Origin of the sequence: Streptomyces sp. NPDC058671 (genome assembly GCF_042716475.1) — a bacterium.
Classification (GTDB): Bacteria; Actinomycetota; Actinomycetes; order Streptomycetales; family Streptomycetaceae; genus Streptomyces.
Genome location: NZ_JBHXSA010000002.1, coordinates 256,061 through 312,341 on the forward strand (window position 1 = coordinate 256,061; position 56,281 = coordinate 312,341).

Annotated in this window: 50 protein-coding genes and 2 pseudogenes (1 of these 52 only partly in view); 32 read left to right on the top strand and 20 right to left on the bottom strand. The window is 73.2% G+C overall.

Going from position 1 to position 56,281, the window contains the following annotated elements; translation table 11 throughout:
• Positions 1 to 75: 75 nt before the first annotated feature.
• The gene (locus ACFWV2_RS03345; RefSeq protein ID WP_384400914.1) at positions 76 to 723 is read left to right on the top strand and encodes an aspartate/glutamate racemase family protein; all 648 of its coding nucleotides are present in this window, start codon (positions 76 to 78) and stop codon (positions 721 to 723) included.
• A 394-nt stretch (positions 724 to 1,117) separates the two neighbouring features.
• Here ACFWV2_RS03345 and ACFWV2_RS03350 read toward each other — a convergent pair whose 3' ends face one another.
• Positions 1,118 to 1,843 carry a hypothetical protein gene (locus tag ACFWV2_RS03350; RefSeq protein ID WP_384400917.1) on the bottom strand — a complete coding sequence of 242 codons (726 nt, stop codon included), beginning with the start codon at positions 1,841 to 1,843 and terminating at the stop codon, positions 1,118 to 1,120.
• A 142-nt stretch (positions 1,844 to 1,985) separates the two neighbouring features.
• Here ACFWV2_RS03350 and ACFWV2_RS03355 point away from each other — a divergent pair, with 142 nt between their 5' ends.
• A complete protein-coding gene (locus ACFWV2_RS03355; protein WP_384400920.1) occupies positions 1,986 to 2,957 on the top strand; it encodes a fibronectin type III domain-containing protein in 972 nt (323 codons plus the stop codon).
• Between the two features lie 88 nt (positions 2,958 to 3,045).
• A complete protein-coding gene (locus ACFWV2_RS03360) occupies positions 3,046 to 4,830 on the top strand; it encodes a hypothetical protein (RefSeq protein WP_384400923.1) in 1,785 nt (594 codons plus the stop codon).
• A 12-nt stretch (positions 4,831 to 4,842) separates the two neighbouring features.
• Here ACFWV2_RS03360 and ACFWV2_RS03365 read toward each other — a convergent pair whose 3' ends face one another.
• The 3 genes from ACFWV2_RS03365 to ACFWV2_RS03375 all read right to left on the bottom strand — a co-directional run bounded on the left by ACFWV2_RS03365 (position 4,843) and on the right by ACFWV2_RS03375 (position 8,721).
• Positions 4,843 to 5,988, bottom strand: a complete 1,146-nt coding sequence (locus ACFWV2_RS03365; protein ID WP_384400926.1) for a GDSL-type esterase/lipase family protein — start codon at positions 5,986 to 5,988, stop codon at positions 4,843 to 4,845.
• A gap of 240 nt (positions 5,989 to 6,228) precedes the next feature.
• A complete protein-coding gene (gene aceB / locus ACFWV2_RS03370) occupies positions 6,229 to 7,851 on the bottom strand; it encodes a malate synthase A (protein ID WP_384400929.1) in 1,623 nt (540 codons plus the stop codon).
• A gap of 255 nt (positions 7,852 to 8,106) precedes the next feature.
• Complete coding sequence (locus tag ACFWV2_RS03375; protein WP_384400932.1) at positions 8,107 to 8,721, bottom strand: NTP transferase domain-containing protein; 615 nt, start codon at positions 8,719 to 8,721, stop codon at positions 8,107 to 8,109.
• A 196-nt stretch (positions 8,722 to 8,917) separates the two neighbouring features.
• Here ACFWV2_RS03375 and ACFWV2_RS03380 point away from each other — a divergent pair, with 196 nt between their 5' ends.
• A complete protein-coding gene (locus tag ACFWV2_RS03380) occupies positions 8,918 to 9,250 on the top strand; it encodes a DUF5955 family protein (RefSeq protein ID WP_360786667.1) in 333 nt (110 codons plus the stop codon).
• On the opposite strand, the gene ACFWV2_RS03385 is transcribed toward ACFWV2_RS03380, so the two are convergent.
• The gene (locus ACFWV2_RS03385) at positions 9,240 to 9,866 is read right to left on the bottom strand and encodes a response regulator (RefSeq protein ID WP_384400935.1); all 627 of its coding nucleotides are present in this window, start codon (positions 9,864 to 9,866) and stop codon (positions 9,240 to 9,242) included. The genes ACFWV2_RS03380 and ACFWV2_RS03385 overlap by 11 nt on opposite strands.
• A gap of 3 nt (positions 9,867 to 9,869) precedes the next feature.
• Positions 9,870 to 11,108, bottom strand: coding sequence for a sensor histidine kinase (locus ACFWV2_RS03390; RefSeq protein WP_384400938.1), 1,239 nt, complete (start codon positions 11,106 to 11,108; stop codon positions 9,870 to 9,872).
• 112 nt (positions 11,109 to 11,220) lie between these two features.
• Here ACFWV2_RS03390 and ACFWV2_RS03395 point away from each other — a divergent pair, with 112 nt between their 5' ends.
• Both ACFWV2_RS03395 and ACFWV2_RS03400 read left to right on the top strand, forming a co-directional pair.
• Positions 11,221 to 12,300, top strand: a complete 1,080-nt coding sequence (locus ACFWV2_RS03395) for an ABC transporter permease (RefSeq protein WP_384400941.1) — start codon at positions 11,221 to 11,223, stop codon at positions 12,298 to 12,300.
• Positions 12,301 to 12,403: 103 nt separating this feature from the next.
• Complete coding sequence (locus ACFWV2_RS03400; RefSeq protein ID WP_384400944.1) at positions 12,404 to 13,087, top strand: ABC transporter ATP-binding protein; 684 nt, start codon at positions 12,404 to 12,406, stop codon at positions 13,085 to 13,087.
• A gap of 326 nt (positions 13,088 to 13,413) precedes the next feature.
• Here ACFWV2_RS03400 and ACFWV2_RS03405 read toward each other — a convergent pair whose 3' ends face one another.
• Positions 13,414 to 14,220, bottom strand: a complete 807-nt coding sequence (locus ACFWV2_RS03405; protein WP_384400947.1) for an IclR family transcriptional regulator — start codon at positions 14,218 to 14,220, stop codon at positions 13,414 to 13,416.
• Positions 14,221 to 14,558: 338 nt separating this feature from the next.
• Here ACFWV2_RS03405 and allB point away from each other — a divergent pair, with 338 nt between their 5' ends.
• A complete protein-coding gene (gene allB / locus ACFWV2_RS03410) occupies positions 14,559 to 15,893 on the top strand; it encodes an allantoinase AllB (protein ID WP_384400950.1) in 1,335 nt (444 codons plus the stop codon).
• A gap of 3 nt (positions 15,894 to 15,896) precedes the next feature.
• Positions 15,897 to 17,015 (top strand): allantoicase, encoded by a 1,119-nt coding sequence (alc, locus tag ACFWV2_RS03415; RefSeq protein WP_384400954.1) that lies wholly within the window; start codon positions 15,897 to 15,899, stop codon positions 17,013 to 17,015.
• A 294-nt stretch (positions 17,016 to 17,309) separates the two neighbouring features.
• Here alc and ACFWV2_RS03420 read toward each other — a convergent pair whose 3' ends face one another.
• Positions 17,310 to 18,050 (bottom strand): SDR family NAD(P)-dependent oxidoreductase, encoded by a 741-nt coding sequence (locus ACFWV2_RS03420; RefSeq protein WP_384400957.1) that lies wholly within the window; start codon positions 18,048 to 18,050, stop codon positions 17,310 to 17,312.
• A 169-nt stretch (positions 18,051 to 18,219) separates the two neighbouring features.
• Between ACFWV2_RS03420 and ACFWV2_RS03425 the strand changes: the two genes are divergently transcribed.
• Together ACFWV2_RS03425 and ACFWV2_RS03430 are read left to right on the top strand one after the other, a co-directional pair.
• The gene (locus ACFWV2_RS03425) at positions 18,220 to 18,828 is read left to right on the top strand and encodes a dihydrofolate reductase family protein (RefSeq protein ID WP_384400960.1); all 609 of its coding nucleotides are present in this window, start codon (positions 18,220 to 18,222) and stop codon (positions 18,826 to 18,828) included.
• A gap of 115 nt (positions 18,829 to 18,943) precedes the next feature.
• A complete protein-coding gene (locus tag ACFWV2_RS03430) occupies positions 18,944 to 19,879 on the top strand; it encodes a DMT family transporter (RefSeq protein ID WP_384400963.1) in 936 nt (311 codons plus the stop codon).
• A gap of 97 nt (positions 19,880 to 19,976) precedes the next feature.
• Here ACFWV2_RS03430 and ACFWV2_RS03435 read toward each other — a convergent pair whose 3' ends face one another.
• Positions 19,977 to 20,198: a hypothetical protein gene (locus ACFWV2_RS03435; RefSeq protein ID WP_384400965.1), complete on the bottom strand. Its 222-nt coding sequence runs from the start codon at positions 20,196 to 20,198 to the stop codon at positions 19,977 to 19,979.
• Between the two features lie 145 nt (positions 20,199 to 20,343).
• On the opposite strand from ACFWV2_RS03435, the gene ACFWV2_RS03440 reads away from it, so the two are divergent.
• The 3 genes and pseudogenes from ACFWV2_RS03440 to ACFWV2_RS03450 form a co-directional block, all read left to right on the top strand.
• Positions 20,344 to 21,558, top strand: a complete 1,215-nt coding sequence (locus tag ACFWV2_RS03440; protein ID WP_384400968.1) for a sensor histidine kinase — start codon at positions 20,344 to 20,346, stop codon at positions 21,556 to 21,558.
• Positions 21,555 to 22,124: pseudogene (locus ACFWV2_RS03445) on the top strand (response regulator); the annotation flags it as partial. The gene ACFWV2_RS03440 and the pseudogene ACFWV2_RS03445, both read left to right, overlap by 4 nt.
• Before the next feature lie 185 nt (positions 22,125 to 22,309).
• Positions 22,310 to 22,540: pseudogene (locus ACFWV2_RS03450) on the top strand (cytochrome P450); the annotation flags it as partial.
• Between the two features lie 95 nt (positions 22,541 to 22,635).
• Here ACFWV2_RS03450 and ACFWV2_RS03455 read toward each other — a convergent pair.
• Positions 22,636 to 23,640 (bottom strand): Gfo/Idh/MocA family oxidoreductase, encoded by a 1,005-nt coding sequence (locus tag ACFWV2_RS03455; RefSeq protein WP_384400971.1) that lies wholly within the window; start codon positions 23,638 to 23,640, stop codon positions 22,636 to 22,638.
• 139 nt (positions 23,641 to 23,779) lie between these two features.
• Here ACFWV2_RS03455 and ACFWV2_RS03460 point away from each other — a divergent pair, with 139 nt between their 5' ends.
• The 7 genes from ACFWV2_RS03460 to ACFWV2_RS03490 all read left to right on the top strand — a co-directional run bounded on the left by ACFWV2_RS03460 (position 23,780) and on the right by ACFWV2_RS03490 (position 31,695).
• On the top strand, positions 23,780 to 24,499 hold the full coding sequence (locus ACFWV2_RS03460; protein ID WP_384401471.1) for a GntR family transcriptional regulator: 720 nt from the start codon (positions 23,780 to 23,782) through the stop codon (positions 24,497 to 24,499).
• A gap of 87 nt (positions 24,500 to 24,586) precedes the next feature.
• The gene (locus ACFWV2_RS03465; RefSeq protein WP_384400974.1) at positions 24,587 to 25,606 is read left to right on the top strand and encodes a sugar ABC transporter substrate-binding protein; all 1,020 of its coding nucleotides are present in this window, start codon (positions 24,587 to 24,589) and stop codon (positions 25,604 to 25,606) included.
• Positions 25,603 to 26,658 (top strand): ABC transporter permease, encoded by a 1,056-nt coding sequence (locus ACFWV2_RS03470; RefSeq protein WP_384400977.1) that lies wholly within the window; start codon positions 25,603 to 25,605, stop codon positions 26,656 to 26,658. Before ACFWV2_RS03465 ends, ACFWV2_RS03470 begins: the two co-directional genes overlap by 4 nt.
• A complete protein-coding gene (locus ACFWV2_RS03475) occupies positions 26,625 to 27,449 on the top strand; it encodes an ATP-binding cassette domain-containing protein (RefSeq protein WP_384401474.1) in 825 nt (274 codons plus the stop codon). Before ACFWV2_RS03470 ends, ACFWV2_RS03475 begins: the two co-directional genes overlap by 34 nt.
• Before the next feature lie 57 nt (positions 27,450 to 27,506).
• On the top strand, positions 27,507 to 28,682 hold the full coding sequence (locus tag ACFWV2_RS03480; RefSeq protein ID WP_384400980.1) for an ROK family glucokinase: 1,176 nt from the start codon (positions 27,507 to 27,509) through the stop codon (positions 28,680 to 28,682).
• The gene (locus ACFWV2_RS03485; RefSeq protein WP_384400983.1) at positions 28,679 to 29,257 is read left to right on the top strand and encodes a hypothetical protein; all 579 of its coding nucleotides are present in this window, start codon (positions 28,679 to 28,681) and stop codon (positions 29,255 to 29,257) included. The genes ACFWV2_RS03480 and ACFWV2_RS03485 overlap by 4 nt, the downstream gene beginning before the upstream one ends.
• Before the next feature lie 44 nt (positions 29,258 to 29,301).
• Positions 29,302 to 31,695: an alpha-N-acetylglucosaminidase gene (locus ACFWV2_RS03490; protein WP_384400986.1), complete on the top strand. Its 2,394-nt coding sequence runs from the start codon at positions 29,302 to 29,304 to the stop codon at positions 31,693 to 31,695.
• Here the strand turns inward: ACFWV2_RS03490 and ACFWV2_RS03495 are convergent.
• From ACFWV2_RS03495 to ACFWV2_RS03515, 5 genes are all read right to left on the bottom strand, one after another.
• Complete coding sequence (locus ACFWV2_RS03495; protein WP_384400989.1) at positions 31,616 to 33,910, bottom strand: SpoIIE family protein phosphatase; 2,295 nt, start codon at positions 33,908 to 33,910, stop codon at positions 31,616 to 31,618. The two genes, ACFWV2_RS03490 and ACFWV2_RS03495, sit on opposite strands and share 80 nt — an antisense overlap.
• Before the next feature lie 143 nt (positions 33,911 to 34,053).
• Positions 34,054 to 34,890, bottom strand: a complete 837-nt coding sequence (locus tag ACFWV2_RS03500) for a ketose-bisphosphate aldolase (protein WP_384400992.1) — start codon at positions 34,888 to 34,890, stop codon at positions 34,054 to 34,056.
• Positions 34,891 to 34,957: 67 nt separating this feature from the next.
• Complete coding sequence (locus ACFWV2_RS03505) at positions 34,958 to 35,908, bottom strand: SIS domain-containing protein (protein ID WP_384400995.1); 951 nt, start codon at positions 35,906 to 35,908, stop codon at positions 34,958 to 34,960.
• Positions 35,909 to 36,211: 303 nt separating this feature from the next.
• A complete protein-coding gene (locus tag ACFWV2_RS03510; RefSeq protein ID WP_384400998.1) occupies positions 36,212 to 37,219 on the bottom strand; it encodes an NEW3 domain-containing protein in 1,008 nt (335 codons plus the stop codon).
• Between the two features lie 37 nt (positions 37,220 to 37,256).
• Positions 37,257 to 38,693 (bottom strand): Gfo/Idh/MocA family protein, encoded by a 1,437-nt coding sequence (locus ACFWV2_RS03515; protein ID WP_384401001.1) that lies wholly within the window; start codon positions 38,691 to 38,693, stop codon positions 37,257 to 37,259.
• Positions 38,694 to 38,972: 279 nt separating this feature from the next.
• On the opposite strand from ACFWV2_RS03515, the gene ACFWV2_RS03520 reads away from it, so the two are divergent.
• The 5 genes from ACFWV2_RS03520 (at position 38,973) to ACFWV2_RS03540 (ending at position 45,599) form a co-directional block, all read left to right on the top strand.
• The gene (locus tag ACFWV2_RS03520) at positions 38,973 to 40,565 is read left to right on the top strand and encodes an oleate hydratase (protein WP_384401004.1); all 1,593 of its coding nucleotides are present in this window, start codon (positions 38,973 to 38,975) and stop codon (positions 40,563 to 40,565) included.
• A 16-nt stretch (positions 40,566 to 40,581) separates the two neighbouring features.
• Positions 40,582 to 42,591, top strand: coding sequence for a SpoIIE family protein phosphatase (locus ACFWV2_RS03525; protein ID WP_384401007.1), 2,010 nt, complete (start codon positions 40,582 to 40,584; stop codon positions 42,589 to 42,591).
• A gap of 133 nt (positions 42,592 to 42,724) precedes the next feature.
• On the top strand, positions 42,725 to 44,065 hold the full coding sequence (locus tag ACFWV2_RS03530; protein ID WP_384401010.1) for an SGNH/GDSL hydrolase family protein: 1,341 nt from the start codon (positions 42,725 to 42,727) through the stop codon (positions 44,063 to 44,065).
• Positions 44,066 to 44,307: 242 nt separating this feature from the next.
• On the top strand, positions 44,308 to 44,994 hold the full coding sequence (locus tag ACFWV2_RS03535) for a DUF4142 domain-containing protein (RefSeq protein ID WP_384401013.1): 687 nt from the start codon (positions 44,308 to 44,310) through the stop codon (positions 44,992 to 44,994).
• Positions 44,991 to 45,599, top strand: coding sequence for a class F sortase (locus ACFWV2_RS03540; RefSeq protein WP_384401016.1), 609 nt, complete (start codon positions 44,991 to 44,993; stop codon positions 45,597 to 45,599). Before ACFWV2_RS03535 ends, ACFWV2_RS03540 begins: the two co-directional genes overlap by 4 nt.
• Before the next feature lie 32 nt (positions 45,600 to 45,631).
• On the opposite strand, the gene ACFWV2_RS03545 is transcribed toward ACFWV2_RS03540, so the two are convergent.
• The 5 genes from ACFWV2_RS03545 to ACFWV2_RS03565 form a co-directional block, all read right to left on the bottom strand.
• Positions 45,632 to 46,003, bottom strand: a complete 372-nt coding sequence (locus ACFWV2_RS03545; protein WP_384401019.1) for a hypothetical protein — start codon at positions 46,001 to 46,003, stop codon at positions 45,632 to 45,634.
• A complete protein-coding gene (gene ctaD / locus ACFWV2_RS03550; protein ID WP_384401022.1) occupies positions 46,000 to 47,727 on the bottom strand; it encodes a cytochrome c oxidase subunit I in 1,728 nt (575 codons plus the stop codon). Before ctaD ends, ACFWV2_RS03545 begins: the two co-directional genes overlap by 4 nt.
• A 291-nt stretch (positions 47,728 to 48,018) precedes the next feature.
• Complete coding sequence (locus tag ACFWV2_RS03555) at positions 48,019 to 48,678, bottom strand: DUF3618 domain-containing protein (protein ID WP_384401025.1); 660 nt, start codon at positions 48,676 to 48,678, stop codon at positions 48,019 to 48,021.
• Positions 48,654 to 49,121: a phage holin family protein gene (locus tag ACFWV2_RS03560; RefSeq protein ID WP_384401028.1), complete on the bottom strand. Its 468-nt coding sequence runs from the start codon at positions 49,119 to 49,121 to the stop codon at positions 48,654 to 48,656. The genes ACFWV2_RS03555 and ACFWV2_RS03560 overlap by 25 nt, the downstream gene beginning before the upstream one ends.
• 2 nt (positions 49,122 to 49,123) lie before the next feature.
• The gene (locus ACFWV2_RS03565) at positions 49,124 to 49,840 is read right to left on the bottom strand and encodes a hypothetical protein (protein WP_384401031.1); all 717 of its coding nucleotides are present in this window, start codon (positions 49,838 to 49,840) and stop codon (positions 49,124 to 49,126) included.
• 275 nt (positions 49,841 to 50,115) lie between these two features.
• Here ACFWV2_RS03565 and ACFWV2_RS03570 point away from each other — a divergent pair, with 275 nt between their 5' ends.
• The 7 genes from ACFWV2_RS03570 to ACFWV2_RS03600 all read left to right on the top strand — a co-directional run.
• A complete protein-coding gene (locus tag ACFWV2_RS03570) occupies positions 50,116 to 51,408 on the top strand; it encodes a PP2C family protein-serine/threonine phosphatase (protein WP_384401477.1) in 1,293 nt (430 codons plus the stop codon).
• 186 nt (positions 51,409 to 51,594) lie between these two features.
• Positions 51,595 to 52,467 carry a Rieske 2Fe-2S domain-containing protein gene (locus tag ACFWV2_RS03575; RefSeq protein WP_384401034.1) on the top strand — a complete coding sequence of 291 codons (873 nt, stop codon included), beginning with the start codon at positions 51,595 to 51,597 and terminating at the stop codon, positions 52,465 to 52,467.
• A 139-nt stretch (positions 52,468 to 52,606) separates the two neighbouring features.
• On the top strand, positions 52,607 to 53,143 hold the full coding sequence (locus ACFWV2_RS03580) for a metallophosphoesterase family protein (protein WP_384401037.1): 537 nt from the start codon (positions 52,607 to 52,609) through the stop codon (positions 53,141 to 53,143).
• A gap of 184 nt (positions 53,144 to 53,327) precedes the next feature.
• Positions 53,328 to 54,578 carry an alpha/beta fold hydrolase gene (locus tag ACFWV2_RS03585; protein WP_384401040.1) on the top strand — a complete coding sequence of 417 codons (1,251 nt, stop codon included), beginning with the start codon at positions 53,328 to 53,330 and terminating at the stop codon, positions 54,576 to 54,578.
• A gap of 9 nt (positions 54,579 to 54,587) precedes the next feature.
• Positions 54,588 to 55,220 (top strand): MBL fold metallo-hydrolase, encoded by a 633-nt coding sequence (locus tag ACFWV2_RS03590; RefSeq protein ID WP_384401043.1) that lies wholly within the window; start codon positions 54,588 to 54,590, stop codon positions 55,218 to 55,220.
• Positions 55,221 to 55,267: 47 nt separating this feature from the next.
• Complete coding sequence (locus ACFWV2_RS03595) at positions 55,268 to 56,047, top strand: exodeoxyribonuclease III (protein WP_384401046.1); 780 nt, start codon at positions 55,268 to 55,270, stop codon at positions 56,045 to 56,047.
• Positions 56,048 to 56,139: 92 nt separating this feature from the next.
• Positions 56,140 to 56,281 carry the beginning of a DUF6278 family protein gene (locus tag ACFWV2_RS03600; RefSeq protein ID WP_384401049.1) on the top strand. The gene runs 302 nt beyond the window's last position, so only the first 142 of its 444 coding nucleotides appear in the window; its start codon is at positions 56,140 to 56,142; the stop codon falls past the right edge of the window.

Genomic DNA, 56,281 nt, shown 5'->3' on the forward strand with positions numbered 1-56,281 from the left:
GGCGCACTACCACTCACCCCGCCCGCCCCCCCCCCGACCCCCCCGGGCCCCCCCAACACCGCGGGGCCCGGGGCCGTGGTGCTCGTCAACCCCAACACCTCCACCGCCACCACCGCGATGATGACCGCCATCGCCCGCCGCACCCTGGGCGGCGTGCTCCCCGTCCGGGGCGTCACCGTGGCCCGGGGGCCGGGCATGCTCACCGACCCGGCCGCCCTGCGCGCCGCCGGCCCCGAGGTCCTCGCCGCGGGCCTCCGCGCCACGACCGCGGGCGGCTGCGCGGCGCTCGTCGTCGGTGCGTTCGGCGACCCGGGCGTGGCGGCGCTGCGGGCGGCGGTGGACGTCCCCGTCGTGGGCATCGGCGAGGCGGCCCTCAGGGAGGCCGCCGCCGACGGGAGGCGGTTCGGGATCGCCACCACGACGCCGCTCCTGGCCGCCGCGGTGAGCAACCACGTGTCGGCGCTCGGCCTCGCCGACCGGTTCACCGGCCTCCGCCTCACCGTCGGGGACGCCGCACACCTCTCCGCCGATCCGGCCCTGCTCCTCGACCGGTTGGAGCTGGCGGTCCGGGCCTGCGCGGAAAGGGACGGGGCGCGGGCGGTCGTCATCGGCGGCGGCCCGCTGGGCGAGGCGGCCGAGGGCCTCCGGTCCCGCTGCCCGGTCAGGATCGTGGCCCCGATCCCGGCGGCCTGCCGGGCGATCGTCCGGATGCTGTCCGTGTGACGGCTCCGGGGCCCGGCCGGGACGCGGCCACGGACCCGGACCCGGGTTCGGACGCGGTCGGACAGCGAGGCCCGGCCCCGGTCACGACGCCGGACCGCCCCACGCGCGGACAGCCGCCCCCCGACGCGGCCGACAAGCTCACGGAGCCGGCCCCCACCGCGGCCGGCAAGCTCGCGGAGCCAGGTACCGATGGGGCCGACCCGCTCAGGCAGTCGGCTCCCGACGCGGCCGACAAGCTCACAGAGCCGGCCCCCGACGCGGTCGACTCGTTCAGGGAGCCGGCCCCCACCGCGGCCGGCAATCTCACGGAGCCACGCATCGGCGTGGCCGACCCGCTCAGCCAGCCGCCCCCCGACGCGGCCCACACGCTCACAGAGCCGCCCCCCGACGCGCTTCACCGTTCCACCGCGATCCGGCGGCGACACTCGGCGGCCAGCCTGGGGTACGCGGTGCCGATCGCCTCGTACAGTCGCCGTCGCAGCAGCCGTTCGGCCTCGCCTCGTCCGGTCTCCCCGTACAGGCCGTCGAGCAGCACCTCGTACCGCGACAGGACATGCCGCAGATAGGTCACCTGCCACCGCACGAGGGGCCCCGTCGGCGCCCCGGCCGACCCGTCGGTGAGCACAGCCGAGACGGTCCCGGCCGACCCGTCAGTGAGCGCAGCCGCAACGGTCCCGGCCGGCGGCCTGCCGCCCGGGGCCGCCGCGACGGTCCCGGCGGGCTGTCCGCCGCCCGGCCCGTCCCCTGCTCCGCCCGGCCTGCGCGCTCCGAGCAGCTGCCGGTGGCGCACCGCCCGCCGTTCCAGTTCGGGCCCGGGGAGCCGGGGCACCTCGATCGGTTCCGCCCGGATCGCGGCGAGGACGGCGCCCCGTCGCCGTTCGGCGTAGGCCGCGGCGGCCGAGGTGCGGGCGGGGCCGAGTGCCGAGGTCTCGGCGAACTCGGGGGTCCGCTCCACGGTCTCGACCCGGGCCAGGAGGTACAGCCGCAGCGGCGCGAGGGACCAGCGGCGCGGATCCCGCCCCTGGACATCGGGCGTGCCGAGCAGGTCGCGCACCATCGTGTCGGTCCAGCCCCGTCGGCGTACCCCCGCGAAGGTCACATAGGTCGTACGGTCCGTCATGGTTCCCCCAGAATCGACTACGGAGAGTGATGTTCTCGGTGAAGCGCACGCCACTGACAACGCCCCTCTTGCCGGGGTCGCCCCGCCTGTGCGATATAGGTCTGGACCTTTTCGACGGACCGCTTCGGACGGAGACCGCCCCGTGCAACGTCCGCTCTCCGCACGCCTGTTGACACCCCTCGCGCTGGCCGGCGCCCTCGCCCTCGCGGGGTGCTCCGGCGCCGCCGCGCCCGAGGCCGAGGACACCCGCGCCCCCGCCGCCCCCTCCGGAGTCACGGCGACCGCCGGCAGCGCGAGCACCGTCCACGTCATGTGGAGCGCGGCCACCGACGACCGGGCCGTCACCGGCTACACGGTCTACAGCGAGGGCCGCAGGATCAAGGACCTGCCCGCCACCACCCTCATGACCGACGTCGTCGGGCTCGCCCCTGCCACCCCCCACCGCTTCACGGTCCGTGCCCGCGACGCCGCCGGCAACGTCTCACCCCCCAGCGCCACCGTCACCGCGACCACGCTCCGGGCCGCCGCGGAGGACCGCACACCCCCGACCGCCCCGACCGGCCTGCGCGCCACGCCCGACGGCGGCCGAGCCGTCACCCTCCGCTGGTCCCCGGCCAGGGACGACACCCGGGTCACCGCGTACGACGTCTACCAGGCCGATACCCGCATCCACACCGTCCCCGGCACCACCACAAGGGCACACGTCGGCGGGCTGCGCCCCGGCACCGCCTACGCGTTCACCGTCCGCGCCCGCGACGCCGCCGAGAACTCCTCCCCGGACAGCGCCCCCGCCGACCTCACCACCGCCCCGTCCCCGGGCGCGCCCGCGAACACCGCCCCCACCCGCCTCGCCGTCACCTCGGCCAGGAGCGAGATCACCGTCACCTGGAGCCCACCGGACACGGGCGCCCCCGTGACCCACCACGAACTCCACCTCGACGGCCGCTTCGCCACCACCATCATCTGGGGCACCGCCCCACCCCCCGACCGCGCGACCTACACCTTCCCGGTCCAGGACCCCCCGGGCACCCGGTACACCGTCACTCTCCGCGCCCGGCTCCCCGACGGCACCTGGGGCGACTTCTCGGCGCCCCGGACGGTGGTGGTGCGCTGACGGCGTCACCCTCGCCGCCTTGATTCCGGGCGCCCCCTCCCGCCTGCGTCGCCCGCCCGATTCGTCTCCGCCGATCTACCCTGGGAGCGTGGCCGAGACCGTTCTCACCAACACCGGGCTCGACAGCTTCCTCGACGGAGAGCCCGAGCGCCGCGACCCTGTGTTCGTCCGTGCCGCCGAGGCGGTCCTGGGGCTGCTCGCCCTCAGGGGAGCCGACCGGGGGAGCGGAGTGCCGGAGCCGACGCCGGCCCTCGTCCGGCAGCTGCTCGTCGAGGACCTGCCCACCTTCGTGTACGCGGCGCCCGGGGAGCTCCCGGTCTACCCGGCGGTCCTCGGGGAGCTCGCCGCGCGGTTCGACGGGGACCTGCGCGAGCGGGTCGCCACCGTCGTGGCCGAGGCCGGGCCCGACTTCGAGCGGGCCATGACGGACCCCGGGAACCTCACCTGGCACCGCTGGTACGCCTCCCTCCTGCGGGCCTGCGGCGCGGACCTCGGCGACGCCGAGGACGTGCGGCGCAGGCTCACCGCCCTCGACGGGGCGCCGCTCCCCGACGGGGTGCACCGGGCGGATCTCATGGGGCGTACGGCCCTCGCGGACGTCCTCCTCGCCGAGGCCCTCACGCGCGCGTACGTCCGGGACGCCGAGGATCCGCCCGCCACCGGCCCCCTGCTCACCGACCACGCCGTCGCGACGGGCATCGGGCGGGTGGCAGCCGCGCTCCAGGACCGCTGGACCGCCGCCGGTCTCGCCGAACAGCTCGCCGGACCGTACGCGAGGTTCGCGCCGGGCCCCGACGCCTTCCCCCACCTGATCCTCGCCGACGCCCTCCTCGACGAGCACCTCGACCACTACGGCGACATCGCCTGCCCCGTGCCCCCGCCGCCCGTGATCGAGGCCGGGCCCGTCGAGGAGGACGCGGACACCCTCATCGCCGCGGTCGAGGAGCTGGCGGAGGAGGAGTTCGAACCGTACGGCGGGGAGGCTCCCCATCTCCTGTACGTGGTCTACCGGCGCGGCTGCTCGGCGGAGTCCGTCGCCCGCAAGGCCGCGGAGTACGAGGACTGGTCCGTCGACCCGGACCTGGAGGACGGGCCCGTACCGGTCCCGGCCGACGCGCCCGACGCGTACGCGCTGCCGCCGCTGCCCGAACTCGTCCGGCTCCTCGGCGCGACGGGCCTGACCGAGGCGGACCGGGCCGGGCTGGAAGGGCCGGCCCGCGAACTGGCCGCCGTCCTCGACCGGCTGGCCGCCACCGGCCTCGTCTTCCGCGCCGGTGACGCCTTCGGACTCACCCCGCGCGGCGCGGGCGCCGTGCGCTACCTGCTCCGGGTGCGCGGGATCGCCGCGCCCGGCGCCGCCGACGCCAGGGGATGGGCGGCGCGCGAGCTGGTCGCCGCCGCGGCGGGCTGGCCACGGAGCGTCTCCGCGCGCGTGCTCGCCGACTGGCTCCACGCGCGCGGGGACACCGCCGACGCCTGGTCCCAGCTGCTCAGCGCCCTCGGTACGGTCCACGCCGGCACCTCCGACGCGGCCGCGATCCGCGGGCTCTTCGCCGCCCTCGACACCGCCACCGCCCCGCCCGAAGCCCTGCGCGGCGCCCTCCGTGACCCGGTCATCGGCGCGTACGCCCACCAGGCCCTGCGCCTGCGGGGCGAACCGTCCGACCTGGTCCAGGTGGGCACCTCGGCGCGGGCGCTCTACGTCCTCGACGCGCTGCCCGCGAAGAAGGGCCCCCTGGAAGCGCGCCGTACCGCGTTCGACACGGCGGCCGCCGCCTGGCCGGGCGGGTCCGCGGCCCTGGTGCGGGCGATGCGGGAGGCGGACCACCACGAGACGGAACGGGTCCTCGGCCCGCTCGGCCTCAACCCGTGACGAGCCCCGCCCTCAGCCCGTCGTGAGGTACATCCCCGACGTCCCCGACCCCGCCGTGTTGCGGCAGCTGTGGTGGCCGGTGGGACGGGCGTGGATCAGGGCAAGGCAGCGGCCGAGGGCCTGCTGGCCGTAGGCGTTGGGGTGCATGGACTCCTGGACGAGGCCCTGGGTGCTCTGGCTGTCGATCCACCGCGCCCACTCGCTCGTCGTCCCGGAGGCGGGCGAGGCCGCGGTCACCTGACGGCTCGCCTTCGCGCAGACCTCACGTCCCTGGAGCGCGTCCCGCAGGTCCATGAACTGCACGCCCTTGGCTGCGGCGACGCCCCTCAGGCGGTTGGCGAGCTGGGGGACGAGGGAGTCGCGGGCCCAGTCCGAGTCGGCGTTCCAGAAGGGACAGCCGCCGGTGTTCGTACGGGCCCAGCCGCTCTCGCCGTACCGGTTCTCGGCGGCGCGGGGGATGGGGGAGGGGTACGACTGGAGGACGATCCGGTAGTCCGACGAGGAGTACCCCGCGCTCGTCATCACAGCCCGGATCTCGTCGACGGAACGGCCGACGTCCGCCATCACGCCGTCGATCCGGGCGTCGACCTCGGCCTGCTGGTCGTCGTGGCAGTACGAGTACCAGATGATGTAGTCGGTCGCGCAGGTGGTGATGATGTCGGCGAAACCGAGGTCGTTGCCGCCGACGGAGAGCGCGATGAGCTCCACGTCGTGCGAGGCGGCGACGGCCGCGAGCCGGTCGGCCTGCGGGGCCTCGCCCTTGTGGGCCTGGCCGCCCTGGGAGGCGCGGATGACGTTCTTCGTCGTCGCCCCGGAGCAGGCCAGGTTGATCAGGGAGCTCGCGATCGGTCCGGCGCTGAGCACCTCGGAGGTGTCCGAGCGGTGACAGCCGCCGGCGGTGGTCCCGTACACCCGGGAGGGGGCGTATCCGCTGCCCGTCCAGGCGCGGTCGGTGCCGTCGCGGCTGCCGGAGTCGGTGAGGCTGTTGCCGAGCCAGCGGCCGGCCTCGCCGGAGATGTAACTGTCGCCCATGGCGACGACGGCGGTGGGCCCGCCGCCGGGGGAGGCATGGGCGGAGGGGGCGGAGACGGAGGCGAGCCCGGCGGCGGTACACAGTGCCAGGAGTGCGCCCAGCGCACGGTGGGGGGTCGAAGGCATGGCTGTGCTCCTGCGGTACGCAGTGACGTGGGGGACAACCGCCGGCCGGTGGCATGGCGGAATCTCGCACGCCCCGGCTTGTTACCGCTAGGTAGCTGCATATCTCGGTTCAGTCACGACCCCTGTGAATCAACAGGTACAGGGGCGTCACAGGACACACGGCAGGGCTCTGCCCCCGGCGCCTGTGCGGGCGCCGGGGGCAGAGCCCGGTGTTCGGTGCGCTGTTCGGCCGCTGTGCGGTCAGCCGACCAGCTGTTCGTACGCGGGCAGCGTCAGGAAGTCCGCGTAGTCCGCGTCGAGGGAGACGTGGAGCAGCAGGTCGTGGGCCTGCTGCCACTTGCCGGCAGCGAAGGCCTCCTCGCCGATCTCGGCACGGATCGCGGCCAGCTCCTCGGCGGCGACCTCGCGGGCCAGCTCGGGAGTGGCCGTCTCGCCGTTCTCGAAGACGACGCCGGCGTTGATCCACTGCCAGATCTGCGAGCGCGAGATCTCGGCGGTGGCCGCGTCCTCCATCAGGTTGAAGATCGCGACGGCGCCCAGGCCGCGCAGCCACGCCTCGATGTAGCGGATGCCGACCTGCACGGCGCTGACCAGACCGTCGTACGTGGGCTTCGCGTCCAGCGAGTCGATGGCGATCAGGTCGCCGGCCGCCACGGAGACGTCCTCGCGGAGGCGGTCCTTCTGGTTCGGCTTCTCGCCGAGCACGGCGTCGAAGGAGGCCATCGCGATCGGCACCAGGTCGGGGTGGGCGACCCAGGAGCCGTCGAAGCCGTCGCCGGCCTCGCGGTCCTTGTCGGCCTTGACCTTCTCGAAGGCGACCTTGTTCACCTCGGCGTCCTTGCGGGACGGGATGAAGGCGGCCATGCCGCCGATCGCGTGCGCGCCGCGCTTGTGGCAGGTACGCACGAGGAGTTCGGTGTACGCGCGCATGAACGGGGCCGTCATCGTGACCGCGTTGCGGTCCGGCAGGACGAACTTGGCTCCGCCGTCACGGAAGTTCTTCACGATGGAGAACAGGTAGTCCCAGCGTCCCGCGTTCAACCCGGCGGCGTGGTCGCGGAGCTCGTAGAGGATCTCCTCCATCTCGTACGCGGCCGTGATGGTCTCGATGAGGACCGTGGCGCGGACGGTGCCCTGCGGGATGCCGACGTAGTCCTGGGCGAAGACGAAGATCTCGTTCCAGAGGCGGGCCTCCAGGTGGGACTCCGTCTTCGGCAGGTAGAAGTACGGGCCCTTGCCGAGGTCGATGAGCCGCTGGGCGTTGTGGAAGAAGTACAGGCCGAAGTCGACGAGCGCGCCGGGCACCGGGCGTCCGTCGAAGGTGAGGTGACGCTCCTCCAGGTGCCAGCCGCGCGGCCGCATGACGACCGTGGCGAGCTGGTCGGCGGGCTTGAGGGCGTACGACTTGCCCGAACGCGGGTCGGTGAAGTCGATCTTCCGGGTGTACGCGTCGATCAGGTTCAGCTGGCCCAGGACGACGTTCTCCCAGGTCGGCGCCGAGGCGTCCTCGAAGTCGGCGAGCCAGACCCTGGCGCCGGAGTTCAGGGCGTTGATCGTCATCTTGCGGTCGGTCGGACCGGTGATCTCGACGCGGCGGTCGTTCAGGGCCGCCGGTGCCGGTGCGACCTTCCAGGAGTCGTCGGCGCGGACGGCCGCCGTCTCCGGCAGGAAGTCCAGGGTGGACGTACGGGCGATCTCGGCGCGGCGCTCCGCCCGGCGGGCGAGGAGTTCGTCCCGGCGCGGGGTGAACCGCCGGTGCAGTTCGCCGACGAAGGCCAGGGCGGCCTCGGTGAGCACCTCTTCCTGACGCGGCAGGGGCTCGGCATCGACGACGGCCAGGGGGGACGGCGCTGGTGCGGACATGAACTGTCACTTCCTTCAGCGGACTTCACGGGCGGTGCCAGACGGCCGCCGGGCGTCGCGGGACGGCACGGAGTGCCGTTGGCGCCGAGATACGGCCGCAAGCGCCTTCTGTGCGAGCAGGCGCTTCTGAACAGTGGATACTAGTTTCCTCATGGTGGAAGTTCAATGGTTTGTTGATGTCGAGATTCTCCGGATCGACAGAACATGGCGCTCGGTGCCATGCCGCACACGCCCCGCTCACGCTCCACGCGCCCCTCACTCCAGATGCGTCAGATCCGCCTCCGTGTCGATGTCATAGGGCTCGGCCACATCCGAACAGTCCACCGGGGTGATCGCATCCCGGTGCGCCGCCAGATAGTCCCGCGCCCCCCGGTCGCCGACCGCCGACGCGCCGATGCCCGCCCAGTGCCCGGCGCCGAACAGCACCGGATGGCCGCGCTCCCCGTCGTACGAGGCGGCCGCCAGCGTGTCCCGCGAGCCGTACGCCCCCAGCACCCGGGACACCGCCTCCGCCCCGATCCCCGGCTGGTCGACCAGAAGGACGAGGGCCGCGTCCACCCTGCGCGGATCGGCAGCCAGCGAGGCGAGCCCGGCCCGCAGCGAGGAACCCATCCCCTCCGCCCACTCCGGGTTGTCCACCAGCACACAACCGGGCAGCTCCGCCCGCTCCCGAACGGCATCGGACGACGCGCCGAGCACCACGTGCACCACGTCGCAGCCCGCCCCGCGCAGCACCCCCACCGCATGCTCGACCAGCGGCCGCCCCCGGTGCGACAGCAGCGCCTTGGGGCGGCCGCCGAGCCGCCGCCCGCCCCCGGCGGCGAGCAGCAGACCGGCGACGACGGGCGTTCGCTCATTCACAGATGTCATGGGGAGTGCATACCGCATCAGGCGGAATGACACGGTCGCCTGAATTCCGCCCACCAAGGGTGGCGCGCCGGGGTGGCGAAGGAGTTAACTGGCCCGCGACTCACGGCGCCCACCCCTCCGGGGGCCTGCCCGAGGTGTGTGTGGTGAGTCCGGGGGCAAGTCGTACTGCGCACAGTGTCGTGCGAGGGGGAGAACCATGTTGCGAAGCGTGGGGCAGAGGCGAGTGACCGGCGAGGGCGTGGACCCCAGGGTGGCCGAACTGCGGTCCGCCGTGTCCCGGCTCAGGCGGGAACTGGCCGCCCACCGCGTCGAGTTCACCGACCGTGGCATCGCCGAGGACGAGCTCGCCGCCCTGGACGCCATGGCGCTCAGCGGCGCCCCGGAGGTACGGCGGCTGCGCCGCTCGCTGCTGCTCGTCGCCGGCGCCGTCGGCTCCGTCAGCGCGCTCGCCGCAGGCCTCGCCGGGGTCCGCCGCGCCGTCGAACTCTTCGGACCCCCGCCCGCCCAGGACCCCGGACCTACCGCCTGATCAGCCGACGTGCCGTCGCCGCCGCCACGGCGGCCGTGCGCGAGTCCACGCCCAGCTTCGCGAAGACATGCACCAGGTGCGACTTCACCGTCGCCTGACTCAGGAAGAGCACCTTGCTGATCTGCTGGTTCGACAGACCCTCGCCGACCAGCTGGAGCACTTCGAGTTCCCGCCTGGTCAGCGCCTCCGCCGGGGTTCGCATCCGGTCCATCAGCCGGTGCGCCACCGCCGGCGCGAGCGCCGACTGCCCGGCCGCCGCCGTCCGTACCGCCGCCGCGAGCTCCTCCGGCGGCGCGTCCTTCAGGAGGTAGCCGGAGGCGCCCGCCTCCACCGCCGCCAGGATGTCCGCGTCCGTGTCGTACGTCGTCAGGACCAGCACCTTCGGCCCTCCGGGCGCCGCCGTGATCGCCGACGTCGCCTCCGAACCGTGCATACCCGACCCGAACTGCAGGTCCATCAGGACCACGTCCACACCCCCCGCGGCGGCCAGCTCCACCGCGCGCTCGGCGGTCGCGGCCTCCGCGACGACCGCGAAGTCCGGCTCCGTGTCGAGGACGGCGCGCAGGCCCGCCCGCACCACCGGGTGGTCGTCGGCGAGAAGAAGACGGATGGTCATGGGTCAGACTCCAGCCGGGAGGGGGAGGGAGACGGCGACGGCGGTGCCCTGGCCGGGCGCGGACTCCACGGTGAACGTGCCGCCGAGCGTCTCCGCCCGGGACCGCATCGCCGGAAGCCCGAAACCGCCGTCGGACGAGGGGCGGCGCACGGAGGCGGGCTCGAAGCCCCGGCCGTCGTCGACCACGTCCAGGGTGACCGAGGCGTCCATGAACGACAGCGTGATCTCCGCCCGCGCGGCGCCCGCGTGCCGCACCGTGTTCGCGAGCGCCGACTGGGCGATCCGCAGCAGTGCCACCTCGTACGGGGTCGGCAGCTCGACCGGTGCACCGCTGACGGAGAAGCGAACCCGCGGCCCGGCCGCCGACGCGTACGGCTCCGGCGGGGCCTCCGGCGCGTACAGGCCCTCACCCGTCCCCGACCGGCACAGTCGTTCCAGGGCCGCCGCCAGGGAGCCGTGTTCCAGGTCAGGCGGGGACAGGGCCCGTACGAAGCGCCGTGCCTCCGCCAGGTTGTCCTGCGCCGCCCGCCGGGCCCGGTCGATGTGACCGGCGGCCGGGGAGTCCGGTGGCAGTGCCCGCTCGGCGGCCCGCAGCAACAGCTGGATCGACGACAGGCCCTGCGCGAGCGTGTCGTGGATCTCCCGCGCGAGCCGCTCCCGCTCGGCGAGCGTCCCCGCGTGCCGCTCGGCCGCCGCCAGCCCCTCCCGGGCCGCGATCAGCTCCTCGATGAGTCGCCGCCGCCGCTCGCTCTCCCGGTACAGGGCCTGATAGCCGAGGACCGTCGCCACCGCGACCGCCGCCCCGAGCAGGGGCCCGACGAAGACCCCCGGGTTGAGCGGGGCGCCGTGCCCCACGTACGAGAGGATCGCCGCGCCCGCCGTCAGCGCCACCACCGGCAGCGACCAGCGCGCGGGCAGCAGGTGCAGCTGGACGAAGTAGAGCGGGAAGGCCACCCAGAGCGCCTCCGGGGTCAGCCAGAGCAGCGCGAGCCAGGACGCGCACAGCACCCCGAGCCACACCCCGGCCGCCCGCCGTGAACCCCGCACGGGCGGCAGGGACGAACCGGCCGCGTAGACCGCGCCCGTCACCACCGCGAGCACCGTCCCCGCGGCCGAGTCCGCCCGTACCGCGGCCAGGGCGAGCAGCCCCGCCGTCAGCAGGTGCAGACAGAGGTGCAGCGCGCGCGGGGCGGGGTGGGGGGAGGGACGTGGTGTGGGGTGGGGGGAGGGGCGCGGATCCATGATGCCTCCAGCGTAGACATCGGCCGACAATCCGGACTCAACCGAAAGTTTGATCGCGGAGCCATCCGTGGCGTGATGCCCGCCGGGTGCCGATCGGACCACTCTGGTCAGCATGTTCGTGGCATGGAGAGACCTCAGATTCGCCAAGGGGCGATTCGCCCTCATGGGCACCGTGATCGTGCTGATCACCCTGCTCGTCGGCCTGCTGTCGGGGCTGACCGCCGGGCTCGCGCGGGAGAACATCTCCGCGATCACCGGACTGCCCGCCGACCGGCTCGCCTTCGCGGCGGCGCCGTCGGGGCAGTCGGTCTCCTTCACCAGCTCGACGGTGACGGAGGAGCAGTGGCGCAGCTGGTCGCGGCGGCCCGGTGTGACGGCCGCGTCGCCGCTCGGCATCCGTACGCTCAACGGCGCCGCCGGGGACCGTACCGCCGCCGTGTCCGCCTTCGGTACGGAACCCGAGGGCGGGCTCGCACCTGTGGCCCCCGCGCCGGGAACCGCCGTCCTCTCCGCGTCGGCCGCCGAGGAACTGGACGTCTCCCCGGGCGACGCCGTCCGCCTCGGGCCCCTCGAGCTCACCGTCACCGCGGTCGCCGGCGACGCCTCGTACAGCCACACCCCCGTCGTGTGGACCTCCCTCGACGACTGGCAGCGGATCGGTCACGACGGCGCGGGCGCGCGGAAACAGGCCACCGTCATCGCGCTGCGCGGGGGCGACGGGGCCGACTGGGCGGCCGGCGACACGGCCGTCGGCACCGAGGCGCGGACCGTCGACCAGGCACTCACCGCCCTGGGGTCCTACCAGGCCGAGAACGGTTCGCTCCAGCTCATGCGCGGGTTCCTCTTCGCCATCTCCGCCCTGGTCATAGGGGCCTTCTTCACCGTCTGGACCATCCAGCGCGGCGGCGACGTCGCCGTCCTCAAGGCGCTCGGCGCCTCGACCCCGTACCTCCTCGGTGACGCCCTCGGCCAGGCCGTCCTCATGCTCGCCGCGGGCACGCTGCTCGGCACCGCGCTCGCGGTCGCCATCGGCGCGCTGGTCAGCGGCGGGAACGTGCCCTTCGTCCTGGAACCGCTCACCGTCATCGGACCGGCCGCCGTGATCATCGTGCTCGGCGTCCTCGGCGCGGCGCTGTCCATCCGGCGGATCACCGCCGTCGACCCGCTGACCGCCCTCGGAAGCACCCGATGAGCCCCGGTCCCGATGCCTTGCGGGAGCGTCCGACGAGCCCCGGGTCCGACGTACTCCGGGAGTGCCCGCCGAGCCCCGCCCCCACCCTTGCCTGGAGCACCCGATGAGCCTCGTCCTCGATGCCGTCACCCTCACCTACCCCGACGGGGACGGGCGTCTCACCGCCCTCGACGACGTCTCCCTCGTCGTCCCCGCCGGTACGCTCACGGCCGTCGTCGGCCCCTCCGGCTCCGGCAAGTCCAGTCTGCTCGCGGTCGCCGCCACCCTCGTCACCCCGGACCGGGGGCGGGTCGTCGTCGCCGGTACGGACACGGGGCCGCTCGCCCCCGCCGCCCGCGCCGAGCTGCGCCGCGAGCACATCGGGATCGTCTTCCAGCAGCCCAACCTGCTGCCCTCGCTGACCGCTGCGGAGCAACTCCAGGTGATGGCGCACCTGTCGGGCCGGACGCCGAAGGCGGTACGGGGCCGGGCCCTGGAACTCCTCGGCGCGGTGGGCCTCGCGGACCTGGCCCACCGCCGGCCGCACCAGCTCTCCGGCGGTCAGCGGCAGCGCGTGAACATCGCGCGGGCGCTGATGAACGAGCCCTCCGTCCTGCTGGTGGACGAGCCGACGAGTGCGCTCGACCAGGAGCGGGGCGCGGCGGTCATGGACCTGCTCGCCGGGCTGACGGAGGAGCGGGGGACGGCCACGGTGCTCGTGACCCATGACAGGACCCACCTCGCCCGGGCGGACCGCACGGTGACGGTTCACGACGGCCGGCTCACGGAGCCGGTGGGGACGGGCTGAGGCATCAGGGTCGGCCCGGGAGGCAGGGACGGCGGGGCTCGCCAGGTCACTGCCTGCCGGGGGGCGCCCCGGGTGGACGGCTGCGCCGCAGCCTGTCGGCCGAGATCCGGGGCGTACGGGCTGAGCCGCCGCCGCCCGTCGAGCGGATGCGGGGCGACCGCACCGCCGCCGCCCGTCGACGGGATCCGGGGCGACCGTACCGCCGCGGGTCGGGGTCCCTGGTGGCGGGCTGCGCCGCGGGTCGGGGTCCTCGCGTGGCGGGCTGCGCCGTCGGTCGGGGACCCCGGTGGCGGGCTGTGCCGTCGGTCGGGGTCCCGGGGGGACGGCTACGCCGTCCCGTTGCCCGCCGTGTTCGCCAGTGCCGCGGACAGTTCGCGGGCGACCTGCTGGAGGATCGGGACGATCTTCTCCGTGGCCGCCTCGGTGACCCGGCCCGCCGGGCCCGAGATGGAGATGGCCGCGGCGGTGGGGGAGTTGGGCACCGACACCGCGAGGCAGCGGACTCCTATCTCCTGCTCGTTGTCGTCGACCGCGTACCCCGTCTCGCGGACCGCGACGAGCGCGTCGAGGAAGCCCTCCGGCGTGGTGATCGTCTTCTCGGTCGCGGCAGGCATGCCGGTACGGGCGAGCAGCGCGCGTACCTCCTCCGCCGGGGTGTGCGCGAGCAGTGCCTTGCCGACGCCGGTCGAGTGCGGCAGCACCCGTCGGCCGACCTCGGTGAACATGCGCATGGAGTGCTTGGACGGCACCTGTGCCACGTACACGATCTCGTCGCCGTCGAGCAGCGCCATGTTGGCCGTCTCGCCGGTCTCCTCGACGAGCCGGGCGAGGTACGGGCGGGCCCAGGTGCCGAGGAGGCGGGAGGCGGACTCGCCGAGCCGGATGAGCCGGGGGCCGAGCGCGTACCGCCGGTTGGGCTGCTGGCGCACGTAGCCGCAGGCCACCAGGGTGCGCATCAGGCGGTGGATGGTGGGGAGGGGGAGTCCGCTGCTGGCGGAGAGCTCGCTCAGCCCGACCTCGCCCCCGGCGTCGGCCATCCGCTCCAGGAGGTCGAAGGCACGCTCAAGGGACTGGACGCCTCCGCTCGCGGCGGGCTTGGCGGCGTCGGTGGTGCTGGCGCTGGACGTCGGCACGTCAACGGTCCTTTCGAGGCGGGCGGGCAAGGCAGCAGCCTACCGGGCCACCGGCCGGGGCATGTGGTCCCGGTGCCGGTGTACGGGCCGGTCAGGGGGTGTTTGTCCGGTGTCGGGGAGGACCCGGCGGGGTCCGGCTCCGCCCTGCATGTGGGGAGCTACGTTCTACTGTACGGAATTCCGATTCCACTTTGTGGAAACATCCAAGACGGGTTCATCGGCGGCCGATGCTGGAAGTGTGCCCTTGACGACCTGTCGCCCGGAAGTGAAGACTCCTTTTCAACAGTTCGTTGAATTTCTCAGTTTTCTCTGCGAGTCACTTGAAGAGAGGGGTACGGGTGGACGTCAACCTGGTCCTGCGCTCGACGCGTGTCATCACCCCCGAGGGGACACGCCCGGCGTCGATCGCCGTCTCCGGAGGGACGATCGCGGCCGTGCTGCCGTACGACGCCGAGGTACCCGCCGGCGCCCGGCTCGAGGACGTCGGCGACGACGTCGTCCTGCCCGGACTCGTCGACACCCACGTGCACGTGAACGACCCCGGCCGTACCGAGTGGGAGGGCTTCTGGACCGCCACCCGCGCAGCCGCCGCCGGTGGCATCACCACCCTGCTCGACATGCCCCTCAACTCGCTGCCCCCGACCACCACCGTGGAGAACCTGCGCGTCAAGCAGGAGGTCGCCCGCAGCAAGGCCCACATCGACGTCGGCTTCTGGGGCGGCGCACTGCCCGACAACGTCAAGGACCTGCGGTCGCTCCACGACGCCGGCGTCTTCGGCTTCAAGTGCTTCCTCTCGCCCTCCGGCGTCGACGAGTTCCCCGAACTCGACCAGGAGCAGCTGGCGACCTCGCTCGCCGAGATCTCCGGCTTCGGCGGCCTGATGATCGTCCACGCGGAGGACCCCCACCACCTCGCCGCCGCGCCCCAGCGGCCGGGCGGCGCGTACGCCGACTTCCTCGCCTCCCGGCCCCGGGACGCCGAGAACACGGCGATCGAGAACCTGGTCAACCAGGCCCGTCGGCTCGACGCCCGCGTCCACGTCCTGCACCTCTCCTCCTCCGACGCGCTGCCGCTCATCGCCGCCGCCAAGGCCGAGGGTGTCAAGATCACCGTGGAGTCCTGCCCGCACTTCCTCACGCTCACCGCCGAGGAGATCCCGGACGGCGCCACCGAGTTCAAGTGCTGCCCGCCCATCCGCGAGGCCGCCAACCAGGACGCGCTGTGGCAGGGGCTCGCGGACGGCACGATCGACTGCGTCGTCTCCGACCACTCGCCGTCCACGGCCGACCTCAAGACCCCGGACTTCCTGTCCGCCTGGGGCGGCATCTCCTCCCTCCAGCTCGGTCTGCCCGCCATCTGGACCGAGGCCCGCCGTCGCGGCCACACCCTGGAGGACGTCGTCCGCTGGATGTCCGAGGGACCGGCCCGGCTCGCCGGTCTCACCCGCAAGGGAGCCATCGAGGCCGGCCGCGACGCCGACTTCGCCGTCCTCGCCCCGGACGCCACCTTCACCGTCGACCCGGCGGAGCTCCAGCACCGCAACCGGATCACCGCCTACGCGGGCAAGACCCTCAGCGGTGTCGTCACCTCCACCTGGCTGCGCGGAGAGCGGATCGCCGATCACGGCGTCCTCGCCGAGCCCTCCGGCCGCCTCCTCGAAAGGAACAACTGACCCGTGAGCAGCGGCATACCCTCCTTCACCGGTGACGCCAGCCCCTACGGCGGCGGCGACCCGTACGCCGACTACCGGACGGCCGACTTCGCCTTCACCCGGTACGCGGACCTCGCCGACCGGCGCCTCGGCGCGGGTGTCATCGCCGCCAACGACGAGTTCTTCGCCGAGCGCGAGAACCTGCTCAAGCCCGAGGCCGCCGAGTTCGACCCCGAACACTTCGGCCACAAGGGCAAGATCATGGACGGCTGGGAGACCCGCCGCCGTCGCGGCATCTCCGCCCAGCAGCCGCACCCCACCGAGGACGACCACGACTGGGCCCTCGTACGGCTCGGCGCGCCCGGCGTCGTCCGCGGCATCGTCGTCGACACCGCCCACTTCCGCGGCAACTACCCGCAGGCCGTCTCCGTCGAGGCCGCCTCCGTCGCAGGCTCGCCCTCGCCCGAGGAACTCCTCGCCGACGACGTGAAGTGGACGACGCTCGTCCCGCGCACCGCCGTCGGCGGCCACGCCGCCAACGGCTTCGCCGTCGACATCGAGCAGCGCTTCACCCACCTGCGCGTCAACCAGCACCCCGACGGCGGCATCGCCCGCCTCCGCGTGTACGGCGAGGTCGCCCCGGACCCGGCATGGCTCGGCGTTCTCGGCACCTTCGACCTCGCGGCCCTGGAGAACGGCGGCCAGGTCGAGGACGCCTCCGACCGCTTCTACTCCCCGGCGACCAACACCATCCAGCCGGGCCGCTCCCGCAAGATGGACGACGGCTGGGAGACCCGCCGCCGCCGCGACAAGGGCAACGACTGGATCCGCTACCAGCTCGCCGCCGAGTCCGAGATCCGCGCCGTCGAGATCGACACCGCGTACCTCAAGGGCAACAGCGCCGGCTGGGCGGCCCTCTCCGTCGCCGCCGAGGGCTCCGAGGAGTGGACCGAGATCCTGCCCCGGACCCGCCTCCAACCCGACACCAACCACCGCTTCGTGCTCGGCACCCCGGCGGTCGGCTCCCGCGTCCGGGTCGACATCTACCCCGACGGCGGCATCTCCCGCCTCCGCCTCTTCGGCTCCCTCACGGAGGCCGGCACGGCACGGCTGACCGCCCGCCACCAGGAGCTGGGCGGTTAGCACACCGAAATCCGGGCGGGTACGACACCCCGCCCGGTCCGCGAGGGCGCACCGGCCCGACAGCACCGGTGCGCCCTCCCCCCCTTTCTCGGGGCGCGGTTCGCCTCCGGGGCGCCGGAGCCGGGCTCACGGCCCCGACCGTGCTCGCCTCCTTCGTTCCTCAGGAGGCTCCGCGCGCTCGGGACCATTCCCCCGGCGCGCCCCTTCGGCTCACTTGCCGAGGTCCGGGGCCTGGGGCCCGGGGTGTGAGGTCCTACGGTCGGCGTCCCACGGGTGACGCCGGCCTGCCCCGGGTCACGCCGCGTGGCCCCCGTCCACCGCGAACTCGGCGCCCGTCACGTACCGCCCCTCCGGTCCCGCCAGGAACGCGACCAGCGCGGCCACCTCGTCCGCGGTGCCGAAGCGGCCGAGTGCCGTCAAGGCCGCCTGGCCCTGCGCGTACGGGCCGTCCGCCGGGTTCAGGTCGGTGTCGACGGGGCCCGGATGGACGAGGTTCGCCGTGATGCCGCGGCCGCCGAGGTCCCGGGCGAGTCCCTTCGTCAGGCCGATCAGGGCCGTCTTGCTCAACGCGTAGAGCGTCCCGCCGGGACCCGGCACCCGCTGCGCCATGCAGCTGCCGATCGTGATGATCCGGCCGCCCTCCGGCAGCCGGGCGGCCGCCGCCTGCGAGGCGAGGAAAGCCGCCCGGACGTTCACCGAGAGGACCCGGTCCACATCCGTGAGGGCCAGCGTCTCCAAGGGGCCGAGCACCCCGACGCCCGCGTTGTTCACCAGGACGTCGAGCCGTCCCAGGGCGTCCGCCGCCCAGTCCACCGCGCCCGCCGCGTCCCCGGCGTCGGCCGCGTCGGCCCGCAGGGGGAGCGCCTTGCGCCCGGTCGCCTCGATCCGTGCGGCCACCTCCCTGGCCCGCGCCTCGTCCTGGACGTAGGTGAAGGCCACGTCGGCGCCCTCCCGGGCGAGGCGCAGGGCCGTCGCCGCGCCGATCCCCCTGCTGCCGCCCGTCACCAGAACCGCCGTGCCGTGCATCGTGGACATCCCGAAACCTCCGTGCGAAAGACCTGAGTGGTTGCGGGTTCAATGAAAGTCGGCCGAGGGCCCGGACACCGGCGGGAATCGGACCCCGACCCTGCCACCGATGACTTTCGCCGGGCGGTGCCGTCTGTACCGGTGAGACACGATGGACCGGAGACGAAAGGGCACCACCATGGCCACGCTCAGCCTCACCCAGTTCCTCACCCTCGACGGCGTCCACCAGGCCCCCGGCGGCCCGGACGAGGACCCCAGCGGCGGCTTCGAGCACGGTGGCTGGTCCGTGCCGTACGGCGACGAGGACTTCGGGCGGTTCGTCGAGGAGGTCTTCGCCCGGCCGACGGCCTTCCTCCTCGGCCGTCGTACGTACGAGATCTTCGCCGGCTACTGGCCGAAGCAGACCGACCCGGCCGACCCGGTCGCGAGCAAGCTCAACGCCCTCCCCAAGTACGTCGCCACATCCACCCTCGACTCCGCCGACTGGGCCGGGACCACCCTCCTGCGCGGGGACGTCGTCAAGGAGGTCGCCGCCCTCAAGGAGCACGCCGACGGGGAGATCCAGATGCACGGCAGCGCCGGTCTCGCCCGGACGCTCCTCGACCACGACCTGATCGACACCCTGCACCTGCTGGTGTTCCCCGTCATCCTCGGCACCGGTCGCCGCCTCTTCTCCGACGGCGTCCACCCCGCCGCCTTCCGGCACGCCGCCGCGCGGACCACCGGCTCGGGCATCGCCATCCACACGTACGAGCTGGCGGGCCGCCCCACCTATGGCAGCTACTGATACGACGCCCCCGGAAAGGTGTAGCCACCACGGGCCGGTCCGGGTACGGTGATCGTCCCGTGTGCGAGCCGTCGAAGTCTCCACGTCACCCCGAGACTTGGAGAACCGGCCCGCCATGGCAGCCTCGACCCCCCTCGCCCCACCCCTGTCCCTCGGCGCCCCGCCCCGCGCCTGGCTCACCGATCTGCCCGTCCTGCTCGTCGCCGTCGTCTGGGGCGCCAGCTATCTCGCGGCCAAGGGCATCACCACCACCCACACCGTCATCGCGGTCCTCGTGCTGCGGTTCGCGGTGGTGCTGCCCGTCCTCGTCATCGCCGGCCGGACCAGGCTCCGCGCCCTGAGCGCGGCCCAGTGGCGCGGCGCCGCGACCCTCGGACTCATCCTCAGCGGCATCTTCCTCCTGGAGACCTACGGCGTCGTCCACACCTCCGCCACCAACGCGGGCCTGATCATCAGCCTCACCATGATCCTCACCCCGCTCGCCGAGGCCGCCGTCACCAGGGTCAGACCGCCCCGCGCCTTCCTCGCGGCCGCCGCGCTCTCCGTCACCGGCGTCGTCCTCCTCACCCAGGGCGGTGGCTTCACGACCCCCTCCCTCGGCGACCTCCTCATGCTGCTCGCCGCCGTCGCCCGTACCGTCCACGTCCTGGCCATGTCCCGGAACAAGGCGGTCCAGGACGCCGACTCGCTCTCCCTCACCACCGTCCAACTCGGCACCGCCGTAGCCGTCTTCGCCGTCATCGCGGCCTTCCCCGGCACCGGCGCCCGGCCCTGGACGGTGGCCCTCGCCTTCGGCCCCCGCGAGTGGGCCGGTCTGCTCTTCCTCTCCGTCTTCTGCACGCTCTTCGCCTTCTTCGTGCAGATGTGGGCGGTCCGCCGGACCTCCCCGTCCCGGGTCAGCCTCCTCCTCGGCACGGAACCGCTCTGGGCCGCCGCCGCGGGCATCGCCCTGGCCGGCGACCGCCCCGGCGTCCTCGGCCTCGCGGGCGCGATCCTCGTCCTCGCGGGCACCAGTTGGGGTCGCAGGGCCGCAGGCGACACCGCCGGGTAGGTTCTTCGACGCCGGTGGCGCCCCCCGCCGCATGGCCGAGCATCTCGCCGAGGTCACGCGCCTCGACACCGCGGGCGCCTGGCCCCGGGACGGCCAATCAGGACGTGGCCAAGCGGCTCGCCGATATCGCGAGGGTCATGCCGAGGACCGCGATCACGACGTTCGCGAACAGCTCCCGGCCCTCGAGGAACCCCACGTTCTCCGTGAGGAACCGCGTCAGACCCACCAGTCTGAACCAGCCGTCCGTCAACTCGCGGATCACTCCGCAGACACCCGCCACGAACACCAGGGCGCCCAGGCCCTCCAGAAAACCCTTCATGACCCGATCATGAGGGGGCAGCGCGTCCCACCGCGTCCGCCGCAGGTCTACGGCGGCCGATACGAAAGTATCGACCCGCGCGACTCCGGTAGACCGACCGCCCGCACACCCCCTTGAACCGCCCCCGCCTGCGTACATTGCGGATATGACTCGCACGGACCGGCAGCGCTGGCTGCTCCCCTCCCACCTGGTCGAACCGGGCGGGAGCGGGGCGCCCCGGCCCCGCCGTACCGTCCGCGACTGGATCGTGGACACCTCGCTCTTCCTCCTCGCGGCCCTCGTCGGCCTGCTCGCGGCGGAGACCAGCGCCAAGTACACCAGCGAGGCCGTCGCCCTCGCCGACCAGCTCATCGGCGCCGCCGCGTGCTGCGCCCTGTGGCTGCGACGCCGTTGGCCCACCGCCCTCGCGGTCGCACTGTGCCTGGTGACCGCCGTGGTCCCCGTCGCCGGCGGCGCCCTCCTGGCGAGCCTCTTCAGCCTCGCCGTTCGCCGTCCCTTCCGCGAGGTCGCCTGGATCGCGACCTTCGGCGTCGTCGGCTCGGTCGTGTCGGTGTTCGTCCGTCCCGACCCCGAGACCCCGACCGGGCTCAACGTCGCGCTGAGTCTGGCCCTCGTGCTCCTCGTCACCGCCTGGGGCATGCTCGTCCGTTCCCGTCGCCAGCTCGTCGAGGCCCTCAGGGAACGCGCCCGCCGCGCCGAGGCCGAGGCCGAACTGCGCGTCGCCCAGGCCCAGCGGCTCGCCCGCGAGTCCATCGCCCGGGAGATGCACGATGTCCTCGCCCACCGGCTCACCCTGCTCAGCGTCCACGCCGGAGCCCTGGAGTTCCGCCCCGACGCCCCTCCCGAGCAGGTGGCCCGCGCCGCCGGTGTCATCCGCGACAGCGCCCACGACGCCCTCCAGGACCTCCGCGAGATCATCGGAGTCCTGCGCGCGCCCGGCGAGAACGGCGACGGGGGCAACCGGCCGCAGCCCACCCTCGCCACCCTCGGCGCGCTGATCGCCGAATCCCGCGCGGCCGGCGCGGAGGTCGTCCTCGACACCACCGTGGAGGACCCCGCGGCCGTGCCCGCCGCCACCGGCCGCACCGTCTACCGCATCACCCAGGAGGCCCTCACCAACGCCCGCAAGCACGCCCCCGGCACGAAGGTCACCGTCACCGTGCGGGGCCGCCCCGGCGAGGGCCTCACCGTCGGCGTCCACAACCCCGCTCCCGGCGGACCCGTCCCGCACGTCCCCGGCTCGGGCCAGGGCCTCATCGGACTCGCCGAACGCGCCGCCCTCGCCGGCGGCCGCCTCGACCACGGGCCCGGCCCCGACGGCGGGTTCACGCTGCACGCCTGGCTACCGTGGCCCCCATGACCATCCGGCTCCTCATCGTCGACGACGACCCCCTCGTCCGCGCGGGCCTCACCCTCATGCTCGGCGGCGCCGAGGACCTGGAGATCGTCGGCGAGGGCGCCGACGGCGACGAGGTCCCCGAACTCGTCGCCCGCCACGCCCCCGACGTCGTCCTCATGGACCTCCGCATGCCCCGGGTGGACGGCCTCACCGCCACCGAACGCCTCCGCGCCCGGCCCGGCGCCCCCGAGGTCGTCGTCCTCACCACCTTCCACGCCGACGACCAGGTGCTGCGCGCCCTGCGGGCCGGCGCCGCGGGCTTCGTCCTCAAGGACACCCCGCCCGCCGAGATCGTCGCCGCCGTCCGCCGGATCGCCACCGGGGACCCGGTGCTCTCCCCAGCCGTCACCCGCCAGCTCATGGCCCACGTCGCGGGACAGCCCCGACGACCCCGGCGCGCCGCGGCCGCCGACCGGCTCTCCGCACTCGCCGCCCGCGAACGGGAGGTGGCCGTCGCCGTCGGCCACGGCCTCTCCAACGCCGAGATCGCCGCCCGGCTGTACATGAGCGTCCCGACGGTCAAGGCCCACGTCAGCCGCGCCCTCGCCACACTCGGCCTCGACAACCGCGTCCAGATCGCCCTGCTCGTCCACGACGCGGGCCTCCTCGACGAGAACGACCCCGCCTGACAACACACGGCCCGCCCCGGCCCGCCGGACACGCTCCGCGGATGTCCGTCGTCGAACCGGGGGAGTACGGCGCGGACTTCACCGCCGACCCCGACCGCTTCGACATCCGCAGGGACACCCGCGGCCACCTCGCCTTCGGTCACGGCATCCGCTACTGCCTGGGAGCCCCGCTCGTCCGGCTCGAAGGCCGGATCGCGCTCCGGACGCTCCTGGACCGCTTCCCCGTCCTGGAACGCGACCCCGAGGGCGCGCCCTGGGAGCGGCTCCCCGGCCTTCGCATGCGCGGCGTCCGACACCTCCCGGTCCGGTGGTGACGCCGCCCGCCCGCCCCGGCCGGGCGCGTCCCGCCGCGTCCACACCGCACCGGCCACGCCGCCCGCCCTCCCCGGCCGGGCGCGTCCGGCCGCGTCTACACCGCGCCGCCCTCCTCCACCCGCACCGGCCGCCGCTCCCGGCGCGAGCGCTCGCAGGCCTCGGCGATCCGCAGCGCCTCAAGAGCCTCCCGCCCGTCGCACGGATTGGCCGCCTCGCCGCGCACCAGCCGGACGAACGCGTCGAGCTCAGCCTCGTACGCGGGGGCGAACCGCTCCAGGAACCCCGGCCACGGCTTCCCCGGCGCGGCCGGCCCCCGCGACTCCACCGAGGTGAGCGGGGTGCGGTCGTCCAGGCCCACCGCGATCTGGTCCCGGTCGCCCGCCAGCTCCATCCGGACGTCGTACCCGGCGCCGTTGCTGCGGGTCGCGGTCGCCGTCACCAGCGTCCCGTCGTCCAGGGTCAGGAGCGCGGCCGCCGTCGACACGTCCCCCGCCTCCCGGAACATCGCGGGCCCCGCGTCCGAGCCCGTCGCGTACACCTCCACGACCTCCCGGCCGGTCACCCAGCGGACCATGTCGAAGTCGTGCACCAGACAGTCCCGGAACAGCCCGCCGGAGAGCGGCAGGTACGCGGCGGGCGGCGGCTCCGGGTCGGAGGTCGCCGCCCGTACGGTGTGCAGCCGGCCGAGCCGCCCCGAGCGCACCGCCTCCCGCGCAGCCCGGTACCCCGCGTCGAAGCGCCGCATGAACCCCAGCTGGAGCTCGGTCCCCGCCTCCGCCACCGCCGCCAGGGCGGTCCTCGTCCCCGGCACGTCCAGGGCGATCGGCTTCTCGCAGAACGCGGGGATCCCGGCGCCCGCCGCGCGGGCGATCAGCTCCGCGTGCGCGGCCGTCGCCGAGGCGATCACCACCGCGTCCAGGGCGTGCCCGAACAGCGCCGTCACGTCCGGTGCCGCCTCCGCCCCGAGAGCCCCCGCGACCCCGGCCGCCCGGCCGGCGTCCGCGTCCGCGAGCACCAGCGCCCCGACCTCCGGGTGGCGGGCCAGCACCCCCGCGTGGAAGCTCCCGATCCGTCCCGTACCGATGAGTCCGATGCGCATGGCCCCACCGTGGAGGCGCTCGTCCACCGTGTCAAGGATTTGTCAGGACAACCGGACGTCACGACTTCCCGTCAACAGCGCCCCGGGCTACGCTCCCTCCGTGTCCAAGCAGTCCGGCTCCTCCCTGCCCCCGCTCGCCGTGGACCGCAGCAGCCCGGTCCCGCTCTACTTCCAGCTGGCCGGGCAGCTGGAGGACGCCGTGGCGAACGGGACGCTCACCCCGGGCACCCTCCTGGGCAACGAGATCGACCTCGCCACCCGCCTCGGCCTCTCCCGCCCCACGGTCCGCCAGGCCATCCAGACCCTCGTCGACAAGGGCCTCCTCGTCCGCCGCCGGGGCATCGGCACCCAGGTCGTGCACAGCACCGTCCGGCGCCCGCTGGAACTGAGCAGCCTGTACGACGACCTCGACGCGGCCGGACAGCTCCCCGCCACCCGGGTCCTCGTCCACCGCGTCGAACCCGCGGCCGCCCCGGTCGCGGCCGCCCTCCGCGTACCCGAGGGCAGCGACGTCCTCTACCTGGAACGGCTCCGCACCGCGCACGGCGAGCCCATGGCGTACCTCCGCAACCACCTCCCGGCCGGGCTCGTCGAAGCGGACACCGAGCGCCTGGAGAGCACCGGCCTCTACCGGATGCTCCGGGCCGCCGCGCTCACCCTGCACAGCGCCCGGCAGGCCGTCGGCGCCCGCGCCGCGACCGCCGCCGAGGCGGCCCTGCTCGACGAGCCGGAGGGTGCCCCGCTGCTGACCATGGAGCGCGTCACCTTCGACGACACCGGCCGTGCCGTCGAGTACGGCTCCCACCTCTACCGGGCCACCCGCTACTCCTTCGAGTTCCAGCTGATGGTCCGTCCGTAGCCTGGGAAGGCCCCCCTGGCGAGGGCCACGACCCGCATGACCGATACTGCAATGCACGCAGAAGGACACAAAGGAGGGCACGGCCTCGTGACCAGGCTTCGGACCGGAGGGGTACGCGCCGCAGTCGGCGCCGTGCTCGCGCTCGCGCTCACAGGAGCGCTGGCCGGATGCAGCAGCACCGGCGGCAAGCGGGCGGAGGACGCCCGCAAGGCGGCCGAGGCCCAGGGCAGGGCGGCCGTCGACACCCCCCGCTGGACCTTCGCCATGGTGACCCACTCGGGTGACGGCGACACCTTCTGGGACATCGTCCAGAAGGGCGCCAAGCAAGCCGCGGCCAAGGACAACATCAACTTCCTCTACGCCCACCACGACGAGGCACAGCAGCAGGCGCAGCTGATCGACTCGTACGTCGCCAAGGGCGTCGACGGACTGATCGTGACCCTCGCCAAGCCCGACGCCATGAAGGCCGCCGTGGCGAAGGCCGTCAAGGCGGGCATCCCGGTGATCACCGTGAACTCCGGCGCCGAGCAGTCCGCGGCCTACGGCGCGCTCACCCACATCGGGCAGGACGAGACCGTCGCGGGCGAGGCCGTCGGCGAGGAACTCGACAAGCGCGGCAGGAAGAAGGCGCTCTGCGTCCTGCACGAGCAGGGCAACGTGGGCCACGAGCAGCGCTGCGCCGGAACGAAGAAGACCTTCGGCGGCGAACTGGTCAACCTGTACGTCGACGGCACCAACATGCCCGACGTCAAGGCCTCCATCGAGGCCAAGCTCCAGTCCGACAAGGACGTCGACGCCGTCGTCACTCTCGGCGCCCCCTTCGCCGACACCGCCGTCCAGGCCGCCAGGAGCGCCGGGAGCAAGGCCGAGGTCGACACCTTCGACCTCAACGCCAAGGTCGCCACCGCTCTCAAGACCGGCACCCTCGGCTTCGCCGTCGACCAGCAGCCCTACCTCCAGGGCTACCAGGCCGTCGACCTGCTCTGGCTGTACCGCTACAACGCCGACGTCCTCGGCGGCGGGAAGCCGGTCCTCACCGGCCCCCAGATCATCACGAAGGACGACGCCGGGAAGCTCGTCGAGTACGCGGAGCGGGGCACCCGATGAGTTCCACCGCCCCGCCGTCCGACGGCATCGACCACGTCGACGAACGGCTGCTCCGCACCTCCCCCCTCAAGAAGCTCCTCGCCCGCCCCGAGCTCGGCTCGGTCGTCGGCGCGATCGCCGTCTTCGTCTTCTTCTCGGTGGTCGCCGACAGCTTCCTGCGCCCGTCCAGCCTGGGGACCGTGCTCTACGCGGCGTCCACCATCGGCATCATGGCGGTCCCCGTCGCGCTGCTCATGATCGGCGGCGAGTTCGACCTGTCCGCCGGCGTCATGGTCACCAGCGCGGCCCTGATCTCGTCGATGTTCAGCTACCAGATGACGGCGAACGTCTGGGTCGGCGTCGGCGTCTCGCTGCTCGTCACCCTGGCGATCGGCGCCTTCAACGGCTTCATGCTGACCCGTACGAAGCTGCCCAGCTTCATCATCACGCTCGGCACCTTCCTCATGCTGACCGGTCTGAACCTGGGCCTCACCAAGCTGATCAGCGGCACCGTCTCCACCAAGACCATCGCCGACATGGAGGGCTTCTCCTCCGCCCGCAAGCTCTTCGCCTCGCAGCTGACCGTCGGCGGCGTCGAGTTCAAAGTGACCGTCCTGTGGTGGCTCGCCCTCGTCGCGCTCGCCACCTGGATCCTGCTCCGCACCCGCTTCGGCAACTGGATCTTCGCGGTCGGCGGCGGCGCCGACGCGGCCCGCGCGGTCGGCGTCCCCGTCTACCGGACGAAGATCGGCCTCTACCTGGGCGTGGCCTTCTGCGCCTGGGTCTCGGGCCAGCACCTGCTCTTCTCCTTCGACGTCGTCCAGTCGGGCGAAGGCGTCGGCAACGAGCTCATCTACATCATCGCGGCCGTCATCGGCGGCTGTCTGATCACCGGCGGATACGGCTCCGCCATCGGCTCCGCCGTCGGCGCCCTCATCTTCGGCATGACCAGCAAGGGCATCGTGTACGCCGAGTGGAACCCGGACTGGTTCAAGTTCTTCCTGGGAGCGATGCTCCTCCTGGCGACCCTGCTCAACGCCTGGATCCGCAAGCGCGTGGAGGCCACCAAGTGAGCACCGGGACCGTTCCCCTCGTCGAGCTCGACGACGTCAGCAAGTACTACGGCAACATCCGCGCCCTCGAAGGGGTCTCCCTGGAGGTCCGCTCCGGCGAGATCACCTGCGTCCTCGGCGACAACGGCGCCGGCAAGTCCACCCTCATCAAGATCGTCGCCGGTCTGCACCGGCACGACACCGGCGTCTTCCGCATCGAGGGCGAGGACGTCACCCTCGCCAACCCGCGCGACGCCCTCGACCGGGGCATCGCCACCGTCTACCAGGACCTCGCCGTCGTCCCCCTCATGCCGGTCTGGCGGAACTTCTTCCTCGGCTCAGAGCCCACCAAGGGCTCCGGCCCCTTCAAGCGGCTCGACGTCGGCCTGATGCGTGCCACCACCCGCGAGGCGCTGCTCCGCATGGGCATCGACCTGCGCGACGTCGACCAGCCCATCGGCACCCTCTCCGGCGGCGAGCGGCAGTGCGTGGCCATCGCCCGCGCCGTCCACTTCGGCGCCAAGGTCCTCGTCCTCGACGAGCCGACCGCCGCCCTCGGCGTCAAGCAGTCCGGAGTCGTCCTCAAGTACGTCGCGGCCGCCCGCGACCAGGGCCTCGGCGTGGTCCTCATCACGCACAACCCGCACCACGCCTACCTCGTCGGCGACCGTTTCGTCCTCCTCAAGCGGGGCGTGACGGCCGGCAGCCACACCAAGGGCTCCGTGACCCTCGACGAGTTGACCCGGCAGATGGCGGGCGGGACCGAGCTCGAGGACCTGCGCCACGAGCTGGAGAGGCCCACCGCGACGTGACGGAGCCCGTCCCGATGTGACGGGCTCTTCACCCCCCACCTGGCAGAATCGGAGCCGATGAGTACCTACCGTGACCTCGCCCACCGCGGGTCCGCCCGGGGCACCGTGCTGCGGACCGTCGGCACCCGGGAGCGGCGCTCCCACCTGACGGCGCCCCGGGTGCCGACCGTCGGCATCGACATCGGCGGTACGAAGGTGATGGCCGGGGTCGTCGACGCCGACGGCAACATCCTGGAGAAGCTCCGCACGGAGACCCCGGACAAGTCCAAGAGCGCCAAGGTCGTCGAGGACACCATCGTCGAACTGGTCCTCGACCTGTCCGACCGGCACGACGTGCACGCCGTCGGCATCGGCGCGGCCGGCTGGGTCGACGCCGACCGCGCCACGGTGCTCTTCGCCCCGCACCTCGCCTGGCGCAACGAGCCCCTCCGCGACGCGCTCCAGGGCCGCCTGGCCGTCCCCGTCATGGTCGACAACGACGCCAACACCGCCGCCTGGGCCGAGTGGCGCTTCGGCGCGGGCCGCGACGAGGACCACCTCGTCATGATCACGCTCGGCACCGGCATCGGCGGCGCCATCCTGGAGGGCGGCCAGGTCAAGCGCGGCAGGTACGGGGTCGCCGGCGAATTCGGCCACATGCAGGTCGTCCCCGGCGGACACCGCTGCCCCTGCGGCAACCGCGGCTGCTGGGAGCAGTACAGCTCCGGGAACGCCCTGGTCCGCGAGGCCCGCGAGCTGGCCGCCGCCGACTCCCCGGTCGCGTACAACATCATCGAGCGGGTCAAGGGGAACATCCCCGACATCACCGGACCGCTCATCACCGAGCTCGCCCGCGAGGGCGACGCCATGTGCGTGGAGCTGTTCCAGGACATCGGTCAGTGGCTCGGCGTCGGCATCGCCAACCTCGCCGCCGCCCTCGACCCCTCCTGCTTCGTCATCGGCGGTGGCGTCTCGGCCGCCGACGACCTGCTCATCGGCCCCGCGAGGGACGCCTTCCGCCGCCACCTCACCGGCCGCGGCTACCGCCCCGAGGCCCGCATCGTCCGTGCCCAGCTCGGCCCCGAGGCCGGCATGGTCGGCGCCGCCGACCTCGCCCGGCTCGTCGCCCGCCGCTTCCGCCGCGCCAACCGGCGCCGGGTCGAGCGGTACGAACGGTACGAGCGCTACGCCCAGGCCCTGCGCAGCGGGACCTCGGCCCTGGCCCCCCGTGCCCCCGAGGATCCGCCCTCATGACCCTGCCCCGCCAGTCCCTCCCCCCGCGCGACCCCCGGGAGAAGCTGCCCGAGGACCGTCGGCACATGATCCGCCGCCGCTGGCTGACCGCCGTCATCATCGTGCTGCTCGTCGGCGTCCCGGCCGGCTACCTCGTCATCTCCGCGGGCCAGAGCCGGGACAGCGGCCGCGACAAGGAACGCGAGTCCTCGGCGGCCGGCCTCCAGGACAACTGGCCCTCGCTGATGAAGCGCCGGGTCTTCGAGGTCCCCGTCCCCGCCGGGTCCTGGGCCGTCGCCTACTACGAGACCAGCAACTGGAAGACGAGCCGGCTGTACGTCCAGTTCACGACGACCGCGACCGGCCTCGACACCTACCTGGCCGAGTCCGGCACCAGCCGCGCCGCGCTCACCCCGGGCCGGATCACCATCGGCGAGCGCGACGCCGACATCGCCGGCTGGAGCTTCGCCGACGGCATGACCTGGGCGGGCACCACCGTGAGGCGTGAGGAGCCGCGCCCCACGACCGACATCACCGTCGACCTCACCGACCCCGCGTTCCCGCGCGTCCACACGGTCTCGACGACCAGCCCCTGAAATGATCGGAGGCTCCATCACCCCTGCTCCGATGGGTAGCCTCCGTGAGAAGACTGTGCTCCTGGGCCTCCGCGTTCGTGGCCCTGGCCCTCGCCGTTCCCGCCGCGGCGGCGGGCACGTCCGCAGCGGTGACGGAGACCGGGACCGGGGCCGCCGGGGTGGCCTCCGCCGGCCCGACCGCCTTCGCCGAGGGGCCGGTCAGGGCCGCGCTGGCCCGGCTGCTGCCCCGCCACGCCTCCCAGTTCACCCTCGTCCCGGTGAGCCGCCCCGCGTCCGGTGACTACTTCACCGTGTCCGGCGACCCGGGCCGTCTGCGGGTCGAGGGCACCAGCCCCGCCGTCATCCTCAGCGGCGTCAACCGGTACCTGAAGTACACCGCGAAGGTCGACATCGGATGGCCCGGCGACAGCACGGCGAAGCTGCCCCGGATCCTTCCCGCCCCCGCCGGCACCGTCCGCGGGGACGCGTCGGTGCCCCACCGCTTCGCGCTCAACGACACCGACGACGGCTACTCCGGCGCCTACCGCGACTGGGCCTCCTACGAGAGGCAGATCGACCTCCTCGCCCTGCACGGCGCGAACGAGGTCTTCGTCCAGATGGGCGCGGACGCCGTCTACCAGCGGACGTTCCAGGAGTTCGGATACTCCCGGGACGAACTCGCGTCCTGGATCCCCGGCCCCGCGCACCAGCCGTGGTGGCTGATGCAGAACATGTCGGGCTTCGGTTCCCCCGTCTCCCAGCGGCTGCTCGACGACCGCGCCGCCCTCGGCCGCAGGATCGCCGACCGACTGCGCCAGCTCGGCATGACCCCGGTGCTGCCCGGCTACTTCGGCACCGTGCCCCCGGGCTTCACGGCCAGGAACCCCACCGGACCCGTCGTCCCGCAGGGCCGCTGGGTCGGCTTCGACCGGCCCGACTGGCTCGACCCGCGCAGCCCCGCGTACACGCAGGTCGCCGCCTCCTTCTACCGCCACCAGCGCGACCTCCTCGGCGACTCCACGATGTACAAGATGGACCTGCTCCACGAGGGCGGACGACCGGGAGACGTCCCCCTGGGAGACGCCGCCGGGGCCGTCATGAACGCGTTGCAGAGCGCCCGCCCCGGCGCCGTCTGGGTCCTGCTCGGCTGGCAGAAGAACCCCTCCGCGCAGCTCATCGACGCCGTCGACAAGAGCAGACTCCTCATCGTCGACGGCCTCTCGGACCGCTACGACGGTCTGGACAGGGAGACCACCTGGCACGGGGCGCCCTACGCGTTCGGCACGATCCCCAACTTCGGCGGCCACACCACCATCGGCGCGAACACCGCCGTCTGGGCCGCCCGCTTCGACCAGTGGCGCACCAAGCCGGGCAGTGCCCTGAAGGGCATCGCCTATCTGCCGGAGGGCACCGGCACCAACCCCGCCGCCTACGAACTGTTCACCGAACTCGCCTGGCGCACCGGCCCGCTGGACCACCGGGCATGGTTCGCCGCGTACGCGGAGCGGCGCTACGGCGGCGCCGACCCGCACGCCGCCGCGGCGTGGGAACTGCTGCGCACCGGCCCGTACAGCACCCCGTCCGGTACGTGGAGCGAGTCCCAGGACAGCCTGTTCACCGCGCGGCCGCGCCTCACCGCGACCAAGGCGGCCAGTTGGGGACCGGGCGCCATGCGCTACGACGCGAGCACGGTACGGCGGGCACTGGCGGAACTGCTGCGGGTCGCCCCCGGGCTGCGGACCACCGATGCCTACCGCTTCGACCTGGTCGACGTCGCCCGGCAGGCCCTCGCCGACCACAGCCGGACCCTGCTCCCGCGGATCAAGGCCGCCTACGACGCCAAGGACCTCGCCGCGTTCCGGCAGCGTGCCGCCGAGTGGAAGGGCCACCTCGCCCTCCTCGACGAACTCCTCGCCACGGACACCCGTTTCCTCCTCGGGCCCTGGCTCGAGGACGCCACGTCCTGGGGCGCCACCGAGGAGGAGAGGGCGGCGGCCGAGTTCGACGCCCGCTCCGTCCTCACCACCTGGGGCGACCGCTCCGGCAGCGACGCGGGCGGTCTGCACGACTACGCCAACAGGGAATGGTCGGGGCTCGTCTCCGACTTCTACGCCATGCGCTGGACGAAGTACCTCGACTCCCTCGACACCGCCCTCGCCACCGGCCGGACACCGGTCGCCATCGACTGGTTCGCCGTCGAGAACGCCTGGAACCTGGAGCGCACCGCGTACCCCGTCCACGCCTCGGGCGACCCGGTGGCCCTGGCGACGGCCGTACACGAGGCCCTGCCCGCCCCGCAGCCGACGGCGCCCGTCACCGGCACGGGCGGCGCCGCGGCGCCGCTCCAGGCGTGGCGCCGGTCCCCGGAGCGGGCGGCGCTCAGCCCGGCGGGGGCAGGGACTGCTCCGTCCAGATCGTCTTCCCGTGTCGCGTGTACCGGCTGCCCCACCGGTCGGTGAGCTGCGCGATCAGGAAGAGACCCCTGCCTCCCTCCTCGGAGGCCTGCGCGCGGCGCATACGGGGCTGGGTGCTGCTGCGGTCGGAGACCTCGCAGATCAGCGACGCGGCGCGGATCAGGCGGAGTTCGAGCGGACCGCCCGCGTAGCGGATGGCATTGGTGACCAGCTCGCTGGCCACCAGCTCGGTGGTGAACGCCAGTTCGTCCAGGTCCCACCGCGACAGCTGGTCGAGCACCCGCTCCCGGGCCTCCGCCACCACCGACGGGTCCGCCGCGAAGGTCCAGGCGGCGGTGGACCGCTCGGGCACCGCCCGGGTCCGCGCGAGCAGCAGCGTCACGTCGTCCGACAGCGGGCCCGGAACGAGTTCCGCCACCACCGCGGGGCCGGCCTCCTCCAGCGGCCGGCCGGGGGTGACCACCGAGGACAGCGCGTTCCCGAGGGCCGCCATCCCCACGTCGAGGTCGGCGTGGCGCCGCTCGATCAGACCGTCGGTGTAGAGCGCGAGGACGCTGCCGTCCGGCACCTCCGTCTCGACCGGCTCGAAGGGCAGCCCCCCGACGCCCAGCGGCGGCCCCGGACTGACGTCCAGGTAGGTGACGGCGCCGTCGGGGGCGACCAGCGCCGGCGGCGGATGTCCGGCGCTGGCCGCGAGACACCGCCGGGTCACCGGGTCGTACGTCACGTACAGGCACGTGGCTCCGAACGAGCCGTACGCGGTCTCCGCCCCGGGTGTACGGGTCGCCTCGCCTGCCTCGATCACGAACTGTGACACCAGGTCGTCCAGGTGCGTCAGGAGCTCGTCGGGTTCGAGGTCGAGGTCCGCGAGGGTCCGTACGGCGGTGCGCAGGCGTGCCATCGTCGCGGTCGCCTGGAGGCCGTGCCCGACGACGTCGCCGACGACGAGCGCGACCCGCGCGGACGACAGGGGGATGACGTCGAACCAGTCCCCGCTGACCCCGCTGGCCGTGTCGGCCGGCAGGTACACGCTCGCGGTGTGCACCGCGACGGTGTCGGTCGTCGGTGACGGCAGCAGACTGCGCTGCAGACTGATCGCGGCGCTTCTCTCCCGGTTGTACCGACGGGCGTTGTCCACGACCAGGGCGGCCCGCGAGGCGATCTCGTCGAGCAGCGCGAGGTCCTCCGGGGCGAACGGCGGTCGGTCCTCGCCCCGCCCGACCTGGATCCGGCCGAGGAGCAGCCCCCGGGCCCGGAGCCACGCGCTCATACCGTACGGGGAGGCCACCGGGTCGACTTCGGGGCCGGCGTCGAGCAGCCCGGGGGAGCCCCCGGCCACGGCCACCCGGCGCAGTGAGTCGGCGAGGTCGTGCTCGGAGGCCGGTTCCCCGCTGGTGAAGACGGCCTCCGCGACGTCGACGACCGCCACGTCGGCGAGCCCGGGGACGAGCACCCCGGCCAGATCCCGGGTGGTCTCCTCCGCGGAGAAATGGGCGTTCAGCACCGTCGTCGCCCGGTGCAGCAGGTCGAGACGGCGCTGCGACAGCCGTTGCTCCGTGACATCGAGGAAGAGGGCCGTGACCCCCGCGACCTCCCCGTTCGTCCCTTGCAGGCGGAACGCGGACAGCGCCAGGACGCGTCCCGTCCCCGGGTCGACCTGGGTGTGGACCTCCACGTCCGCCGCGACCAGCGGGACCCCGGTCGTCAGCACCTCGCGCAGCCGCGCGTCGATCACCCGGGCGTCCGACTCCCGGAGGAAGTCCGCGAGCCGGGCCCCGTACAGATCGGCCGGAACACCCGTATAGGGAAGGAGGGGGGTGTTCGTCCGTACGAGCCGCAGTTCCTTGTCCAGGACGGCGAGACCGATGCGCTCCTGGAGGAACAGCTCCCGCATGAACGCATGGCCCTGGCGCCACTGCGCGACCAGGGCGAGCGGGGCGGCGAGGACCAGGAACTGGTGCGCCCCCGCGACGCCCTGTCCCTCGTCGAGCGGCAGGACGCGGAACAGCACGTCGCCGCCACCGCCCGGCGTGAGGGCCGCCCGGCCCTCCCAGATGGGCCGGTCCCGCTGTGCCATGACCGCCCCCCAGGTCTCGGGGTCCGCCAGCAGGTCACGGATCCGCAGGCCGCGCAGCTCACGCGCCGTGCGGTTCAGGAGCGTCTCCGCCGCGGGGGTGCAGCTCAGGACGGTCCCCTCGGCGTCCACCACGAGCCCGGCCGCGTGCCCGGCGTCGAGGGGGTCGTCGTTCGTGTGGGCCATCCGGGTGCACGCTCCGTTCCACGCCTGGTCACCGGCGAGGACCACGGCTCATGGTCACTCTGCCCGTGCGCCCGCTCCACGGCACGCGGTCGTGGCCCGAATGGCGGGGGCCGCCCGGCGCGGGGCCGGTCGGCCCGTCCGGGTCAGCCGACGGCGAGCACGCGCAGGAGCCGTGCCACCTCCGCCGCGACGGCGTCGCGCGCCGGGCCGAGGTACTTCCGGGGGTCGGCGGTGTCGGGGTGGGCGTCGAGGTGGTCGCGGACGGTCCGGGTGAAGGTCCTGTTGAGGTGGGTGGAGACGTTCACCTTGGTCATGCCGGCCGTGACCGCCTTGGCGAGATCGTCCTCGGCGACCCCGGAGGAGCCGTGCAGGACGAGCGGCACGCCCACGGCGGCCCGCAGTCGTGCGATGAGTCCGAAGTCGAGGACGGCGTCGCGGGTGAGCATGGCGTGCGAACTGCCCACGGCGACGGCGAGGGCGTCCACGGCGGTCGCCGTGACGAACGCGGCGGCCTCGTCGGGATCGGTGCGGACGCCGGGGGCGTGGGCGCCGTCCTTGCCGCCGACCTCGCCCAGTTCGGCCTCGACCCACACGTCCGCGCGGTGGCAGTAGTCGGTGACCTCCCGGGTCGCCACCACGTTCCGCGCGTACGGCAGCTTGGAGGCGTCGAACATGACGGAGGTGAAGCCGAGGTCGACGGCCTCGCGGACGAGGTCCGCCGACTCGGCGTGGTCGAGGTGGACGGCCACGGGTACGCCCGCCGCGCGGGCGAGCGCGAGGGACGCGAGGCCGATCGGCGCGAGCGAACCGTGGTAGCGGGCGGTGTTCTCGCTGACCTGGAGGATGACCGGCAGTCCGGCGCTCTCGGCTCCCGCGACGATCGCCTCGGCGTGCTCGATCTGGACGACGTTGAACGCGCCGACGCCGGACGTCCGCGCGTGCGCGGGGGCGACGATCTCGCCAGTGGCTGACAGGGGCATGGCTTCTCTCTACGGAAACGGACGGACGGGACGGGGCAAGGCAGGTGCGTCGTGCGGGTCGTCGGTGTCAGGCGCCGGGGCCGTCGAGGATCACCGAACGGGTGAGGTTGCGCGGGCGGTCGGGGTCGAAGCCCTGTGCCTCTGCCAGCCGGACGGCCAGCCGCTGGGCGCGGACGAGGTCCGCCAGCGGGTCGAGAGCGCCGGACTCGTCGCCGGACCCGGCGACGAGGGTGCCGCCGACCCGGGCGACGTCGTCGGCGAGCCCCGACGGGGTCGGGCCGAAGACCCAGGCCACCCGGCCGGGACCGGTGATGCTGATCGGCCCGTGCCGGTACTCCATGGCCGGGTACGCCTCGGTCCACGCGCCGGCGGCCTCACGCATCTTCAGGCCCGCCTCCAGGGCGAGTCCGTAGCTCCAGCCGGTGCCGAGGAAGGTGAACTGCTCGGCGGCGCACACGTCGGCGTCGAGGTCCAGCGCGAGGGCCCGCCGCACGTCGGCGATCGCCCGGTCGAGCGGCCGCACGCCGGCCGGCAGCGCGCCCTCGGTCTCCAGGTGCGCGCGCAGCAGCGCGAGCACGGTGGTGGCGAAGCGCGTCTGCACCACCGACTCCTCGTCGGCGAAGTCGAGCACGGCGACGGTGTCGGCCACCCGCATGACGGGGGTCTCGGGGTCCGCGGTGATCGCGCCGGTCGGCGTGGTGCCCTGCAACCGGGCCAGGAGGTCCAGGACTTCGGTCGTGGTGCCCGAGCGGCTGATGGCGAGCACACGGTCGTAGTGGCGCCCGTGGGGGAACTCGGACGCGGCGAAGGCGTCCGTCTCGCCGTGACCGCCGCGCTCGCGGAGCTCGGCGTAGGCAAGGGCCATGAACCAGGAGGTTCCGCAGCCGACGACGGCGACGCGCTCGCCCCGGCGGGGCAGGACGTCGGCGTAGCGGGCCGACGACTCCCGCACCCGCAGCCAGGTGTCGGGCTGCGAGGCGATCTCGACCGAGGTACGGGACGACGCTGTGGTGGTCATGGGAAACGCTCCTCCGGGGGACAGGCCCACGCACTCCCGTGCTGTGCGTGAAACCGCACGATAAAGGCTTGCTTCAATCATCTAGAAGCAGATTCGATGCGAGAAGTATGGCAAGGCGGCTGTTCAGGGTCCAGAGGGCAGGCCGTGACGTCGCGCGGAAGGCCGACAACCGGAGCGGCGGTGCTCTCGGCGTACGGGTTGCGCTCGCCGCCCCGGCGCCCGACCGCCCTCGCCGCCCCGGCGCCCGCGCCGCCCCGCCGCCCGGTCGGCGGGGCGGCGGTGGCGCCGGGGCAGAGGAGGGGATCAGGGAGCGACGGCCATGTCGAAGAGGTGGATGCCGCCGTTGCTCGGCAGCACCACGAAGTCGACCTGCTTGGTCCTGTCGAGGGGGATGGAGTGGGCGAAGACCCGGTACGCGATGCCGGCGTTCCCGTACCCGCTCGGCCGGTTGCGTCCGTCACTGGACGCAACCAGGGTCGCCCCGTGGGCGTTCGCCGGGTCGAACGACCAGTTCGGGAAGCCGAACGAGCCCGTACTGCTCGTCCCGTCCGTGTAGTGCACGGTGGCCGTGCCCGACGCCCCGCTGGTGACGCCCGAGCCGAGGAACACGAGCTTGCCGCCGGTGCCCCTCAGGGCGACGGCCTGGCCCGCGGCGGTGACGTTGTCCCTGGTGCCGCTCGGCACGTTCGGCCAGCGCAGCTCCGCGCCCAGGGCGCTCACGGGCGCGCCGGGGCGCAGTCCCACGTCGGCGAGCTTCTGGGCGGAGAAGCTGTTGCCCTCGCCGTCGTAGTCGCCGGGTCCCGTGTCGCTCTCGTCGGTCACGCCCACGTTGTTGTAGGCGGCCGCCAGGTTCGCGAGGGGCGTGCCGCTGCGCTGGGTCCTGGTCGCCGTGGCCGAGCCGGCCCCGTCGCCGCCCCGGTAGGTCGCGGTCGCGGTGAACGTGCGGACGGTGAAGCCGCCGCGCTGCTCCGGCACCTGGATGCGGAACGTGGCGGCGGCGGAGGTCCCCCTGGTGAGGGAGCCGTCGACGCGGACGACCGAGGGCTGGACGGCCCAGCCGGTCGGACCGCCGAAGGAGACCTGGAGCGAGCGCATCCGGTCCGGCCCGGCGTTGGTGACGGTCACCTTCACCGTGGAGACGGCCGGGCCCGCCAGGTCGACGGGGGAGATCGTGACCGCCGTCCGCGCGGTGGGGGGCGCCGGCTCCTGTTCCGCCGCGGCGGCCGTCCCGGCCGCCGCGAGCGGGAGGAGGGCGAGCACACCTGCCACGGCCACCGCTCTGAGTGACCCGATCAGTCCTGCTGAACTCACGTGCTGCTCCTCTGCGGGAAGGGGGCGGGGGGAGGTGTCAGGCGACGGGAGGCATCTCGGTGGTGCGGGAGTCGAGCCCTGTGCGGAGGTTGACCCAGGCGCCCCGGGTGAAGTCGGGGATCTGCACGGGCCGCCCCTTGTTTGCCAGGGACATGACACTCAGGGGGACGGGGGCGCACCAGGCCGCCGAGTCGTAGACGTCGATGTCGGGGACGAGGCCCGCCCGCATCAGCTGGACCGTCCGCCACTGCAGGACGTAGTCCATGCCGCCGTGGCCGCCGTTGTTCGCCGCGTCGTCACCGATCTTCCTCCACAGCCAGTGGTCGAACTCCTTGCGGTACGAGCCGAAGTCCCGCCAGGCGTGTCCGCCGTGGTCCGGCTCGACGTAGACCCGGCCGCCTCCGGCCGACAGCACCCCGGCGTAGTCCTCGAAGATCCCCCGGCTGCCGGCGAGCGTGTTGATGCGGCTGTACGGGCGGGGGGAGCTCACGTCGTGCTCGGCGCGGATGACCCGGCCCTTCGCGGTGTCGATCAGACACGTGACCAGGTCGCCGTTGACGTACGTCTCCCTCCAGGAGGGGTGGTTCCGCGGCACGAACCGCTCCCGGTAGTCGGCCAGACCCTTCGGCGCGGTCGCGGTGGCGCGCAGCGTGGTCATGCGGTCGCCCCGGTTGATGTCCATGGCGGCGGCGATAGGCGCGAGCCCGTGCATGGCGTAGAAGGAGGCGGTACTGCGGGTGTGCCACACCCGGCGCCACGCGTCGGTGTAGTACGTGTCGGAGAAGAGCAGCGCGCGCAGGTCGTGGAGGTAGCCGCCGTGTCCGTTGGTGATGTCGCCGAAGAGGCCCTCGTGCGCCATCTTCAGCATGGCCAGCTCGTTGCGGCCGTAGCTGCAGTTCTCCGCCAGCATCAGATGGCGCCGGGTGAGCTCCGAGGTGTCGACCAGGTCCCAGAGCTCGTCGAGGCCGGTGGCGACGGGCAGCTCGACGATCACGTGCTTGCCCGCCAGGAGCGCGGCCTTCCCCTGCTCGTAGTGGAACTCCCAGGGGGTGGCGATGTAGACGAGGTCGATGTCGTCGCGCCGCAGCATCCGGGCGTACGCGTCGGCGGAGCCGCCGAACTCGGCGGGGCGGGGCCTGCCGGCGGCGGCCAGCCGGTCGGCGGCCTGCTCGGCGCGGTCCGTCCGGATGTCGCAGACGGCGGTCACGGTGCAGCCGGGCACCACGGACCAGCCCGTGGTCATGCCGGAGCCGCGGTTGCCCAGCCCGATGACGCCGACGCGGACCGTCCGGTGGGCCTCGTAGGGCACGTCGATCATCGACCGCTGGCCCGCCCTCCGGTGCGGCGCCGACGCCGCGGTGTCCGTCGCGGCCGCGGCGGGGGCCGCGACTCCGACTCCGGTGGCCAACGCCCCGGTGGCGGCCACAGCGCCTCCCAGGATCAGGCGGCGTGAGACTGCGGGGGTTCCTGTCATGGGTTCATCGCTCCTCTAGGCGTACGGCAGCGGACGCGTGACGACTGTGGCGGGACGATCGGATACATGTCAATAGGTGTTCGTTGAGGGGCAGTTCCGCGCAGGGGTACGCATCCGTGGCCGGATTCGTTGCGTGGATCGTCCAAGCGGAGCGCGGGCTCCGTTCGCGCCCCGGGCCGATCCGGGTGAGGCTCGTACAGCTGGGCGGTCGGGTCGACACGTCGCCTGCCCGACCGTCCGCTCCGCGTCCGCTCCGCCCGCCCCACCGGAGGTCCCGCCGTGCCGGCATCGAAGAACTCCAAGGTCCACCTGGTCGGCGGTGGTATCGCCTCGCTCGCGGCAGCCGCGTTCCTCGTACGGGACGCGGGCGTGCCGGGGCGGAACATCCACATCCTGGAGCAGCTGCCGATCGCGGGCGGATCGATGGACGGCGCCCCGGCACCGACCCGCGAGGGCGGGTACGTCACGCGGGGCGGCCGGATGTTCGAGGAGGAGCACTACGTGTGCCTGTGGAACCTCCTGGAGTCCGTCCCCACCCTGGACGACCCGGCGATCTCGGTACGGCAGGAGATGCTCGCCTTCAACATCGAGCACCCCACGCACGCCAGGGCCCGCATCATCAACGGCGACCGCACCATCGCCGACGCGTCCCGGCTCGGTCTGGACACGCGCGACCGTGCCGACATGACCCGTCTGCTCGCCCTGCCGGAGCGGGTGATCGGGGCGCGGCGCATCGACGACTTCTTCCAGCCGCACTTCTTCACGACCAATTTCTGGTGCATGTGGCAGACCACCTTCGCCTTCCAGACCTGGCACTCGGCGATCGAGCTGAAACGGTACTTCCTCGCCTTCGTCCAGGAATTCGACCGCATCCACACTCTGTCCGGGGTGCGGCGCAGCCGGTACAACCAGTACGACTCCGTGATCCGCCCGCTCCAGGAATGGCTCACCGCCCAGGGCGTGCGGACCGACTTCGGGGTGACCGTCGCCGACGCCGACTTCTCCGGCCCCGCCGCGCGCCGGATCTCCCGGCTGCACCTGGAGCGGGACGGCGCCGAGAACGGCACGATCGAGCTGGGGGAGGACGACTACACGTTCCTGACCATCGGCTCCATGACCGCCGACGCCGCCTACGGCGACAGCACCACCGTCCCCGAGCTGATTCGCGACAAGCGGGACGGCTCCTGGCGGCTGTGGGAGTCGATCGCCAAGAACGCCCCGGACTTCGGCCGCCCCAACGCCTTCTGCGGCAACATCGACGAGACCAAATGGGAGTCCTTCACCCTCACCATGACCGGCCGCACCCTCCTGGACCGCATCCAGGAGTACACCGGCAACGTCCCCGGCGAGGGCGCCCTGATGACCTGGAAGGACTCCCGCTGGCTGCTGTCGGTCGTGGTGCCGGCCCAGCCCCACTTCCGGGAGCAGCCGGACGACACGTACACGCTGTGGGGGTACGCGCTCTTCGGCGACGTCCCCGGCGACCACGTGCCCAAGAAGATGGACGCCTGCACCGGAGCCGAGATCCTCGACGAGCTCCTCGGCCACCTCGGCTTCGACGACATCGCCGACGAGGTACGCGCCACCACCCAGGTCACCACCGTCCAGATGCCCTACATCGACGCCCAGTTCCAGCGCCGCGTCGTCGCCGACCGCCCTCTCGTCGTCCCGGACGGCGCCCAGAACTTCGCCTTCCTCGGACAGTTCGTCGAGATCCCCGACGACGTCGTCTTCACCGTCGAGTACTCGGTCCGCTCCGCCATGCTGGCCGTCTACCACCACTTCGGCGTCGACAGGGAGATCCCCGCCATGTACCACGGCCTCTCCGATCCGAAGATCGCCTGGTCCGCGCTGAAGACCGCCTTCGCCTGAGGCGGGTGAGGCACGAATGAACACGGATCCCGAAGAGACGCGGGAGCAGGCTGTCCCGGGGCCCTGGGGCGACGCGGTCCTGGACGCGGTGTTCACCCAGTCCGACATCGGCCTCCACGTCCTGGACACGGACCTGCGCGTCGTCCGCGTCAACACCGTCGCCGTCGGCATCCGCGGCATCCCGGCGGAACGGCTCGTCGGCCTGCCCGCGGCCGAGGCCTACGCCCTCGCCGGCATCAGCGTCGACGAGGACGTCCTGCGCGCCGTCCTCACCACCGGCCGCCCGGCACTCGACCACCTCGTCACCGGCCGGCCCCCCACCGACCCCCGCACCGAGCACGTCTTCTCCGCCTCCGTCTACCGCCTCCAGGACGCCACCGGACGCGTGCTCGGCCTGGTCATCACGAGCACGGACGTCACCGCGCGCGAACGCACGCAGGCCCGGCTGCGGCTGCTGCAGGACGCCCACGAACGCATCGGCTCCAGCCTCGACGTGGAACGCACGGCCCGTGAGCTCGTCGACCTGACGCTGCCGCGGTTCGCCGACTCCGTCGTGGTCGCCCTCACCGACACCGTACTGAGGGGGAGGGAACCGGGCCTGCGGTCCCGCAACCCCTCACCCCTGCTGCGCTGCGCCGCGGCGGGCCGGACCCGCACCGGCCCGCCGGTCCCGGCGCCGGGCGCCACCCTCCTCCCGGGGATCTTCGGCGACACGCTGCCGTCCCAGGCCGTGCTGCTCCCGTCCGAGGGGGACGACGGGTCCGCCGGAACCCGGCTGGTCGCGCCGCTGACCGTACGGGGGCAGATCTTCGGGGTCGTCGCCTTCCGGCGGACGGCCGACGCCGAACCCTACGGCCCGGACGACGTCGAACTCGTCGACGGCATGACGGACCGCACGGCGACGTGCCTGGAGAACGCCCTGCGGTTCACCCGCGAACACGTCATCATGACCGCGCTGCAGAGCTGGCCGCTCCGCCAGGAGGAGGCCACCCAGAGTGCCGTCGAGGTGGCCCAACGGCACCGCCCCGGCGGCAGCGGCGCCGGAGCCTGGTTCGAGGTCGTCCCGCTCCCCGGGGCACGGGTGGCACTCGTCGTCGGCCAGGTCGAGCACGCGGGCCTCAGCGCCGTCGCCACCATGAGCCGACTGCGGACCGCCGTCCACAGCCTGACCACGCTCGATCTCGACCCGCACGAACTCCTCGCCCGCCTCCACGACACCACCCTCCGCCTCGCCGCCGAACACACGGACGCGTCCGAGAAGGACCGCCCGACGGCGAGTTGCACCGTCGTCGTCCACGACCCCGTCGGCGGACGTCTCGACATCGCCCGCGCCGGCACCTCGCTCCTCGCCGTCGTACGGCCCGACGGATCGATCGACATGAAACCCGTCGACGAAGGCCCTCTCCTCGGCGCCGAGGGCCCGCCCTTCGCCTGCGCCGAGCACCTCCTGCCCGAGGGCAGCACCCTCTGCATGGCCTCACCCGCCACCTCCGGACGCGCCGACCCCCCGACCGAGGACCTCCTGCGCGCCCTCGGCCACCCGGACCGCGACGTGGAGGCCATGGCCGACGCCGTGGAAGGGCTCCTCGCCCGCGACCGCGTCGTCCTCCTCGCGCGGACCCGTCACCTGCCGCCGAGCGAACTCGCCCAATGGACCGTCCCCTTCGACTTCGCCGCCGTCGGCACCGCACGCGCCCACGTCGAGGAGTGCCTCCGCCGGTGGGACCACCCCGCCGACCCGTTCACGGTGTCGCTCGTCGCCAGCGAACTCGTCACCAACGCCGTGCGCTACGGCGCCCCGCCCCTCACGCTCCGGCTCATCCGGACCTCCACCACCACCCTGATCTGCGAGGTGGGCGACACCGGCCAGGCCGCCCCCCACCTCCGCCACGCCAAGGCCGTCGACGAGGGCGGCCGCGGCCTGCTCATCTGCGCCACCCTCGCGGAGAACTGGGGTGTGCGCCACACCGACGACGGCAAGACCGTCTGGGCCGAACTGGGGGAGGAGAGCGCCCCTTCCGGGTGACCGTCTGCGGCCGACGCCCGGACCGGCGTGCCGGGAGCGCCGGCCGGTCCGCGTAACGTGCCTCGTGAGGACGGGTCGCGTACGGGCGACCCGACGGAACGGCCCCTGTACGCGGGTCCCGAGGAGATTCTTGGTGTTCCGCAGATACCGAGCTGCGACGGCTCGCCTGGCGATGGTGTCCGTCGCCGCCGTCCTGTGCCTGAGCCCGCCGCTCGTCCCGGGAACCGGCGCCGACCCCGGCGGCCACCGGCCGACCGGCACGGCCGGCCGGCCCGGAACCGACATCACCACCCCGGGCCCCCCGGTGATGCCGTGGCCGAGGGACGATCACCGCGGCCGACGCGTCGGCGCCTGGGCCGACGCCGTCGTGGGGGAGGGCCGCTCCTTCAGCGCCCAGACCATCCGCATGGTCGTGCACGCGGACGCGACCGGCACCGCGCCGCGGATCGAACTGTCCAACCGGTACGGCACCAGCCCGCTGACCATCGGCAGGGTCGACGTCGCCGTGCAGTCCTCAGGACCGCGCGCGGTCGACGGCTCGCACCGCACCGCCACCTTCGGCGGCGCCACCGGAACCACCGTCGCCGCCGGCGCGGAACTGCGCTCCGATCCGCTTCCGCTGCCGGTGGCCGCCGGGCAGAACCTGCTCGTCAGCGTGTACCTCCCCGCGACGACCGGCCCCTCGACCTGGCACGCCCTGGCCTACGAGACCACCTACATCTCACGGACCGGCGACCACAGCGCCGACGACGACGGCGCGGACTACACGAGCACCGCCTCCTCCTGGTACTTCCTGTCCGGCGTGGACGTGGTGTCCCCCACCGCCAACGGCACGATCGTCGCCTTCGGCGACTCGATCACGGACGGATCCAGCACACCGGCGGGAAGCAACCAGCGCTGGCCGAACCTCCTCGCCGCCGCACTCCGCCGCGAACAGGGCCATCGGGCCGAGGGCGTCGTCAACCTGGGGATCGGCGGCAACCGCGTCGTGACCGACTCGCCCTCGGCGGTCCAGGGCGTCAGCGGCGTCAAGCGCTTCGCCGCCGACGCACTCGACCAGCCGGGTGTCCGTGCCGTGATCGTGCTCGAAGGGATCAACGACATCGGCAACCTCGCCGGCCCGGACGGCACGCCCCTGACCGCGCGTCACCTGACCGACGCCTACCGCTCGCTCGTCACCGCGGCGCACGCCAAGGGCGTCAAGGTCTTCGGCGCGACGATCCTGCCGTACGGAGGCTCGGGCTACTACACGACGGCAGGTGAAGCCATCCGTCGACAGGTCAACGCGTGGATCCGCACGCCGGGCAACTTCGACGGGCACTTCGACACCGCCACGACGCTCGCCGACAGCACCGACCCCGCGCTGCTGAACAGCGCCTACGACAGCGGCGACCATCTGCACCCCAACGCGGCCGGCATGCGAGCGATCGCCGACACGATCGACCTCGACGTCCTCCTCGCGGCGAACCCCTAGGGTCCGTCCGGACCATCCCGCCCGGTCCGCGACGCCTCCCACCGGAGCCGCGGCTCTCCACCCGGCCCGAGGACGGCGGCGAGGTTCCGCGGCCGGTCCAGTGGTAACTCGTCCGGGTGATAAGTCGTCGCTTCCTGACCACTCCTGGCGTGGCGGGGGGATTCCTTCCCGTCGAGGTGCTATCGGGCATCTCGTCGCTCCGTGCGGCCGGACCGGCCGCGCGGTGGATGAAGGAGGACGTTGTGAGGGTTACCCGGCTGACATCGGTCGCCGCTCTGGTCATAGCCGTGTCCGCGGCGGCGGGGCCGTACGCGGTCGCGGCGCCCGTGAGCGATCAGGACACGACGTTCACGAAGGCGGCGCACCAGGGGAATCTCGCCGAGATCGCGGCCGGTCAGGACGCGCAGGCCAACGCCACGAGCGCGTGCGTGAAAGAGGTCGGGCGGGTCCTCGTACGGGATCACGGCAAGCTCGACGCGGACGTGAAGGCGCTGGCGGCGAAACTGGGCGTCACGCTGCCTGGCGCCCCGACCGCCGAGCAGAAGGCCGAACTCGCCGCAGTGCGCGCGAAGGCCGGGACGCCGGCGTACGACGCCGCCTGGCTGAAGGTCCAGGAGGCGGCACACACCAAGACGCTCGGCCTGATCGACACCGAGCTGCACACCGGGAAGAACGCCGAGGTCATGGCCGCGGCCCGGGCCGCGCGCCCCGTGGTGGCCATGCACCTCGACATGGTCCGGGGCGGTACGTGTCACGCGGGCAAGGACGCGCACATGGTCAAGGCCGGAAGCGGCGGGCACCTCGCGGCGCAGGACACCGACGCGCTCACCACCGCCGGCATCGCGAGTCTCGTCGGCGGCGGGCTCATGGCCGGGGTCGGTGCCGTCTGGCTGATCCGCAGCCGACGGCGGGGGAACCAGCCTCGGTGACACCTCCCGCAGGCCGTATCACCGGCGGCGGCGCGATCCTGCTCGGTGTCACCCTGCTCGCGGCCGGAGCGCTGCTCCTCGACGGTGCTTCGGCCCGCAGGGCCACCACCCCGGGATTCGGAGCCGTACCTGCGGCGGTCGCGCCGCCCCCGGTCCCGGCCGATCCGTCCGTGCCGCGGGAACTGCGCGGCCCCCAGGGCCTGCGCGCGGACCTGGTCCCGGTCGCCGCCGGGCGGGACGGCGTCCTGGGCCTCCCCGAGGACGTGCGCCTCGGAGGGTGGTGGGCGCTGGGGGCGCCGGTCGGCGCCTCCGCCGGGACGACGCTGCTCGCCGGCCACGTCGACTCCCGCCGCTCGGGTCTCGGCGCCTTCGCCGTCCTCCACCGACTGGGCCCGGGCTCCCGGGTGGAGGTGCGCGCGGCGAACGGCCGTGTCTACCGGTACGTGGTCACGTCCCGCCGGCTCTACGCCCGGACCGCCCTGCCCGCCGACCTCTTCAGCCGCGAGGGGCCGCACCGCCTCGCCCTGCTCACCTGCGCGGGGACGTACGACGCGGACGCGGGGACGTACGACAGCAACGTGGTCCTGTACGCCTCGCGGGCCTGACATGCCCGCGAGGCGTACGGCCCACGCCGGCCCTAGCCGGCCACCCGTACCACGACCGAGAGCACCATGAGCGTCACGGCGGTCACGCCGAGCAGCGTGGCGACGGAGCGACGGCGCAGACGTGCGTAGCGGTCGCTGTACTCGCGTCGGAGTTCGTCCGCGCGCGCGACGGCGTCCTGGAGCATGCGGCGCCGCACGGCGAGGTGCTCCTGCGCGAAGGACAGCGCGATCTCCGACTCCTCCCGGGGGCCCAGCCACGGGAAGCGCCGGGCGAAGGCCTCGCCGGCCTCCGCTGCCTCCGTCCTCGCCCGGTGGGCGAGCAGGTATCCCTCCAACCGGTTGATCCCCGCCGCGGTCTCCGTGGATCCCTGGGACTCATGGCGGCTTCCGCCGCGGGTCGTCATGCTTCCCGGCCGGCGTCCGGGCCGCCATGGGTGTCCGCGCCGGGCTCGTCGATCACGTCCCGGCGGCCCGACTTGCCAGGGTCCAGCGCGGCCAGGGCGGGGTAGTTGAGGTCGAAGGCCGGTGACTCGGAGCGGATCTTCGGCAGCGTGACGAAGTTGTGCCGGGGCGGGGGGCACGAGGTGGCCCATTCGAGGGAGCGGCCGAAGCCCCAGGGGTCGTCGACGGTGACGCGTGGGGCGGTCCTGGCCGTCTTCCAGACGTTGTAGAAGAACGGCAGGGTGGACATGCCCAGGAGGAAGGCGCCGATGGACGAGATCGTGTTGAGGGCGGTGAATCCGTCGGCGTCGAGATAGTCCGCGTACCGCCGCGGCATTCCCTCGGCGCCCAGCCAGTGCTGGACGAGGAACGTCATGTGGAAACCGACGAACAGCGCCCAGAAATGGATTTTCCCGAGGCGCTCGTCGAGCATCGTGCCGGTCATCTTCGGCCACCAGAAGTAGAACCCGGCGAACATCGCGAACACGACCGTGCCGAAGACGACGTAGTGGAAATGGGCGACGACGAAGTACGAGTCGGTGACGTGGAAGTCCATGGGTGGCGAGGCCAGGATGATTCCGGTCAGCCCGCCGAAGAGGAACGTCACCAGGAAGCCGACCGACCACAGCATCGGGGTCTCGAAGGAGATCGACCCCTTCCACATGGTGCCGATCCAGTTGAAGAACTTCACGCCCGTCGGCACGGCGATGAGGAAGGTCATGAACGAGAAGAACGGAAGCAGCACCGCCCCGGTGGCGAACATGTGATGCGCCCAGACGGTGACCGAGAGGCCGGCGATCGCGATCGTGGCGCCGATCAGACCGACGTAACCGAAGATCGGCTTGCGGGAGAAGACGGGCAGGATCTCCGTGACGATCCCGAAGAACGGCAGGGCGATGATGTACACCTCGGGATGCCCGAAGAACCAGAACAGGTGCTGCCAGAGCAGGGTGCCGCCGTTGGCCGGGTCGAAGACGTGCGAGCCGAACTGCCGGTCGGACTCCAGCACCAGCAGGGCCGCGGCCAGCACGGGGAACGCGAACAGCACGAGGACGGACGTGAGCAGCACGTTCCAGGTGAAGATCGGCATCCGGAACATCGTCATGCCCGGCGCCCGCATGCAGATGATCGTCGTGATGAAGTTGACGGCGCCGAGGATCGTCCCGAAGCCGCCGAGGGCCAGTCCCATGACCCACATGTCGGCACCGACATAGGGGGTGCGCTCGCCACCGCTGAGCGGGGTGTACGCGGTCCATCCGAAGTCGGCGGTGCCCTGGGTGGTGAACACCCCTGCGAACGCGATCAGACCGCCCGTGAGGAAAAGCCAGTACGACAGCATGTTGAGGCGGGGGAAGGCAACATCGGGCGAGCCGATCTGCAGGGGCATGATCGCGTTGGCGAATCCGGCGAAGGTCGGTGTCGCGAAGAGCAGCAGCATCACCGTGCCGTGCAGGGTGAACGCCTGGTTGTACTGCTCGGGCGACACGAGCTGCAGTCCGGGCCGCGCGAGTTCGGCCCGGATCACCAACGCGAGCAGACCGCCGAGAATGAAGAACACGAACGACGTGATCAGGTAGAGATGCCCGATCTTCTTGTGGTCCGTCGTTGTCAACCAGTCGATGACGACTCGTCCCCGGCTTCTCCTCTTCCCGGGTACGAGGGCGGGCGCTTCCGTGGAAGTGACCATGGGAACTCCTGAAGGCCGTGGGTGGGCAAGGAGACCCTAGGTCAGAGAATGCGGAAATCCGCCCCCATGTGAGGGGAGTGGGGCAAGTCGCTTCATCACACAGGGAATGACCTGCGATGTTGGACTGGCGTCAGGGGAAATGCACCCGAACGGCGGTCGAGGCCTCACCGGTCCCGACGCGAAGGTCGCCCGGCCCGCCATCGCGGTACCGGGCGACCTCGGTCGAGGCCCCATGACGGGGACACGGCGGACGACGCGGCAGCGGCCGTCAGACGTCTCGCCCCCGACCTGTCATCTGTCGTCCGTGGAGATCGAGCGCACCTCCCCGGCGGTGTCCTGCCCGATCCGGCGCATGTCCTGCGCGGTCTCCTGCCCCGCGGTGCGGGCGTCGTCCTTGGTGGTGGCGGCCGCGTCCTGCGCCGTGGACCTGACGGACTCCACCGCCTCCGTGACCGGCTCGCGCATGTGCTCCTTGATCTCCTGAGCCGCCTCGACAGCCGTCTCCTTGACGGGCCCGAGGAGTTCGTCGGAGTGCTCCTTGAGATGCTGGGCGGCGCGCTCCTCGGCCTTGGTCGTCGGCAGCAGAGCGGCCGCGAGCATGCCCGCGCCGAACGCCATGATGCCGGCGGCGAGCGGGCTGCCCTCGGTCCCGCGCCGGGCGCGTGCGGGCGCGCTCTGCACCGTCTCGCTCACACTGTCCACGGCCCCGCGCGCGGTCTCCGCGATGCTGCCGGTCGCGTGTCCCGCGCCGTCGGCGACCTGCTGTCCCCTGTCGTGAGCCGTGCCCATCACGCGCTCCTTCACATCAGTGAGTCCATGCCGTACGGAGTCGGCCTTGCGCTGCGCCATGCGGCGCGGCGTCAGACGGTCCGCGAGGAGGTCGACGTTGCGGGCCAGGTGCGCGCGGCGGTGCTCCCGGTCACGCCTCAGCTCCTCGGGTGTCGTGCCCATCGGGTGTCCTCCTTCAATGCCTCGACGGTGTGCTCGGTGGAGAGGTTCACGGTGCGGAGCCGCTTGCGTCCCGTGGTGTACAGGACGCCTCCGACCACCGCCCATACGGCGGTGACGATGAGGGCGGCCCAGACGACGTCCATGACGTGGCTGAGCGCGGCGACGACCGTCAGGCTGCCGAACAGCAGGACCAGGTGTCCCGCGTATCCGGCGCCGGCGAGCATGCCCGCCGCCTTCCCGGCCTTCGTCGACTCCTCCTTGATCTCGGCCTTGGCCAGCTCGATCTCGTCCCGCACCAGCTGGGACAGGTCGGTGCCGATGTCCCCGATCAGGTCCCCGATCGACGCCTCCCGCTCGCTCCGGGTGGGGGGAGGGGCCGGCGCGGCGCGGGGAGGCGCCTCGGGTGCCATGGGCGTGAACCGCTCGTGGGAGGAGATGGCCACGGTCAGATCACCTCTCCCCGCGGGCCCTCGTCGGCCCCTGGACGGTAGGGGGCCGCCGGCGTCGGCGGATAGACGGGCGGCGCCGGCGGGGTCGGCGGCGCGTGCGTCACGTGCGGCGGCTGCGACTGTCCGTATGTGTCGAGCGGATCGGCGTACGTGTCGCCTGCGCCCTGCGTCGTCGGCAGGGGGCCTTCCGATGGGACGGCCGCCGGGCCGGTGGCGTGATCCGCCGGGTCCGCGGCGCGCGGGCCGTCGGAGCCGGAGGAGGACGCGGCGCCCACGCCCTTGCCGGCGCGTGCGACGGCGAATCCCGCGAGCGCGGCGCCGGCCAGGAAGAGGCCGGGCCTGCGACGGGCGAATCCCTGCAGATCACTGAGCAGCCCGTCCGGGCCACGACTCTCGAGGTGGTCGGCCACCTGGTGGCCACGGTCGGCCATCTGACGCGCGAGGCCTCCCGCCGTCGAGTCCGGCTTCCCGTTCTCGCTCATGTCGCGTATCTCGGTCGCGAGCTTGCGGACGTTCTCCGCGAGGCGCTGCGTCTGTGTGCCGGCCTGGTCCTGCAACTGTTCCCGAAGCTCGCCGACGAGGTCCTTCGCCTTCGCCTGGGTCTCGCCGACGACCTGTCCGGCCTGTTCCTTCGCGGTCCGGGCCACGCCCGAAGCCTTGTCCCCGATCAGGGCGGCGCTCTCGCCCGCCTTGTCCTGGGCTGTGTGTGCCACTGCCGTCGGCCTGGGTTCCTGCCGGCGGTCCGAGTCCTGGAAGTTACTCAAGGCTCCTCCTCGTCCACTGCGGCGGTCTGTCTGCCTGGTGTACTCCTCGGCGCGTACCCGGCTCGCAGGAAACAATCCTTTCCGGAGCCTTTCAGCCTGTTTCGTCTGGTGGCGCGTGATGGCGGAGACTGGGAACGAGGGCACTCCGGTGCGAGCGGGGTGCCGACTTCGACGACGGGACGCTGCCCGTGAGCGACGAGTGCCGAGACGCCCTGGGGCGCGAGATGCTGGTGGGTCTGCTGGAGGCGAGCCATCTGATGCCGCTCGAACAGCTGCCCGCCAGGACGGCGCAGTACGCCGCCCTCGCGGGCTTCCCCCAGGTGCTGATCTACCTGGCGGACCTCCAGCGGGACGTACTGCGGCTGCTGACCGGAGAGGGCCGGGACGCCGGGCAGGGCGCGCACGGCGAGGACGAGGAGCTGCTGATCGAGGGCAGCGTGGCGGGGCGGGCCTTCCAGTACGGGCAGGTCCTCGCCGGAGCGCCGGTCGCCGGCGCGGAGGGGGGACAGTTCTGGGTCCCCCTGATCGACGGCACCGAACGCCTCGGCCTTCTACGGGTCACCAGCACCGCCGGCGACGCGCGGGCCCTGGAGGACATGAACTCCCTGGCGGCACTCGTCGCCCTGCTCGTCGACAGCAAGCGGCGCACCAGCGACTCCCACGCGCGGCTGACACGGACCCGGCCGCTGAACATCGCGGCCGAGATGCAGTGGCACCTGATGCCGCCGCGCACCTACGCCGACGGCCGGGTGGTGATCGCCGCGGCGATGGAGCCCGCCTACCGCATCAGCGGCGACGCGTACGACTACGCCACCGCCGACGACGTGGTGCACCTGTCGCTCTTCGACGCGATGGGCCACGACACCGCCGCCGGGGTGACCGCCCACCTGGCCATGGGGACCTGCCGCAACTCGCGCCGTCAGGGGGCCGGTCTCGCCGAGCTCACCTTGCGGATCGAGGAGGAGCTGATCGAGCAGTTCAGCCACGGGCGCTACGCGACGGGCATCGTCGCCGACCTGGACACCCGCACCGGCGTCCTCAGCTGGGTCAACCGGGGCCATCACCCGCCGGTGATCATCCGCGGCGGCCGCTGGCGCACCTATCTGAAGTGCCCGCCCGCGCACCCCATGGGCACCGGTCTCGGCCTGCCCGTCACCGTGTGCCGCGACCAGATGGAGCCCGGCGACCGCCTCGTCCTCTACACCGACGGCATCACCGAGGCCCGCCGGGGCGCGGAGGAGTTCGGTCTCGAGCGTTTCACCGACTTCCTCATCCGCCGGCACGCGGACGGTCTGCCCGTCCCCGAGACCCTGCGCCGACTGATGCACGCCCTGCTGGAGTACCACGACGGACGGCTGCAGGACGACGCCACCGTGCTGTTCTGCGAATGGCTCGGCCCCTCCGCGGGCCGCAGCGACGAGGCCGCCGCCCTGGCCGGCGTACCGCCCGCCGAGTCCACCGCACCCGCCGGGGCGCGCCGTACGAGCGGCGGTGTGGACCGACCACCACAGCCCTGAGCGGCCGCCTGGGCTGATCGCGCGGACCGTGTCCGCACCCGGCAGTTTCCCCCGGGCCTGAACGGTTACCTATCGTCCATGACTCGGAAACCGGACCAAGACGGCGCAATCCCTACGAGTGCCCTACCGCAGGCGATGAGAAGCATCCTCCCCTCGTCCCAGGGTCCCGGCAGGATCCTCCGGGGCATGGACCGTCTGGAGCAGGCGAGAAGCCTGGACGGCGTCGTCGGACGACTGCGCGACGCGGTCCGGGCGCTTCCCCTCGGCTCCGGCAGGGACGTGCTGCACGGCCGCTGGCTCGGCCACCCCGTCCACCCCGTGATGGTGCAGGTGCCGATCGGCACCTGGTTCTCCGCCGCGCTCCTCGACCTGATGCCGGGGCAGCGGCGGGCGGCGAGCGCGCTGATCGGCGCGGGACTCGCGGCCGCGGCCCCGGCGGCCCTGGCCGGCTGGACCGACTGGGCCGAGCTGCAGCGCCGCCAGATGCGGGTGGGGCTGGTGCACGCGGCCGCGAACCTGACCGGGGTGGGGCTCTACACGGGCTCTCTCGTGGCGAGGACCCGCGGCCGCACGGCCCTGGGCAAGACCCTCGGTTTCGCCGGCCTGGCCGCCGTGGGCGTCGGCGGCGCGATCGGCGGTCACCTGGCCTACCGGCAGGCTTCCGGCGCCAACCACGCGGAGGCGGTGCCGGACCTGGTCGGGCCCGGGTGGCACGAGGTCGGGGAGGTCGCCGACCTGCCGGTGGGACGGCCCGTCCGGCGGCACGTCGCCGACGTCGCGGTCCTGGTCGTGCGCGAGACCGGAAACCGCGTGCACGTCCTCGCGGCCGAGTGCAGCCACATGGGCGGCCCCCTCTCCGAGGGCGCGGTCGAGGACGGCTGCGTCACCTGCCCCTGGCACGGAAGCGTCTTCCGCCTGGAGGACGGCTGGAACGTGCGCGGCCCCGCGACCGCCCCCCAGCCCGCCTTCGAGACCCGCATCACCGGCGGCCGGGTCGAGGCCCGGCTGCGGGGCCCGGCGTCGCGGCACTCCGCCGCCTCCTCCCACGAAGCCGTGTGAGGCCGGCGTACGCGGGGTCGGTGCGCGGCGGGTGGCACGGCGGGCCACCCCCCTCCGCCGAGCCGGCGGGTTCGGTGTCGACCGCACATGACCGGCGTCGTGAGCGGAGGACGGAGGAGGAGGACGGAGGAGGCGGACGATGGACGACGACACGACCGGGGCGGCGGCCCGCCCCGTACGGCTCCTGCTCGTCTCGGACACCCATGTGCCCCTGCGAGCGAGGCGGCTTCCCGACGAGCTGCTGCGCGAGACGGACCGGGCCGATGTCGTCCTCCACGCCGGGGACTGGGTCGACGTGGCCACCCTGGACCTCCTGGAGGAACGGGCACGGCGCCTGGTCGGGGTGTTCGGCAACAACGACGGAGCCGAACTGCGCGCACGGCTGCCGGAGGTGGCCCGTGTCCGGTTGGGCGGCCTGCGGTTCGGCGTCGTCCACGAGACGGGGGCGGCGCGCGGCCGGGAGGCGCGCTGCGCCGCGCTCTACCCCGACCTCGACGTCCTGGTCTTCGGCCACAGCCACATCCCCTGGGACACCGAGGCGCCGGGCGGCCCCCGCCTGCTGAACCCGGGGTCGCCGACGGACCGCAGGCGCCAGCCGTACTGCACGTACATGACGGCCGTGGCGGCCGACGGTGAGCTCAGGGAGGTCATCCTGCACCGGCTGCCGAAGCATTGACCGGCCGCCTCTACAGACCGCCTCCGCCGCAGCCACGCCCCACCGGAGCGCCGATCTCCCCCGCCGCGCAGCGGCGCTCCACTCCCGGAGTTCCGGCGACCGCGCCGTCCCCGGCCAGGACGTGACCTAGGCTGTTCCGACCCCAGCCACCGGGGCTCCGGCGAGAGATGAAAGGGTCTGGCGGGTGAGTGAGACACCGACGAACACCCTGCAATATCGCTCCGACGGGCGAGAAGACGCTCCGGTCCTTGTCCTGGGGCCCTCCCTCGGCACCACGTTCCACATGTGGGACCGGCAGATACCCGAGCTCACCCGGGACTGGCGGGTCGTCCGTTTCGACCTGCCCGGGCACGGCGGCGCACCCGCCCAGCCCTTCGTCTCCGTCGCCGAGCTCGGCGACCGGCTCCTCGCCACCCTCGACGCGATCGGCGTCCAGCGCTTCGGGTACGCCGGCTGCTCCCTGGGCGGTGCCGTCGGACTCGACCTGGCCCTGCGCGCACCCCACCGGGTCGCCTCTCTCGCCCTGGTCGCCACCTCGCCCCGCTTCGGCACGGCCGACGAGTTCCGCCAGCGCGGCGTCATCGTCCGCGCCAACGGTCTGGAGCCGATGGCCCGCGCCGCCCCCGAGCAGTGGTTCACCTCCGTGTTCGCCGGTGCGCAGCCCGCGATCGTGGACTGGGCCGTCCAGATGGTCCGGACGACCGACCCGGCCTGCTACACCGCAGCCTGCGAAGCCCTCGCCGTGTTCGACGTCCGGGAGGCCCTCGACCGGATCGGCGTCCCCGCCCTCGTCCTCGTCGGTTCCGAGGACCACGTCACCGGTCCCGCCGAGGCCCGGACCCTGGTCGCCGGCATCGCCGACGCCCGGCTCGCCGTCGTCCCCGGCGCCTCCCACCTCGCGCCCGTCGAGCAGCCGGCCGCCGTCACCGACCTGCTCATCGACCACTTCGCCGGCACCGCCCCCGACACCAGCGGCGCCCTGATCGTGCCGCCCCTGCCCGCGACCCCCGTGCCCGTGGCCGGGCCCGCCCCGGTCGCCGAGGCCCAAGCAGCCGGGCGTCCCGACCCGTACGAGAGGGGGCTCGGGCTGCGCCGCCAGGTCCTCGGCGACGCCCATGTGGACCGGGCCCTGGCGGACGACCCCGACGGGGCCTTCCAGGACCTGGTCACCCGCTACGCCTGGGGCGAGGTCTGGAGCCGGGAGGGCCTCGACCGGCGTACCCGGAGCGTCGTCACCCTGACCGCCCTCATCGCCGGGGGCCACCGGGAGGCTCTCGCCGACCACACCCGCGCCGCCCTCCGCAACGGTCTGTCGGCCGAGGAACTGCGGGAGATCGTGCTCCACGCGGGCGTGTACTGCGGCCTTCCCGCCGCCGACACCGCGCTCCGCGTGGTGGCCCGCGTCGTCGAGGAGGAGACCACGCCCCCGGCGTAACCTGACCGCGTGAAGCTGACGAAGAAGTCCCACGCCTGCGTGCGGCTCGAGAAGGACGGGCGGACGCTCGTCCTCGATCCCGGCATGTTCACCGAGGAGGACGCGGCACTCGGAGCGGACGTCCTCCTCGTCACGCACGAGCACCCCGACCACTTCGACATGGGGCGCCTCCGCGCCGCCCTGGATGTCAATGCGGCGGCCGAGATCTGGACGCTGCGGAGCGTCGCCGAACAGCTCTCGGCGGCCTTCCCCGGGCGGGTGCACACCGTCGGGCACGGCGACACGTTCACGGCGGCCGGATTCGACGTCGAGGTCCACGGCGAGCTGCACGCGGTGATCCACCCCGACATCCCGCGCGTCACCAACGTCGGCTACCTCGTCGACGGCGCCGTCTTCCATCCCGGCGACGCGCTCACCGTGCCCGACCGGCCCGTGGACACCCTGCTGCTCCCCGTCATGGCCCCGTGGAGCAAGATCTCCGAGGTGATCGACTACGTCCGCGAGGTCAAGCCGCGCCAGGCCTACGACATCCACGACGCCCTCCTCACGGATCTCGCCCGGCCCATCTACGACCGCCAGATCGGCGCCCTCGGCGGCACCGCCCACGACCGGCTCGCCCCCGGCGCGTCCGCCGAGCTCTGAGCCCGGCGGACCGCCGGTTGTCGGACCCCGCACGTAGGCTTGCGCACATGCGCATCGCCACCTGGAACGTCAATTCGATCACCGCCCGGCTGCCCCGGCTCCTGGCCTGGCTGGAGAGCAGCGGCACGGACGTGCTGTGCATCCAGGAGACCAAGTGCACGGCGGAGCAGTTCCCCACCGAGGAGCTGCGCGCCCTCGGCTACGAGTCCGTGGTCAACGCCACGGGACGGTGGAACGGCGTGGCACTGGTCTCCCGCGTCGGCCTCGCGGACGTGGTCATGGGCCTGCCCGGCGGCCCCGAGTACGACGCGGTCGAGGAGCCCCGGGCGATCTCCGCGACCTGCGGCCCGGTCCGCGTCTGGTCGGTGTACGTGCCGAACGGCCGGGAGGTGGCCCACGAGCACTACGCGTACAAGCTGCGCTGGCTGGAGGCGCTGAAGGCGGCCGTCGCGGACGACGCGGCGGCGGAGCGCCCCTTCGCCGTCCTCGGCGACTACAACATCGCCCCGACCGACGACGACGTCTGGGACATCGCCGTCTTCGAGGGCTCCACGCACGTGACGGAGCCGGAGCGGGCCGCACTCGCCGGTCTGCGCGAGACCGGTCTGACCGACGTGGTCCCGCGCCCCCTCAAGTACGACCATCCCTTCACGTACTGGGACTACCGCCAGCTCCGCTTCCCCAAGAACAAGGGCATGCGCATCGACCTGGTCTACGGCAACAAGCCCTTCGCCGAGGCGGTCACGGACAGCTACGTGGACCGGGAGGAGCGCAAGGGCAAGGGCGCGTCGGACCACGCGCCCGTCGTCGTCGACCTCGACGTGTAGGGCGGGTCCGGCCGGCCGTCACGGCCCGGCGGCGGCGATGATCTCCGCGCGCCGGGTGGTCGACCGGGAGGTGCCGGTGCGACGCTGTTCTGATGAACATCCCGTTTCTCGACCTCTGGCGCAAGCGGTCCGAGCCCGAGCCGGCCGACCCCCCGCTGGTCGCGGCCTTCGACCGCGACCCCGGGGGAGCGGGTGAGCTGCTCGCCGAGTGCGAGCTGCTGCGGACCCGGGTCG

Excerpts from the sequence above, each read along its gene's own strand:
- ACFWV2_RS03435 (WP_384400965.1), bottom strand. The coding sequence starts at position 20,198 with ATGAAGGGTTTTCTGGAGGGCCTGGGCGCCCTGGTGTTCGTGGCGGGT.
- ACFWV2_RS03455 (WP_384400971.1), bottom strand. The coding sequence starts at position 23,640 with ATGCGCATCGGACTCATCGGTACGGGACGGATCGGGAGCTTCCACGCG.
- ACFWV2_RS03380 (WP_360786667.1), top strand. The coding sequence starts at position 8,918 with ATGTTGCGAAGCGTGGGGCAGAGGCGAGTGACCGGCGAGGGCGTGGAC.
- ACFWV2_RS03440 (WP_384400968.1), top strand. The coding sequence starts at position 20,344 with ATGACTCGCACGGACCGGCAGCGCTGGCTGCTCCCCTCCCACCTGGTC.
- ACFWV2_RS03580 (WP_384401037.1), top strand. The coding sequence starts at position 52,607 with ATGGACGACGACACGACCGGGGCGGCGGCCCGCCCCGTACGGCTCCTG.
- ACFWV2_RS03350 (WP_384400917.1), bottom strand. The coding sequence starts at position 1,843 with ATGACGGACCGTACGACCTATGTGACCTTCGCGGGGGTACGCCGACGG.
- ACFWV2_RS03470 (WP_384400977.1), top strand. The coding sequence starts at position 25,603 with ATGAGTTCCACCGCCCCGCCGTCCGACGGCATCGACCACGTCGACGAA.
- ACFWV2_RS03525 (WP_384401007.1), top strand. The coding sequence starts at position 40,582 with ATGAACACGGATCCCGAAGAGACGCGGGAGCAGGCTGTCCCGGGGCCC.
- ACFWV2_RS03390 (WP_384400938.1), bottom strand. The coding sequence starts at position 11,108 with ATGGATCCGCGCCCCTCCCCCCACCCCACACCACGTCCCTCCCCCCAC.
- ctaD (WP_384401022.1), bottom strand. The coding sequence starts at position 47,727 with ATGGTCACTTCCACGGAAGCGCCCGCCCTCGTACCCGGGAAGAGGAGA.
- ACFWV2_RS03555 (WP_384401025.1), bottom strand. The coding sequence starts at position 48,678 with ATGGGCACGACACCCGAGGAGCTGAGGCGTGACCGGGAGCACCGCCGC.
- ACFWV2_RS03365 (WP_384400926.1), bottom strand. The coding sequence starts at position 5,988 with ATGCCTTCGACCCCCCACCGTGCGCTGGGCGCACTCCTGGCACTGTGT.
- ACFWV2_RS03395 (WP_384400941.1), top strand. The coding sequence starts at position 11,221 with ATGTTCGTGGCATGGAGAGACCTCAGATTCGCCAAGGGGCGATTCGCC.
- ACFWV2_RS03485 (WP_384400983.1), top strand. The coding sequence starts at position 28,679 with ATGACCCTGCCCCGCCAGTCCCTCCCCCCGCGCGACCCCCGGGAGAAG.
- ACFWV2_RS03505 (WP_384400995.1), bottom strand. The coding sequence starts at position 35,908 with ATGACCACCACAGCGTCGTCCCGTACCTCGGTCGAGATCGCCTCGCAG.
- ACFWV2_RS03385 (WP_384400935.1), bottom strand. The coding sequence starts at position 9,866 with ATGACCATCCGTCTTCTTCTCGCCGACGACCACCCGGTGGTGCGGGCG.
- ACFWV2_RS03420 (WP_384400957.1), bottom strand. The coding sequence starts at position 18,050 with ATGTCCACGATGCACGGCACGGCGGTTCTGGTGACGGGCGGCAGCAGG.
- ACFWV2_RS03430 (WP_384400963.1), top strand. The coding sequence starts at position 18,944 with ATGGCAGCCTCGACCCCCCTCGCCCCACCCCTGTCCCTCGGCGCCCCG.
- ACFWV2_RS03480 (WP_384400980.1), top strand. The coding sequence starts at position 27,507 with ATGAGTACCTACCGTGACCTCGCCCACCGCGGGTCCGCCCGGGGCACC.
- ACFWV2_RS03375 (WP_384400932.1), bottom strand. The coding sequence starts at position 8,721 with ATGACATCTGTGAATGAGCGAACGCCCGTCGTCGCCGGTCTGCTGCTC.
- aceB (WP_384400929.1), bottom strand. The coding sequence starts at position 7,851 with ATGTCCGCACCAGCGCCGTCCCCCCTGGCCGTCGTCGATGCCGAGCCC.
- ACFWV2_RS03425 (WP_384400960.1), top strand. The coding sequence starts at position 18,220 with ATGGCCACGCTCAGCCTCACCCAGTTCCTCACCCTCGACGGCGTCCAC.
- ACFWV2_RS03575 (WP_384401034.1), top strand. The coding sequence starts at position 51,595 with ATGGACCGTCTGGAGCAGGCGAGAAGCCTGGACGGCGTCGTCGGACGA.
- ACFWV2_RS03500 (WP_384400992.1), bottom strand. The coding sequence starts at position 34,890 with ATGCCCCTGTCAGCCACTGGCGAGATCGTCGCCCCCGCGCACGCGCGG.
- ACFWV2_RS03595 (WP_384401046.1), top strand. The coding sequence starts at position 55,268 with ATGCGCATCGCCACCTGGAACGTCAATTCGATCACCGCCCGGCTGCCC.
- ACFWV2_RS03545 (WP_384401019.1), bottom strand. The coding sequence starts at position 46,003 with ATGACGACCCGCGGCGGAAGCCGCCATGAGTCCCAGGGATCCACGGAG.
- ACFWV2_RS03400 (WP_384400944.1), top strand. The coding sequence starts at position 12,404 with ATGAGCCTCGTCCTCGATGCCGTCACCCTCACCTACCCCGACGGGGAC.
- ACFWV2_RS03515 (WP_384401001.1), bottom strand. The coding sequence starts at position 38,693 with ATGACAGGAACCCCCGCAGTCTCACGCCGCCTGATCCTGGGAGGCGCT.
- ACFWV2_RS03570 (WP_384401477.1), top strand. The coding sequence starts at position 50,116 with ATGCTGGTGGGTCTGCTGGAGGCGAGCCATCTGATGCCGCTCGAACAG.
- ACFWV2_RS03495 (WP_384400989.1), bottom strand. The coding sequence starts at position 33,910 with ATGGCCCACACGAACGACGACCCCCTCGACGCCGGGCACGCGGCCGGG.